General features: G+C 72.5%; 35 protein-coding genes and 44 pseudogenes (1 of these 79 only partly in view). 28 read left to right on the plus strand and 51 right to left on the minus strand.

Annotation, left to right across the window (positions count from 1 at the left end; translation table 11 throughout):
- The 3 genes and pseudogenes from UK94_RS21630 to UK94_RS61160 form a co-directional block, all read right to left on the minus strand.
- A protein-coding gene (locus UK94_RS21630) for an alpha-E domain-containing protein (protein ID WP_011605664.1) crosses the window boundary here: on the minus strand, positions 1 to 257 show its 5' portion. 691 nt of this gene lie to the left of the window's left edge; only the first 257 of its 948 coding nucleotides appear in the window; its start codon is at positions 255 to 257; its stop codon lies off the left edge, out of view.
- Positions 251 to 1046: circularly permuted type 2 ATP-grasp protein (locus UK94_RS61150; RefSeq protein ID WP_235489145.1), on the minus strand; the 796-nt coding region annotated here is incomplete at its 5' end. The genes UK94_RS21630 and UK94_RS61150, both read right to left, overlap by 7 nt.
- Positions 1047 to 1069: 23 nt before the next feature.
- Positions 1070 to 1930 (minus strand): annotated as a pseudogene (locus UK94_RS61160) (circularly permuted type 2 ATP-grasp protein); the annotation flags it as partial.
- Between the two features lie 242 nt (positions 1931 to 2172).
- On the opposite strand from UK94_RS61160, the gene UK94_RS61165 reads away from it, so the two are divergent.
- Positions 2173 to 2423: GDP-mannose 4,6-dehydratase (locus tag UK94_RS61165; protein ID WP_235489148.1), on the plus strand; the 251-nt coding region annotated here is incomplete at its 3' end.
- A 1-nt stretch (position 2424) separates the two neighbouring features.
- Positions 2425 to 3177, plus strand: a pseudogene (locus UK94_RS21640) (GDP-mannose 4,6-dehydratase); the annotation flags it as partial.
- Positions 3178 to 4267: 1090 nt separating this feature from the next.
- On the opposite strand, the gene glgA reads toward UK94_RS21640, so the two are convergent.
- From glgA to UK94_RS21705, 16 genes and pseudogenes are all read right to left on the minus strand, one after another.
- Positions 4268 to 5467 carry a glycogen synthase gene (gene glgA / locus UK94_RS21650; protein ID WP_041939532.1) on the minus strand — a complete coding sequence of 400 codons (1200 nt, stop codon included), beginning with the start codon at positions 5465 to 5467 and terminating at the stop codon, positions 4268 to 4270.
- Between the two features lie 83 nt (positions 5468 to 5550).
- Positions 5551 to 6789 (minus strand): glucose-1-phosphate adenylyltransferase, encoded by a 1239-nt coding sequence (gene glgC / locus UK94_RS21655; RefSeq protein WP_011605671.1) that lies wholly within the window; start codon positions 6787 to 6789, stop codon positions 5551 to 5553.
- A gap of 372 nt (positions 6790 to 7161) precedes the next feature.
- Positions 7162 to 7280 (minus strand): annotated as a pseudogene (locus UK94_RS61170) (DUF3995 domain-containing protein); the annotation flags it as partial.
- A gap of 1 nt (position 7281) precedes the next feature.
- Positions 7282 to 7638: pseudogene (locus UK94_RS21660) on the minus strand (DUF3995 domain-containing protein); the annotation flags it as partial.
- Between the two features lie 955 nt (positions 7639 to 8593).
- Positions 8594 to 9055 carry a metal-sulfur cluster assembly factor gene (locus UK94_RS21670; protein ID WP_011605674.1) on the minus strand — a complete coding sequence of 154 codons (462 nt, stop codon included), beginning with the start codon at positions 9053 to 9055 and terminating at the stop codon, positions 8594 to 8596.
- Positions 9052 to 9292 (minus strand): annotated as a pseudogene (locus UK94_RS61175) (SUF system NifU family Fe-S cluster assembly protein); the annotation flags it as partial. The pseudogene UK94_RS61175 and the gene UK94_RS21670, both read right to left, overlap by 4 nt.
- Before the next feature lies 1 nt (position 9293).
- Positions 9294 to 9561 (minus strand): annotated as a pseudogene (locus tag UK94_RS61180) (SUF system NifU family Fe-S cluster assembly protein); the annotation flags it as partial.
- Positions 9558 to 10898 (minus strand): cysteine desulfurase, encoded by a 1341-nt coding sequence (locus UK94_RS21680; RefSeq protein ID WP_011605676.1) that lies wholly within the window; start codon positions 10896 to 10898, stop codon positions 9558 to 9560. The pseudogene UK94_RS61180 and the gene UK94_RS21680, both read right to left, overlap by 4 nt.
- Positions 10895 to 11620, minus strand: a 726-nt coding sequence (gene sufC, locus UK94_RS21685) for a Fe-S cluster assembly ATPase SufC (RefSeq protein ID WP_235489151.1), incomplete at its 5' end; no start/stop codon positions are given. The genes UK94_RS21680 and sufC, both read right to left, overlap by 4 nt.
- Before the next feature lies 1 nt (position 11621).
- Positions 11622 to 11686: pseudogene (locus UK94_RS74635) on the minus strand (hypothetical protein); the annotation flags it as partial.
- A gap of 8 nt (positions 11687 to 11694) precedes the next feature.
- Positions 11695 to 11762, minus strand: a pseudogene (locus UK94_RS61185) (non-heme iron oxygenase ferredoxin subunit); the annotation flags it as partial.
- 1 nt (position 11763) lies between these two features.
- Positions 11764 to 12054 (minus strand): annotated as a pseudogene (locus UK94_RS21690) (non-heme iron oxygenase ferredoxin subunit); the annotation flags it as partial.
- Positions 12051 to 12569 (minus strand): SufD family Fe-S cluster assembly protein (locus UK94_RS61190; protein WP_235489153.1); only part of this gene is annotated, 519 nt, incomplete at its 5' end. The gene UK94_RS61190 and the pseudogene UK94_RS21690, both read right to left, overlap by 4 nt.
- A 1-nt stretch (position 12570) precedes the next feature.
- Positions 12571 to 13298: pseudogene (locus UK94_RS61195) on the minus strand (SufD family Fe-S cluster assembly protein); the annotation flags it as partial.
- Positions 13298 to 14710, minus strand: a complete 1413-nt coding sequence (sufB, locus tag UK94_RS21700; protein ID WP_011605680.1) for a Fe-S cluster assembly protein SufB — start codon at positions 14708 to 14710, stop codon at positions 13298 to 13300. The pseudogene UK94_RS61195 and the gene sufB, both read right to left, overlap by 1 nt.
- Complete coding sequence (locus tag UK94_RS21705; RefSeq protein WP_011605681.1) at positions 14707 to 15606, minus strand: ArsR family transcriptional regulator; 900 nt, start codon at positions 15604 to 15606, stop codon at positions 14707 to 14709. Before UK94_RS21705 ends, sufB begins: the two co-directional genes overlap by 4 nt.
- Positions 15607 to 15868: 262 nt before the next feature.
- Between UK94_RS21705 and UK94_RS61200 the strand changes: the two are divergent.
- The 9 genes and pseudogenes from UK94_RS61200 to UK94_RS21740 form a co-directional block, all read left to right on the plus strand.
- A pseudogene (locus UK94_RS61200) lies at positions 15869 to 16201 on the plus strand (hypothetical protein); the annotation flags it as partial.
- Positions 16202 to 16671: 470 nt separating this feature from the next.
- On the plus strand, positions 16672 to 16915 hold a 244-nt coding region (locus tag UK94_RS61205; protein ID WP_268761548.1), incomplete at its 3' end, for an FGGY family carbohydrate kinase.
- A 1-nt stretch (position 16916) separates the two neighbouring features.
- Positions 16917 to 18234, plus strand: a pseudogene (glpK, locus tag UK94_RS21715) (glycerol kinase GlpK); the annotation flags it as partial.
- A 278-nt stretch (positions 18235 to 18512) separates the two neighbouring features.
- Positions 18513 to 19052, plus strand: coding sequence for a transcriptional regulator (locus UK94_RS21720; RefSeq protein ID WP_041940778.1), 540 nt, complete (start codon positions 18513 to 18515; stop codon positions 19050 to 19052).
- An 80-nt stretch (positions 19053 to 19132) separates the two neighbouring features.
- Positions 19133 to 20236 (plus strand): ABC transporter ATP-binding protein, encoded by a 1104-nt coding sequence (locus UK94_RS21725; protein ID WP_011605685.1) that lies wholly within the window; start codon positions 19133 to 19135, stop codon positions 20234 to 20236.
- Positions 20237 to 20367: 131 nt separating this feature from the next.
- Positions 20368 to 21093, plus strand: a complete 726-nt coding sequence (locus tag UK94_RS21730; RefSeq protein ID WP_231861721.1) for an ABC transporter permease — start codon at positions 20368 to 20370, stop codon at positions 21091 to 21093.
- Positions 21094 to 21259: 166 nt separating this feature from the next.
- Positions 21260 to 21999 (plus strand): annotated as a pseudogene (locus UK94_RS21735) (COX15/CtaA family protein); the annotation flags it as partial.
- A 1-nt stretch (position 22000) separates the two neighbouring features.
- Positions 22001 to 22285, plus strand: a pseudogene (locus UK94_RS61210) (heme A synthase); the annotation flags it as partial.
- A 365-nt stretch (positions 22286 to 22650) separates the two neighbouring features.
- Positions 22651 to 23038, plus strand: a pseudogene (locus tag UK94_RS21740) (PPOX class F420-dependent oxidoreductase); the annotation flags it as partial.
- 56 nt (positions 23039 to 23094) lie between these two features.
- On the opposite strand, the gene UK94_RS21745 reads toward UK94_RS21740, so the two are convergent.
- Positions 23095 to 23964, minus strand: a complete 870-nt coding sequence (locus UK94_RS21745; protein ID WP_041940779.1) for a heme o synthase — start codon at positions 23962 to 23964, stop codon at positions 23095 to 23097.
- 106 nt (positions 23965 to 24070) lie between these two features.
- Here UK94_RS21745 and UK94_RS21750 point away from each other — a divergent pair, with 106 nt between their 5' ends.
- The 13 genes and pseudogenes from UK94_RS21750 to pgl all read left to right on the plus strand — a co-directional run bounded on the left by UK94_RS21750 (position 24071) and on the right by pgl (position 30275).
- Entirely contained in the window at positions 24071 to 24406 is a 336-nt protein-coding gene (locus tag UK94_RS21750; RefSeq protein WP_011605690.1) for a hypothetical protein, read from the plus strand.
- 27 nt (positions 24407 to 24433) lie between these two features.
- Positions 24434 to 24559: a hypothetical protein gene (locus tag UK94_RS74640; RefSeq protein WP_256789196.1), complete on the plus strand. Its 126-nt coding sequence runs from the start codon at positions 24434 to 24436 to the stop codon at positions 24557 to 24559.
- A 784-nt stretch (positions 24560 to 25343) separates the two neighbouring features.
- Positions 25344 to 25579 (plus strand): transaldolase family protein (locus UK94_RS61215; RefSeq protein ID WP_313949568.1); only part of this gene is annotated, 236 nt, incomplete at its 3' end.
- Position 25580: 1 nt separating this feature from the next.
- Positions 25581 to 25889: pseudogene (locus UK94_RS61220) on the plus strand (transaldolase family protein); the annotation flags it as partial.
- 1 nt (position 25890) lies between these two features.
- A pseudogene (locus tag UK94_RS61225) lies at positions 25891 to 26143 on the plus strand (transaldolase family protein); the annotation flags it as partial.
- 1 nt (position 26144) lies between these two features.
- Positions 26145 to 26265, plus strand: a pseudogene (locus UK94_RS61230) (transaldolase family protein); the annotation flags it as partial.
- A 1-nt stretch (position 26266) separates the two neighbouring features.
- Positions 26267 to 26459 (plus strand): annotated as a pseudogene (locus tag UK94_RS61235) (transaldolase); the annotation flags it as partial.
- A 153-nt stretch (positions 26460 to 26612) separates the two neighbouring features.
- A pseudogene (locus UK94_RS61240) lies at positions 26613 to 27124 on the plus strand (glucose-6-phosphate dehydrogenase); the annotation flags it as partial.
- 1 nt (position 27125) lies between these two features.
- A pseudogene (locus UK94_RS61245) lies at positions 27126 to 27455 on the plus strand (glucose-6-phosphate dehydrogenase); the annotation flags it as partial.
- Position 27456: 1 nt separating this feature from the next.
- Positions 27457 to 27505: pseudogene (locus UK94_RS61250) on the plus strand (hypothetical protein); the annotation flags it as partial.
- 1 nt (position 27506) lies between these two features.
- Positions 27507 to 28145, plus strand: a pseudogene (locus tag UK94_RS61255) (glucose-6-phosphate dehydrogenase); the annotation flags it as partial.
- Between the two features lie 112 nt (positions 28146 to 28257).
- Positions 28258 to 29478 (plus strand): glucose-6-phosphate dehydrogenase assembly protein OpcA, encoded by a 1221-nt coding sequence (locus UK94_RS21765; protein WP_055751315.1) that lies wholly within the window; start codon positions 28258 to 28260, stop codon positions 29476 to 29478.
- Positions 29475 to 30275: a 6-phosphogluconolactonase gene (gene pgl, locus UK94_RS21770; protein ID WP_011605694.1), complete on the plus strand. Its 801-nt coding sequence runs from the start codon at positions 29475 to 29477 to the stop codon at positions 30273 to 30275. The genes UK94_RS21765 and pgl overlap by 4 nt, the downstream gene beginning before the upstream one ends.
- A gap of 211 nt (positions 30276 to 30486) precedes the next feature.
- Here the strand turns inward: pgl and UK94_RS21775 are convergent, their stop codons facing one another.
- The 23 genes and pseudogenes from UK94_RS21775 to UK94_RS61330 all read right to left on the minus strand — a co-directional run.
- A complete protein-coding gene (locus UK94_RS21775) occupies positions 30487 to 30876 on the minus strand; it encodes an SHOCT domain-containing protein (protein ID WP_041939537.1) in 390 nt (129 codons plus the stop codon).
- A gap of 153 nt (positions 30877 to 31029) precedes the next feature.
- Positions 31030 to 31926 (minus strand): annotated as a pseudogene (locus UK94_RS61260) (serine/threonine protein kinase); the annotation flags it as partial.
- 1 nt (position 31927) lies between these two features.
- Positions 31928 to 32232, minus strand: a pseudogene (locus UK94_RS61265) (protein kinase); the annotation flags it as partial.
- A 1-nt stretch (position 32233) separates the two neighbouring features.
- Positions 32234 to 32424 (minus strand): annotated as a pseudogene (locus tag UK94_RS61270) (serine/threonine protein kinase); the annotation flags it as partial.
- A gap of 29 nt (positions 32425 to 32453) precedes the next feature.
- Positions 32454 to 32724 (minus strand): annotated as a pseudogene (locus UK94_RS76355) (hypothetical protein); the annotation flags it as partial.
- 38 nt (positions 32725 to 32762) lie between these two features.
- Positions 32763 to 33098 carry an RNA polymerase-binding protein RbpA gene (locus UK94_RS21785; RefSeq protein WP_009399449.1) on the minus strand — a complete coding sequence of 112 codons (336 nt, stop codon included), beginning with the start codon at positions 33096 to 33098 and terminating at the stop codon, positions 32763 to 32765.
- 245 nt (positions 33099 to 33343) lie between these two features.
- A complete protein-coding gene (locus UK94_RS21790) occupies positions 33344 to 35161 on the minus strand; it encodes an ABC transporter substrate-binding protein (protein WP_050997190.1) in 1818 nt (605 codons plus the stop codon).
- Positions 35158 to 35388, minus strand: coding sequence for a preprotein translocase subunit SecG (gene secG, locus UK94_RS21795; RefSeq protein WP_011605700.1), 231 nt, complete (start codon positions 35386 to 35388; stop codon positions 35158 to 35160). The genes UK94_RS21790 and secG overlap by 4 nt, the downstream gene beginning before the upstream one ends.
- Before the next feature lie 425 nt (positions 35389 to 35813).
- A complete protein-coding gene (tpiA, locus tag UK94_RS21800) occupies positions 35814 to 36665 on the minus strand; it encodes a triose-phosphate isomerase (RefSeq protein ID WP_231861121.1) in 852 nt (283 codons plus the stop codon).
- Between the two features lie 15 nt (positions 36666 to 36680).
- Complete coding sequence (locus UK94_RS21805; RefSeq protein WP_011605703.1) at positions 36681 to 37883, minus strand: phosphoglycerate kinase; 1203 nt, start codon at positions 37881 to 37883, stop codon at positions 36681 to 36683.
- Between the two features lie 240 nt (positions 37884 to 38123).
- Positions 38124 to 38521, minus strand: a pseudogene (locus UK94_RS61285) (type I glyceraldehyde-3-phosphate dehydrogenase); the annotation flags it as partial.
- A gap of 1 nt (position 38522) precedes the next feature.
- Positions 38523 to 38606 (minus strand): annotated as a pseudogene (locus UK94_RS61290) (hypothetical protein); the annotation flags it as partial.
- A gap of 1 nt (position 38607) precedes the next feature.
- Positions 38608 to 39071 (minus strand): annotated as a pseudogene (locus UK94_RS61295) (glyceraldehyde 3-phosphate dehydrogenase NAD-binding domain-containing protein); the annotation flags it as partial.
- A gap of 1 nt (position 39072) precedes the next feature.
- A pseudogene (locus tag UK94_RS74650) lies at positions 39073 to 39131 on the minus strand (hypothetical protein); the annotation flags it as partial.
- 554 nt (positions 39132 to 39685) lie between these two features.
- A pseudogene (gene whiA / locus UK94_RS21815) lies at positions 39686 to 40619 on the minus strand (DNA-binding protein WhiA); the annotation flags it as partial.
- A gap of 5 nt (positions 40620 to 40624) precedes the next feature.
- Positions 40625 to 41196 (minus strand): annotated as a pseudogene (locus tag UK94_RS61300) (hypothetical protein); the annotation flags it as partial.
- Position 41197: 1 nt separating this feature from the next.
- Positions 41198 to 41851: pseudogene (yvcK, locus tag UK94_RS61305) on the minus strand (uridine diphosphate-N-acetylglucosamine-binding protein YvcK); the annotation flags it as partial.
- A 227-nt stretch (positions 41852 to 42078) separates the two neighbouring features.
- A partial coding sequence (gene rapZ, locus UK94_RS21825) for an RNase adapter RapZ (protein ID WP_235489154.1) occupies positions 42079 to 42701 on the minus strand: 623 nt, incomplete at its 5' end.
- Between the two features lies 1 nt (position 42702).
- Positions 42703 to 42948: pseudogene (locus UK94_RS61310) on the minus strand (RNase adapter RapZ); the annotation flags it as partial.
- A partial coding sequence (locus tag UK94_RS61315; protein WP_235489157.1) for a helix-hairpin-helix domain-containing protein occupies positions 42945 to 43994 on the minus strand: 1050 nt, incomplete at its 5' end. The pseudogene UK94_RS61310 and the gene UK94_RS61315, both read right to left, overlap by 4 nt.
- Before the next feature lies 1 nt (position 43995).
- Positions 43996 to 44569, minus strand: a pseudogene (locus UK94_RS61320) (excinuclease ABC subunit C); the annotation flags it as partial.
- Between the two features lies 1 nt (position 44570).
- A pseudogene (locus UK94_RS61325) lies at positions 44571 to 44716 on the minus strand (hypothetical protein); the annotation flags it as partial.
- A gap of 1 nt (position 44717) precedes the next feature.
- Positions 44718 to 45377, minus strand: a pseudogene (locus UK94_RS61330) (GIY-YIG nuclease family protein); the annotation flags it as partial.
- Positions 45378 to 45693: 316 nt separating this feature from the next.
- On the opposite strand from UK94_RS61330, the gene UK94_RS21835 reads away from it, so the two are divergent.
- Positions 45694 to 46041, plus strand: a complete 348-nt coding sequence (locus UK94_RS21835; RefSeq protein ID WP_268761550.1) for an SsgA family sporulation/cell division regulator — start codon at positions 45694 to 45696, stop codon at positions 46039 to 46041.
- Positions 46042 to 46069: 28 nt separating this feature from the next.
- Here UK94_RS21835 and UK94_RS61335 read toward each other — a convergent pair.
- The 5 pseudogenes from UK94_RS61335 to UK94_RS61360 all read right to left on the minus strand — a co-directional run.
- A pseudogene (locus tag UK94_RS61335) lies at positions 46070 to 46564 on the minus strand (excinuclease ABC subunit A); the annotation flags it as partial.
- A 1-nt stretch (position 46565) separates the two neighbouring features.
- A pseudogene (locus UK94_RS61340) lies at positions 46566 to 47608 on the minus strand (excinuclease ABC subunit A); the annotation flags it as partial.
- A 1-nt stretch (position 47609) separates the two neighbouring features.
- Positions 47610 to 47926, minus strand: a pseudogene (locus tag UK94_RS61345) (excinuclease ABC subunit A); the annotation flags it as partial.
- Positions 47927 to 47946: 20 nt separating this feature from the next.
- Positions 47947 to 48905 (minus strand): annotated as a pseudogene (locus tag UK94_RS61355) (excinuclease ABC subunit A); the annotation flags it as partial.
- A 1-nt stretch (position 48906) separates the two neighbouring features.
- Positions 48907 to 49000: pseudogene (locus UK94_RS61360) on the minus strand (hypothetical protein); the annotation flags it as partial.
- Positions 49001 to 49356: 356 nt separating this feature from the next.
- Between UK94_RS61360 and UK94_RS21845 the strand changes: the two are divergent.
- Both UK94_RS21845 and UK94_RS21850 read left to right on the plus strand, forming a co-directional pair.
- Complete coding sequence (locus UK94_RS21845; RefSeq protein WP_055751323.1) at positions 49357 to 50055, plus strand: MBL fold metallo-hydrolase; 699 nt, start codon at positions 49357 to 49359, stop codon at positions 50053 to 50055.
- 50 nt (positions 50056 to 50105) lie between these two features.
- Entirely contained in the window at positions 50106 to 50546 is a 441-nt protein-coding gene (locus UK94_RS21850; protein WP_055751324.1) for a hypothetical protein, read from the plus strand.
- A gap of 50 nt (positions 50547 to 50596) precedes the next feature.
- On the opposite strand, the pseudogene UK94_RS21855 reads toward UK94_RS21850, so the two are convergent.
- Both UK94_RS21855 and UK94_RS34020 read right to left on the minus strand, forming a co-directional pair.
- Positions 50597 to 51100 (minus strand): annotated as a pseudogene (locus UK94_RS21855) (hypothetical protein); the annotation flags it as partial.
- Positions 51101 to 51736: 636 nt separating this feature from the next.
- Entirely contained in the window at positions 51737 to 52144 is a 408-nt protein-coding gene (locus UK94_RS34020) for a hypothetical protein (RefSeq protein WP_157734389.1), read from the minus strand.
- A gap of 128 nt (positions 52145 to 52272) precedes the next feature.
- On the opposite strand from UK94_RS34020, the gene UK94_RS21860 reads away from it, so the two are divergent.
- Positions 52273 to 52461: a hypothetical protein gene (locus UK94_RS21860; protein ID WP_055751326.1), complete on the plus strand. Its 189-nt coding sequence runs from the start codon at positions 52273 to 52275 to the stop codon at positions 52459 to 52461.
- Between the two features lie 2310 nt (positions 52462 to 54771).
- Here the strand turns inward: UK94_RS21860 and UK94_RS21870 are convergent.
- A partial coding sequence (locus tag UK94_RS21870) for a MarR family transcriptional regulator (protein ID WP_313949569.1) occupies positions 54772 to 54957 on the minus strand: 186 nt, incomplete at its 5' end.
- Positions 54958 to 57671 lie beyond the last annotated feature (2714 nt).

The raw sequence follows: 57671 nt of genomic DNA on the forward strand, positions 1-57671 counted from the left end.
GAGAGCGCCCCGGTGATGCTGAACGGCCGCGCCGGGTCGTAGGCGAGGGTCTCGGTCACCGTGCGGGAGTCGACCTGCTGGTGGAAGGTCGCGGGCTGGCCCATGACGGCGAGCAGCTCGCGGCCGGCGGAACCCGCGTCGAGCCAGGGGTCCTCCAGCACCCGGTGGACGTGTACGTCGAGGATGCGGGCGGTGGACTCGGCCCGCTCCACGTAGCGGCCGATCCAGAACAGCGACTCGGCGATCCGGCTCAGCATCCCGAGCTCCCGGCGGTCACAGCAGTCGCGGCGGTCACGGCGGTCGCAGCGGTCACGGCGGTCGCAGCGGCACCGGCGATCCCGGCGGCGGCCGCGGGGCCGGCCTGGTTCTGCTGTTGTTGCTGCTGCTGCTGGTCGGAGGAGACCGGACCGTGGTCCGGGCCGCTGGCGGGGCGGGCGGCGGCACCGGGTGGGCGGGCCATCGGCAGCGCCGGTTCTCGCGGGTTGCGCTCGGCGGCGAGCACCCAGGTGTCCTTGGAGCCGCCGCCCTGGCTGGAGTTGACGACCAGGCTGCCCCGCGGCAGCGCGACCCGCGTCAGCCCGCCGGGCAGCACCCACACCTTGGTGCCGTCGTTGACGGCGAACGGGCGCAGGTCCACGTGCCGGGGGCCGAGGCGGTCGTCGGTCAGCGTCGGCGACGTCGAGAGCTTGACGACCCGCTGGGCGATCCAGCCGCGGGGGTCCTCGCTGACCCGCACCCGCAGCTCGGCGAGTTCGGCGTCGCTCGCCTGGGGCCCGATGACGATGCCCTTGCCACCGGAACCGTCGACCGGCTTGACGACGAGGGTGTCCAGGTGGTCGAGGACGTGGGCCCGCTGGTCGGGGTCCTCCAGCCGGTAGGTGTCGACGTTCGGCAGGATCGGCTCCTCGCCGAGGTAGTACCGGATGAGCTCGGGGACGTAGGTGTACATCAGCTTGTCGTCGGCGACCCCGTTGCCGACCGCGTTGGCGATCGTCACGTGCCCGCCGCGGGCGGCGTTGACCAGGCCGGCGCAGCCGACCATCGACNCCGGCCGGAAGTGNAGCGGGTNGAGCCAGTCGTCGTCCACCCGGCGGTAGACGACGTGCACCGGCTGCTCGCCCTCGGTGGTCCGCATGGTGACCTTGTTGTCGCGCACCGTCAGGTCGCGGCCCTCGACCAGCTCCACGCCCATCTGTCGGGCCAGCAGCGCGTGCTCGAAGTAGGCGGAGTTGTAGACGCCCGGGGTGAGCACGACCACCGTCGGGTCGGCGACCTCCGGCGGGGCGGCGGCACGCAGCGCGTGCAGCAGGTGGGTCGCGTAGTCGGCGACCGGGCGCACCCGGTGGGTGGCGAACAGCTCCGGGAAGACCCGGGTCATCGCCCGGCGGTTCTCGATCACGTAGCTGACCCCCGACGGCACCCGGACGTTGTCCTCCAGGACGCGGAAGCCGCCCTGCTCGTCGCGGATGAGGTCGATCCCGGACACGTGCGCCCGCACCCCGTTCGGCGGGTCGATGCCGTGGGCCGCGCGGTGGAAGTGGGCGCTGGTCAGCACGAGCCGGCGCGGCACGATGCCGTCGGCGAGCACCTCGGCCGGTCCGTAGACGTCCGCCAGGAACGCCTCCAGCGCCTGGACGCGCTGGGTGACGCCGCGCTCGATGACGTCCCACTCGTCGCCGTCGAGCAGCCGCGGCACGAGGTCCAGGGGAAACGGCCGCTCCTCACCGAAGAGGTTGAAGGTGATGCCCGCGTCCCGGAACGCCCGGTCCAGGGCGACCTTGCGGGCCGCGAGATCTGCGCTGCTGAGGGGTTGCAACGCGTCATAGAGGGCGGCGTACACGTCCCGGGGGGTGTTCGAGGCCTCGAACACCTCGTCCCAGGCCGCCGTGGCCGCCGCTTCCGCCGGATAACCCTCGAACAGGTCCGCCACAGGCCGGAGCGTAATTTGCGCGTGTTACCACGACATGACGTCACGGACCTGGACGGGGACGTTCACCGTCACCGGATGGTGCGGGCGGGGACCCCCGGCCCTCCCGGCCAACCCGGCGCGGACCGCCGCGGCGCGTACCAGGCAGACTTGAGTCCGCTCGGCCCGGGCCGCGAGACCATGGCCGCCGACCGCCCATCCCACCGCGTGCGCCGAAGCACGCGGGCCGACCGAAAGGCCGAACGATGTCGACGCTGCTGGTGACCGGAGCCGCCGGGTTCATCGGGTCGAACTTCGTCCGCTACTGGCGCGAGCGGCACCCCGCGGACGCCGTCGTGGCGCTCGACGCCCTGACCTACGCGGGCTGCCGGGAGAACCTCGACGACCTCGCCGAGCGCATCACCTTCGTCCACGGCGACATCCGCGACCGCGAGCTCGTCGAGTCCACACTGCGCGAGCACACCGTCGACGTGATCGTGAACTTCGCCGCCGAGTCNCACAACAGCCTGGCGATCATCCGACCGGGCGACTTCTTCTCGACGAACGTGACGGGCACGCAGACGCTGCTGGAGGCGGCCCGCACGGTCGGGGTCGCCCGCTTCCACCAGATCTCCACCTGCGAGGTCTACGGGGACATGGACCTCAACGACCCGGGGGCCTTCACCGAGGACGCCCCCTACCTGCCGCGCACCCCGTACAACGCGGCGAAGGCCGGCGGCGACCACGCCGTGCGCGCCTACGGCTACACCTACGACCTGCCGGTCACGATCACCAACTGCTCGAACAACTACGGGCCGTACCAGTTCCCGGAGAAGGTCATCCCGCTGTTCGTGACCCGCGCGCTACAGGGCGAGCAGCTCCCCCTGTACGCGTCGACGACGAACCGGCGCGAGTGGCTGCACGTGATGGACCACTGCCGGGCGATCGACGCCGTGCTCGACCGCGGCCGCGTCGGCGAGACCTACCACGTCGGCTCCGGGGTCGAGGCCGACATCGAGACCATCGCCGACACCGTCCTCGCCGAGCTCGGCCTGCCGGCGTCACTGAAGACGATCGTGCCCGACCGGCCCTCCCACGACCGCCGCTACCTGCTGGACTCCACCAAGCTGCGCACGGAGCTCGGCTGGTCGCCGCTGATCGACTTCAGCGAGGGGATGCGCTCCACGATCGCCTGGTACAAGGAGAACGAGGCCTGGTGGCGCCCCCTGCTGGGCCGCTCCCCCGTGTCCGAGACCGCCTGGCAGCGCTGACCACCCATGCGGGCCGGCAGCGTCACCGCCGGCACACGTACCGCCAGCACACCCCGGGTGACGTGGTCTGCAGTGACGTGACGCGCCAGATCTGTCACACCTGCCTGGCATGGTGGCGGCATGCCCACTTCCGCCCACGAGTTACCGCTTGAGCTCCTCCGNCTCGATCCCGCCCTGCCCGACTGGGTCCAGACGGAGCTGCTCGGCGGTGCGGACGCGCCCGCGTTCGACCACGCCCGGCTGCACGACCCCCATGTGCGGCCGCAGACCTTTCTCGCCGACGCGATGGTGCTGTACTGCGACGCGGAGGACATCCCGGTACGGGGCACCGTCTACGAGGTTCAGCGCGGCCGTGACGCGCGCAAGCTGGGGTCGTGGAAGCTGTATGTCGGTCATCTGGAGACCGAGTTCCGGGTGANGGCCTCCCTGGTGGTGTTCGTGCCGGATCCGGCGGTCGCCCGCTGGTACCGCGACCAGATCGCCGCGGACACCCACAGCGGGGCGCGGCTGTCTCCGCGGATGTTCACCGCCGACGACGTTCCGCTGCTCCCGGACGTCGAGCAGGCGACGGCGCGGCCGGNGTCCGCGCTGTTTGCGGCGACGTGCCACCTTGACGACGCCGACATCGACGTGATGTTCCCGGCGCTGCTCGCGGCGCTGGACGCGCTGGAACCCGAGAAAAAGATCTTCTACGATGATGTGACCGTGGGTCGGCTGCCTCAGGCGGCCCGCGACCGATGGGAGGCTTTCCTCATGACGACTGCCGTCGGACGGCGCTACCACTACGAACGCTACAACGAGATCGACGCACGCGGAGAAGCCCGCGGAGAAGCCCGCGGGGAGGCTCGCGGAGAAGCCCGCGGGGAGGCTCGCGGCGAGGCGAAGGCGGTGCTGCTCGTGCTGGACAGCCGCGGGGTCCCCGTGCCCGAGGCGGTTCGTCGGCGGATCCTGGAGTGCGTCGACATCGACCTGCTGGATCTGTGGCTGCGGCGCGCAGCCACGGCGGACGACGTCGACGACGTCATCCGCGGCCACACCGGCCAGGCCTGAGGGGATCCGCCGGGCGGCGGGCTCCCCGTCCCACGTTCGGTTAACGGCCGGCCACGGAGTCGTACAGGGCCGCGGTGCGCTCGGCGACGGCCGCCCAGGCGAACTCGCCGACCGCCCGCTCCCGGCCGGCGCGGCCCATCGCCGCGGCCCGCGCGGGGTCGGCGAGCACGGTGTTGACGGCGTCGGCGAGCGCCTTCGGCTCGTCCGGCGGAACGAGCAGCCCGGTGACGCCGTCGTCGACGACCTCCGGGATGCCGCCGACGCGGGAGGCGACGACGGCGGTGGAGCAGGCCATCGCCTCCAGGTTGACGATGCCCAGCGGCTCGTACACCGACGGGCAGACGAACACGGTGGCGTGGCTGAGGAGCTGGATGACCTCGGGCTTGCTCAGCATCCCGTTCAGCCAGACGACGCCGCCGCGCTCGACGCGCAGCCCGTCGACCAGCGCGGTGGTCTCCGCGAGCAGTTCCGGGGTGTCCGGGGCGCCGGCGCAGAGCACGAGTTGCGCCCGCGGGTCGATGGCCGCCGCGGCGCGCAGCAGCACCGGCAGCCCCTTCTGCCGGGTGATCCGCCCCACGAAGATCACCGTGGGCCGCTCCGGGTCGACCCCGTGCCGTTCGAGGACGTCGGTCGCCGGATCGGGCCGGTACTCGTCGGTGTCGATGCCGTTGCGGATCACGTGCACCCGCGCCGGGTCGACCGCCGGGTAGGCGTCGAGGATGTCCGCGCGCATCCCGGCGCTCACCGCGACCACCGCCGCCGCCGACTCGATGGCGATCCGCTCGGACCACGACGACAGCCGGTAGCCGCCGCCGAGCTGCTCGGCCTTCCACGGCCGGCGCGGCTCCAGCGAGTGCGACGTCATCACGTGCGGGACGCCGCCGAGCAGGGCGGCGAGGTGGCCGCCGAGGTTCGTGTACCAGGTGTGGGAGTGGATCACGTCCGCACCGGCGGCCACCGCCGCCATCGACAGCTCCATCGACAGGGTGCGCAGCACGTCGTCGGAGCCGGCGAGCGCCGCCCAGCTCGGGTGGGCGCGCACCGCGGCGACGCCCGGCCCGCCGGCCGCCTCCAGCACGGACCGGTCATCACCGCCGGCCACCTCCCGCTGCCCGCCGGCCTCCCGGTGCACGGTGAGGTCGACGAGCCGGGCGAGTTCGCGGGCCAGGTACTCGACGTGCACACCCGCCCCGCCGTAGACGTCCGGGGGGAACTCGCGGGTGAGCAGCGCGACGCGCATGGACTGTCTCTCCATCGACGGGGTGGACGAGTGGGTGGAGGTGGCGCGGGTGCAGTGGTGGCGCGGGTGCAGTGGTGGCGCGGTCAGTCGGTGACGGTGACGCCCTTGCCGACCACGGTGATGCCGCGTTCGCTGACGGTATAGCCGCGGGCGCGGTCGCGGTCCTTGTCGACGCCGACCTGGGCGCCCGGCGGGACGTGGACGTTCTTGTCGAGGATCGCGTCGCGGACGACGGCGCCGCGCCCGACGACGGCGTTGTCCAGGACGACCGCGCGGTCGACCTCGGCCCAGGAGTTGATCCGCACGCCCGGCGAGAGCACCGCGGAGCGCACCGTGCCGCCGGAGACGATCACCCCGTTGCTGACGATGCTGTTGATCGCGATGCCGGTGCGCCGCGGATCGTCGTGGACGAACTTGGCCGGCGGCAGCGACGGCACGCTGGTGAAGATCGGCCACTCGCGGTTGTACAGGTTGAACACCGGGTCGAGCGCGCACAGGTCCATCTGCGCGTCGAAGTAGGAGTCGAGCGTGCCGACGTCGCGCCAGTACCCGCGGTCGCGGGCGGTCGTGCCGGGCACGACGTTGTCGCTGAAGTCGTAGACGGCCGCGGCGCGCTGCGCGACGAGCATCGGGATGATGTCGCCGCCCATGTCGTGCCGGCTGTCCTCGTCGGCGGCGTCCTTGCGCAGCGCGTCGATGAGCACGTCGGTGGAGAAGACGTAGTTGCCCATGGACGCGAACGTCTCTTCCGGGCTGCCCGGCAGGCCGGGCGGGTCGGCGGGCTTCTCCAGGAACGCCTCGATGATCCGCCCGTCCCGGCCGGTCTGGATGACCCCGAACGACCGGCCCTCCGCGCGCGGCACCCGTAACCCGGCGACGGTCACCCCGGCGCCGGAGTCGAGATGCTGGGCGACCATCTGCCGGGGATCCATCCGGTAGACGTGGTCGGCGCCGAAGACGACGACGATGTCCGGGTTGTCGTCGTGGACGAGATTCAGCGACTGGTGGATGGCGTCGGCGCTGCCGGCGAACCACCGGGGGCCGAGGCGCTGCTGCGCCGGCACCGGGGTGACGTAGTTGCCCAGCAGGTTGCTCATCCGCCACGTCGTGGTGATGTGCCGGTCGAGGCTGTGGCTCTTGTACTGGGTGAGCACGGCGATCCGCAGATAGCCGGCGTTGACCAGGTTGGACAACACGAAGTCGATCAGCCGGTACAACCCACCGAAGGGAACGGCGGGCTTGGCCCGATCGGCCGTCAGCGGCGCCAGCCGCCGCCCGGCCCCCCCGGCCAGCACCAGGCCGAGGACCCGCGGACTCGGCACAGACTTGCTCCCGTCTCATGGCATGGTCTGCGGGGCGATCCGCGGGCCGACACGTCCCTGCCCGGCCGGGTACACATCCACACCCGGCGTCCCGAACGACCCCGAATCCACCCCGAGCCCAAAGGGAAAAGCCGCCGGATGGGGATCGTTGCCGGGAATGACCGATGACTCCGCCGATCGCCTGTTGCGACCCTACAAGCTGGGCCTGGAAGGCTAGGAACCACCGCCGGACGACTGCCCCGAACGGGGTCGACTCCAGGCCCCGAACCGGCCCGGTCGGGCCACGCCGGCGGCCGGCCCAAACGCACGGGCAGCCGCAGGAGAGAGCGGCCCGGCGACCCCTGGCCGGTAGCTCCACTCGCCTCCGGCGCGTCAGGTCGCGCGTCGGGCGCGATGGCGGGTGGCGATGCCGAGCAGGATGCCCCAGACCACGAAGTGGGGGTCCCAGAGGGCGAGATGCCAGTAGAAGGCGTACCAGTCGGTGTCCTGGGNGGCGTCGATGACACCGACGACCACCAACAGTTCGGTCCACACGATCACGCCGCCGTAACCCACCAGCAGGACGGTGCTCACCCGACCCCAGCGCTGGACCAGGGCGAGCGCGAACATCACGCCCGCGGCCTTGAGCACCACCGCGCCCCACGCCAGCGCCGACGCGGTGCTGGCGCCGTCGCGGACAAGGTCCTCGACGGGGCCACCGACCGTGTCGATGCCGGCCGTGCCCCCCAGCGCCCAGTAGAGGCTCACCAGCGCGAACAGACCGGCCCAGACTGCGGCGGCGTAGCCGGCCGAGGTCGTCCGTTCCGCCAGTCCCGCCTCTTTCCGGCGTTCCGTCGTCACGTCCAGCATCAGGCGGTTCCCTCAGCCGCACGGTCTCTCACTGTTCGTAGCATGTCATGTCGCATCGGCACGGCCCATCGGATGGCGAGCCGGCCTGGCCGGAAGGCGAGTTCCGGCCAGGCCCGTGGCGGGCAACGCCGACGGCGGGACGGCGCGTCCACGCGATCAGCCGAGGAACGGCTGGACGAGCCGGCGAATCTCCGCCGGTGCGTCCAGGGGGATGAGGTGGCCGCAGTGGTCGATCAGGGTCCGCCCCGCGGCGGCTGCCGCCGAGACCGCGCAGATCCGGAGCGATCACGCGGTGGGTCGCGGCGAACTGGGTCAGCACCAGGTTCCACAGGTCGTGCGGGTGTGGCCAGCCGTGCGCCCACGGATCGATGATCTTGTGCCACTGCAGGAGACGGCGCTCCGTGATGCGCGGCGCGGCGCCGGCGGCAAACGCACCCGGGCTCTGTCAGGGGTCGAGTAGCGCGGCGGCCAGCGCCCTGGCCTGCGCCTCGCCGGAACACCTTGATCACGACACGGTTCCGCGGAACACCTTGCCGGGGCCTGGGGCCCCGGCCGGTGCCAAGGGGCCGNCTTGGCGAGATGGGCCAGATTCCCAGCTTCCGCTTCTCCGGCGCGCGAAACGCGCTGCCTGTCGCCGCCTTGCCCGGTGCCGCCGAAATGATGGCGCGATCATGCGCCTGGTGCGTGACGGCCCAGCGTCACGGGCTGAGGGTCGGCGGGCGGGTACCGGCACCGTCCGCTGGTAACGCTGCAGGTCGAGAAGCGCGACATCGCCAACCACGGCGACCGGCGTAAGGCTCTCGGCTGGGACGTCGAGCTGGTGAACGTCGAGCTGGTGAACGTCGGGTCGAACCTTCGCCACCAGTTCGGGGTGAACGTCACGGGACCGCTCGACGGCGGCCCGGTCTGGCCGGACGATGATCCCGGCCAGACCGGCGGCGGCTCGCTGGGCGAGTCAGACGTTGAAGCCGAGGGCGCGCAGCTGCTCGCGACCGTCGTCGGTGATCTTGTCGGGGCCCCACGGGGGCATCCAGACCCAGTTGATCGTCACGCCGGCGACGAGGCCGTCGGGGCCGTCGACGAGCGCGGAGCGGGTCTGGTCCTCGATGACGTCGGTCAGCGGGCAGGCCGCCGAGGTCAGCGTCATGTCGAGGGTGACCGTGTTGTCGTCGGCGACGTGGATGCCGTAGACGAGGCCGAGGTCGACGACGTTGATGCCGAGCTCGGGGTCGACGACGTCGCGCATCGCCTCCTCGATGTCGGCGAACTCGGCGAGCTCCAGGCCCGCGGCCCGCTCCGCGACCGTGGCCGGCGCGATGCCGCCGGCGGCAGCCGCGGGGCCGGTGGCGTCGGCGGTCGGCGCCGGGCTGTCGCTCGCCGCCGTCTCGGCGCGAGTGTCGGTGACCGCGTCGCTCATGGCTTCTCCTGCTCGGGTACGTCGAGGGGTGCGCCGGCGGGGAGGGGCGCGGCGGCGGAGGCACCGGCGGCCGGGTCGACGGCCTTGGCCGTCGCGTCCTTCCAGGCCATCCAGGACAGCAGGGCGCACTTTACCCGGGCGGGGTACTTGGAGACGCCGGCGAACGCCACCGCGTCCTCCAGCACGTCCTCGTTGCCCTCCGCGGTACCCCGCGACTGCATCAGCGCCAGGAACTCGNGTTCGAGCTCCAGCGCCTCGTCGACCTTCTTGCCGATGACCAGGTCGCTCATGACGCTCGCCGAGGCCTGGCTGATCGAGCAGCCCTCGCTCTCGTACGAGACATCCTCGACGACCCCGTCGGAGACCTTCACCCGGAGGGTGACCTCGTCCCCGCAGGTCGGGTTGACGTGGTGCACCTCGGCGTCGAACGGGTCGCGCAGGCCGCGGTGCAGCGGGTTGCGGTAGTGATCCAGGATGATCTCCTGGTACATGGAATCGAGCTTCACCTCGAGAAGAACCTCCGAACCCCGTGCAGACCTTCCACCAGCGCGTCGACCTCGCCGGTCGTCGTGTACAGGTGAAACGACGCCCGGGTCGTGGCCGGCACGCCGAAGCGCAGGCAGACCGGCCGGGCGCAGTGGTGGCCGACGCGCACGGCGATGCCGCGCTCGTCGAGGAGCTGCCCCACGTCGTGGGGGTGGATCGCCCGGCCGGCGTCGTCGTGCAGGACGAACGAGATCGCCCCGCCGCGGTCGACGTCGGTCGGCGGGCCGATGATCCGGGTGCCGGGGACGGTGGCCAGCGCGTCGAGGGCGTAGGCGGTGACGGCGTGCTCGTGCGCGGCGATCGCCGGCATGCCCAGCGCCGTCAGGTAGTCGACGGCGGCGCCGAGCCCCACGACCTGGCTGATCATCGGGGTGCCGGCCTCGAAGCGGTGCGGCGGGGCCGCGTAGGTCGACCCCTCCATCGTGACGATCTCGATCATCTCGCCGCCGCCGAGGAACGGGGGCATGACCTCGAGGAGCTCGTAGCGCCCCCAGAGCACCCCGACGCCGGTCGGCGCGCACATCTTGTGGCCGGTGAAGGCCAGGAAGTCGACGCCGAGCGCGGCGACGTCGATCGGCATGTGCGGCACCGACTGGGAGCCGTCGAGCACGGTGAGCGCGCCGACCTCGCGGGCCCGGGCGACGATCCGCGCCACCGGGTTGACCGTGCCGAGGATGTTCGACTGGTGGACCATCGAGACGACCTTCGCCCGGTCGGTGATGACCGCGTCGAGGTTGTCGAGGTTCAGCCGGCCGTCGTCGGTCAGCCCGATCCAGCGCAGGGTGGCGCCGGTGCGCCGGGCGAGCATCTGCCAGGGCACCAGGTTGGAGTGGTGCTCCATCTCGGTGACGACGATCTCGTCGCCGGGGCCGAGCCGGAAGCGCTCCGCCTCCGCGCCGGTGGTCTCGGCGTTGCTCATGGCGTAGGCGACGAGGTTGAGCGCCTCGGTGGAGTTCTTCGTGAAGACGACCTCGCGCCGGTCGGTCGCGCCGACGAACGCGGCGACCTTGTCCCGCGTCGCCTCGTACAGGCCGGTGGCCTCCTCGGCGAGCACGTGGATGCCGCGGTGCACGTTGGCGTTGTGCAGCTCGTAGTAGGCGCGCTCGGCGTCGAGGACGGCCAGCGGCTTCTGCGAGGTGGCGGCGCTGTCGAGGTAGACCAGCGGCAGGTCGTCGTGCACCGTGCGGGCCAGGATCGGGAAGTCCTTGCGGACCTGCTCGACGTCGAAGCCCGCGGTGCCCGCAGCGCCCACGGTGCCCGCGGTGCCGCCGGCGACCAGCGACTCGGTGAGCGTCATGACACCGCTCCCGCTCCCGCCGGCGCCGCGGCTCCGCCGCCCTTGACGTAGCGGTCGTAGCCGGAGTCCTCCAGCACGGCGGCGAGCTCCGGGCCGCCCTCGTCGACGATCCGTCCGGCCGCCATGACGTGCACGAACTCGGGCTTGATGTAGCGCAGGATGCGGGTGTAGTGGGTGATGAGAAGGATGCCCGTCTCCCCCTTGGCCCGCACGGCCTCGATGCCGCCGGACACGATGCGCAGCGCGTCGACGTCGAGGCCGGAGTCGGTCTCGTCGAGCACGGCGATCTTCGGCTTGAGCAGCGCCATCTGGAGGATCTCGTGGCGCTTCTTCTCGCCGCCGGAGAAGCCCTCGTTGACACCGCGCTCGGCGAACGACGGGTCCATCTCCAGGGCTTCCATGGAGGCCTTGACCTCCTTGACCCAGGTGCGCAGCTTCGGCGCCTCGCCGCGCACGGCCGTGGCCGAGGAACGCAGGAAGTTCGACACCGACACCCCGGGGATCTCCACCGGGTACTGCATCGCCAGGAAGATCCCGGCGCGGGCGCGGGCGTCCACGCCCATCGCGAGGACGTCCTCGCCGTCGAGCGTGATGCTGCCGTCGGTCACGGTGTACTTGGGGTGGCCCGCGATCGAGTACGACAGCGTCGACTTGCCCGAGCCGTTCGGACCCATGATCGCGTGCGTCTCGCCCTTGCGGACGGTGAGGTCGACGCCGCGCAGNATCTCGCGCGGGCCTTCTTCCGTCTCGACCGAGACGTGCAGGTTACGAATCTCCAAGGTCGACACCGCTGCCGTCACCCTCGTTCCGGGTTCGAATGTGCGACGTCGACGAGCACGTCGTCGCCGTCGATGGTCACTGGGTNGGTGGGCACCGGGTCGATCGCCGGCAGGGTCAGCGCCTTGCCGCTGGCCAGGTCGAACTGGGACCCGTGCAGCCAGCACTCGATCTTGCCGTCCTCGACCTCGCCCTGGGAGAGCTGCACGTCGGCGTGCGAGCACTCGTCACGCACCGCGTAGACGCGCTCCCCGGCGCGCACGACGCACACCGGCACACCCTCGATCTCGGTGCCGAGCGCCGTGTCGTCGGTCAGGTCGGCGAGCGCGCACACCCGGTGCCAGCGGGGCACGGCCGCGGAGTCGGCGGTGGCGGTCATGCGCCCGCCCGTCCGGCCCCGGCCGCGGCTCCGGCGGAAGCACCGGTTCCGGCCGCCGTCGCGGGCTCGTCCTCGGCCGGCGTCTCGCCCAGCCGGGCCGAGACCGACGCCATGATCCGGTCGCGCAGGTCGCCGACCTCGATGCGGTCGATGACCTCGGCGAAGAAGCCGTGCACGACGAGCCGGCGGGCCTCGGCCGGCGGGATGCCGCGGGACTGCAGGTAGAACAGGGCCTCGTCGTCGAAGCGGCCGGTGGCGCTGGCGTGGCCGGCCCCGACGACCTCGCCGGTGAGGATCTCCAGGTTGGGCACCGAGTCGGCGCGGGCGCCGTCGGTGAGCACCAGGTTGCGGTTGAGCTCGTAGGTGTCGGTGTCGACCGCGTCGGCGCCGATGACGACGTCGCCGATCCACACCGAGTGGGCTCCGTCGCCGCGCAGCGCACCCTTGTAGGTCACCCGGCTGCGGCACGACCGCGGAGTGTGCGTGACGAGCAGCCGGTGCTCCTGGTGCTGGCCNGCGTCGGTGAAGAACACGCCGTTGAGCTCGGCGTCGCCGCCCGGGCCGCGGTAGTCGACGGTCGGGCTGAGCCGGACCAGGTCGCCGCCGAGGGTCACGGTGAACGAACGCAGCTTCGCGTCGCGGCCCACCGAGTAGGCGTGCGCGCCGACGTGCACCGCGCCCGCGTCCCAGTCCTGCAGGGACACGAAGGTCAGCGAGGCGCCGTGGCCGACGTACACCTCGACGTTGCCGGCGTAGGTGGCGCTGCCGGTGTGGTCGAGCACGACGGTGGCCGACGCGAACGGGCCGACCTCGACGAGCAGGTGGCCGTAGGCGATCCCGGCGGCGGTGCCGGCCGCGGGCCGGGGGCTCTCGCCGTGCAGGTGCACGACCACGGGCTCGGCCGGGGCGGCCTCGGCCGGGATGGTGACGGCCGTGGCACCGCCCGCATGGGCCAGCGCGAACGCGGCGACCCGGTCGGCGGGCGTGTACGACCGGCCGATCCGCGGGTCGGCGGCGTCGAGCTGCTCCACGGCGATCCCGGCCGGCGCGGTGACGGTCACGGAGACCTTCCCGTCGGCGTCCGGGCCGGTGAGCAGGCCGCGCAGGCGGCGCAGCGGGGTGAACCGCCACGCCTCCTCGCGGCCGGTGGGCACGTCATGGTCGAGCGGGTTGCGCGATCGCACCGGGCGGGGCACGGCTCCGGAGGCCATCGGGGGTCGCCCGGTGGCGTCGATGACGACCATCAGCCGACCGCGCCTTCCATCTGCAGCTCGATGAGCCGGTTCAGTTCGAGGGCGTACTCCATCGGCAGCTCGCGGGCGATGGGCTCGACGAAGCCGCGCACGACCATCGCCATCGCCTCCTCCTCCGACAGGCCGCGGCTCATCAGATAGAAGAGCTGGTCCGCGCCGACCTTGGAGACGCTGGCCTCGTGGCCGATGGAGGCGTCGTCCTCGCGCACGTCGACGTAGGGGTAGGTGTCCGAGCGGCTGACGGTGTCGACGAGCAGCGCGTCGCACTTGACCGTCGACCGCGACGCCGCGGAGCCCTCGTTGATCTGCACGAGGCCGCGGTAGGAGGTGCGGCCGCCGCCGCGGGCCACCGACTTGGAGATGATCGTCGACGACGTGCGGGGCGCGGCGTGCACCATCTTGGCGCCGGCGTCCTGGTGCTGGCCGGGGCCGGCGAAGGCGATCGAGAGGACCTCGCCCTTGGCGTGCTCGCCGAGCAGCCACACGGCCGGGTACTTCATCGTCACCTTGGAGCCGATGTTGCCGTCGACCCACTCCATGGTGGCGCCCTCGTGGCAGGCGGCCCGCTTGGTGACCAGGTTGTAGACGTTGTTCGACCAGTTCTGGATGGTCGTGTACCGGCAGCGCGCGTTCTTCTTCACGATGATCTCGACGACCGCCGAGTGCAGCGAGTCCGAGGAGTAGACCGGCGCCGTGCAGCCCTCGACGTAGTGCACGTAGGCACCCTCGTCGACGATGATCAGCGTCCGCTCGAACTGGCCCATGTTCTCGGTGTTGATCCGGAAGTAGGCCTGCAGCGGGATCTCGACCTGCACGCCCGGGGGCACGTAGATGAACGACCCACCCGACCACACGGACGTGTTCAGCGCGGCGAACTTGTTGTCGCCGACCGGGATGACCGAGCCGAAGTACTCCTGGAACAGCTCCGGGTGCTCGCGCAGGCCGGAGTCGGTGTCCAGGAAGATGACGCCCTGCTCCTCGAGGTCCTCACGGATCTTGTGGTAGACGACCTCGGACTCGTACTGCGCGGCGACGCCCGAGACGAGGCGCTGCTTCTCCGCCTCCGGGATGCCGAGCTTGTCGTAGGTCGCCTTGATGTCCTCGGGCAGGTCCGCCCACTCGGCGGCCTGCTTCTCCGTCGAGCGGACAAAGTACTTGATGTTGTCGAAGTCGATGCCGGAGAGGTCCGCGCCCCAGGTCGGCATCGGCTTGCGCTCGAACAGGCGCAGGCCCTTCAGGCGCAGGTCGGTCATCCAGGACGGCTCGGACTTCTTCGCCGAGATGTTGCGGACGACCGCCTCGGACAGGCCGCGCTGGACGTCGTCGGCGTAGGCGTCGGTGTCGGCCCACCCGAACTTGTAGGAACCAAGGCCTTCGAGGGCGGTCTCGGCAGAGGTTGTCATAGGGCGGAACCCTCCGAAGACGGGGACGGTGGACAGGTCGGGGTCGCGGGTGCGGGTGCGGGGTCTCGGTCGGACGCGGGCGGCTGCGACCCGCCGGCGGTGAACCCGCCGGGACGGAACCCGCCGTCGCGAGACCCCTGGGCACGGGCCCCCTCGGCACGGGACTCCTCGGCACGGGACCCTTCTGCACGGAATACGTCCTGGTCGGACGGACCATGCGGATCCGGTCCCGGCGCCGCGCCCACGGGGATGTGCGTCGTGCAGACGCCGTCGCCGTGGGCGATCGTCGCCAGGCGCTGCACGTGGGTGTCGAGGACCCGGGCGAGCGCCGCGGTCTCGGCGTCGCACAGCGCCGGGAAGCGCTCCGCGACGAACTGGACCGGGCAGTGGTGCTGGCAGATCTGCAGGCCGGTCGGCAGCTCCGAGACGCTGGCCGTGTAGCCGGCCGCCGTCATCGCCTCGGCCAGCGCCGCCGGCCGATCCGCCGGCGGCGCCGCGACGACCGCGGAGCGCACCCGACGCTCCAGGTCGGAAGCCCGGCCCTCGGCGAACTGGCTCACGGCCGAGGGGCCGACGACCTCCGCGAGGAACCGCAGCGCACCGGCCGCGAGATCGGAGTACGCCGTCGGACCGGCGCGGTGGCCCGCCTCGGTGAGGGCGTAGCGCCTGGCCGGCCGGCCGCGGCCCCGCGGCTCGCGGGATCGGCTCTCGGTCGGGGTGATGATGCCGTCCCCGACCATGGCGTCCAGGTGCCGGCGGATGCCCGCCGGGGACACGCCGAGCTGCCGGGACAGCTCGGCCGCGGTGGCCGACCCGCCCTCCAGCAGCAGACGCACGACCCGGTCGCGGGTGCGGCCGTCGGCCGTCCCGCCCGAGGCATCGTGGTCGTTTTTCACAACGCTAGTGTGCCTTATTTACGGGACGAGGTCGAACCGAGGGCCCCCGATCAGGTCCACCCCGAGGCGATCTCCATCACAGCCGGGGTCACAGGCGCGGCGCCGGGGCCGGTCGCACTCCGGCTCCGCACAACATCTACCCACGACTGGTGGCCGGTCGGCCACCGCTGGCGGCGTGATGCCAGACTTGCGGCACCACCGGGCGGGTCGTCCCTGCGGACCCCCACCCCCGGCGGACCTCGGACGGGGAGGCGGCGGACGGATGCGGGCTCGACCACGGCGCGGCGCCATCGGGCGGACCCTGCTCGGACGGACCCTGCTCGGGCTCGGCCTGCTGCTCGCGCTCGGCGCGGTCGCGGCCTGCGGCGGCGGAGGCGAGAAGACCAACGGCCTGGAGAAGCTGCCGGCCGCCGAGGTCGGCTCCCGGACGCTCACGGCGCTGCGCTCCGTCCCCGGCGTGCACGTGGTGGGCACCGAGGAGGACCCCAGCTCCGACTCCCCCGCCCGCTACGACCTGGTGATGTCCGCCACGACAACCCGGGGCACCATCGAGGAGTACGGCCAGCGGACCCAGCTCGTCAAGATCAAGGACGATNCCTACGTCCGCCGCGGCCGCTCCTTCTACACGGCGACGGGCGACAGCGCCGCCGCGGACCTGCTCGCCGACCGGTGGGTCCGGCTCGCGCCCGCCGACGCCGCCAAGTACAGCTACTTCACGCTCGGCAAACTCAGCGACTCCCTCGGCAGTTACCTCGTGGGGCTCACCGGCGAGGTGCGGCGGGAGAAGGTCGGCGGCGCCCGGGCGGTGCGGGCCGCGGCGCCCGACGGCACGACCTTCCTCGTCGCGAACACCGGCCCCGCCTACCCCCTGCGGATCACCGTCGCGGGCAGCTCCACCAACCAGCTGACCTTCGACGACTTCGGGCCGGCCGCCGCCGTCACCCCGCCCGGCTCCGCCGTCGACCTGTCCAGCCTGGGCTGACCGCCGCCCGGGCATGGCGCCATGCCCGTTCCCCCGAATTGCGGCAAGATCGGCGGGACGGCGGCGCGGGGCGGGAGGCGACGATGGGAACACCGGCGCGGGGCAGCGTGGTGGCCGCGGTCGACCAGGGCACCACCGGGACGACCGTCTGCCTGCTCGACCGGGACGCAACGGTCGTCGGGCGCGGCTACACGGAGATCCATCCCCAATTCCCCCGGCCCGGCTGGGTCGAGCAGGATCCCGAGGAGCTGTGGCGCAGTGTCGTCGACACCGTCGCCGCGGCGCTGGCCGATGCCGGTCGCCGTCCCGCGGACCTGGCCGCGCTGGNCATCACCAACCAGCGGGAGACCACCGTGGTGTGGGAGCGGTCCTCCTCCGCCCCGGTCGGTCCGGCGATCGTCTGGCAGGACCGGCGCACGGCCGCGCGCTGCGAGCGCCTGGCCGCCGACGGGCACGCGGGCACGGTCGGCGCCCGCACCGGCCTGGTCCTCGACCCGTACTTCTCCGCCACGAAGATCGGTTGGATTCTGGACCGCGACCCGGCGCTGCGCCGGCGGGCGGGCCGCGGCGAACTCGCCTTCGGCACCGTCGACTCCTGGCTGGTGTGGAAGCTCACCGCCGGCGCCGTCCACGTCACCGACGTCACGAACGCGTCCCGGACGCTGCTGCTCGACCTCGCCGCCGCGGCCTGGGCTCCCGACATGCTGGACCTGTTCGACGTGCCCGCCGAGCTGCTGCCCGACGTGGTGCCGAGCTCCCGGGTCTACGCCGAGACCGACCCGGACGCCTTCCTCGGCGTGCGGATCCCGGTGGCCGCCGCCGTCGGTGACCAGCAGGCCGCCCTGTTCGCCCAGGGCTGCGTCGAGGCGGGGCAGGCCAAGAACACCTACGGCACCGGCTCGTTCGTCCTGGTCAACACCGGGACGGCGGTGCCGCCGCCGCAGTCGTCGCTGCTGCGAACCATCGCCTACCAGCTCGACGGCGAGCCCGTGCGCTACGCCCTGGAGGGCGCGATCCTGTCCACCGGCGCGGCCGTCGGCTGGCTGCGCGACTCCCTCGGGATCATCCGCGATGCCGCCGAGACTGCGCAGCTCGCCGCGTCGCTGTCCGGCAACGACGGCGTCTACTTCGTCCCGGCGCTGACCGGCCTCGGTGCGCCGCACTGGGATCCGCGCGCCCGCGGCACCCTGCTCGGGATCACCCGCGGCACCGGCCGGGCGCACCTGGCCCGCGCGGTGCTGGAGGGGATCGCCTACCGGACCCGTGACGTCGTCGAGGCGATGGCCGCCGCCGGCTTCGCCGTGCGGGAGCTGCGCGCGGACGGCGGGGCCGCGCGCAACCCGTGGCTGATGCAGTTCCAGGCCGACATGCTCGGCGTCGACGTCGACGTGCCCGACAACATCGAGTCCACGGCGCTCGGCTCCGCGTACCTGGCGGGCCTGGCGACCGGCTTCTTCACCGACCCCGCCGCGCTGGCCGCGCACCGGCGCAGCGAGCGGCGCTACCACCCGGCGATGCCGGCCGACCGGCGCGACCGCGCCTACCGCCGGTGGCGCTCCGCCGTCGACCGCGCCCGGGACTGGGCCGACGACCTCGACGACCTCGACGACCGCGACGACCCCGCCGCCCCCGCCGCACCTCGCTGACCTGCTTCGGCAGTCACCGAGACGGGCGCGGACCGGCCGCCGCGCGGCCACTTTCGCCGCCGGGTGCGATCATGACAAGGGGCGCAAGTCGGTCACCGAGCGCTACTTTCCGGGCGACGCAGCCCCGAGATCTGCTGCACCCCGCATTCGCGGGACCACGCCGGGGCCACATTCCCTCGCGTCTTCTTGGTCGAACCGGCTGCCAGGCGCACCGATGCCTGACAGGCTGTCACTGGGGGCGGTTGGCGTCTCCTGTCGACCTGACCCGGACGGAGACCGTGACCGAGGCGGACTACGCCCTGGAGCTCGGGCGCCGGCTTCGCGCGGCGCGCAACCGGCGTGGCATGTCGCTGCTGGATGTCCAGGAGCGCACCCACGGCCGGTGGACCGCGGGCACGCTGGGGGCCTACGAACGAGGCTCCCGCACCCTGCGGGTGCACCGGCTGGTCGAGCTCGCCGAGTTGTACGACGTTCCCGCGACCCTGCTGGTCCCGCCGGCAGCCGACCGCCGTGACGTCGACCACCTTCCCCCGCTCGTCATCGATCTGCGCCGGCTGCGCAAGCTGCCGCCGACCCGGACCGGTCCGCTGCGGCGCTGGATCGCGATCGTGCAGGTCCTGCGCTCGGACAGCTCCCGCGACATCCTGCGGCTGCGCCGCTCCGACCTGCAGTCGCTGTCACGCCTGTACAGCACGACGCCGTCGATGCTCTACGAGCGGCTCGGCGCCTGGGGCGCGTTGGTGGAGCCGGGCGAGCCGGTGGCGGTCGGCGCGCGGCGCCGCGTCCTGCCCATCCGGCCGCCGCAACAACGACGTTGAGGGTGCCCGGCGGGCGGGTCGGCTCCGAGGTGGCGGGTACCGGCCCCCCTGGCCCCCGGTCGGATCCGTAGGATCGCCAGGTGGCCGAGATCCTGGCAGTCAGCGTCACTGGCCTCGTGAAGACCTACTCCGCGCGGTCCGTTCCCTCCCGGTCCGCCACCGCGCGCGGTGAGGGCTCCCGGGGCAACGGTCGACGTGGCCGCCGCGCCTCCGCCGCGCCGGCGCTGCGGCCCGCGCCGTTCACCGAGGTCTCGACGATGCCCGCCACGCTCGCGGCGCCGGCGGGGCGGGCCGCCTCCTCCGACGGCCGGATCCGCGCGGTCGACGAGCTGTCGCTGAGCGTCCCGGTCGGCTCGGTGACGGCGCTGCTGGGTCCCAACGGCGCCGGCAAGACGACGACCGTGGAGATCTGCGAGGGCTTCCGCCGGGCCGACGCGGGCGAGGTCCGCATCCTGGGCCGCGACCCGATCGCCGACGCGGTCGCCCTGCGTCCCCGCGTCGGCGTGATGCTCCAGGCCGGCGGGATGTACCCGGGCGCCCGGGCCGGGGAGATGCTGCGGCTGGTCGCCGCGCACCACCGCCACCCGCTCGATCCCGCGGCCCTGCTGGACCGGCTCGGCCTGACCGACTCCGCCGCCACCCCGTTCCGCCGGCTGTCCGGCGGCCAGCAGCAGCGGCTGTCGCTGGCGATGGCCGTGGTCGGCCGCCCCGAGCTGGTCTTCCTCGACGAGCCGACGGCCGGGCTGGACGTCGCGGGCCGGCGCACCACCTGGGAGCTCGTCGAGGAGCTGCGCACGGCCGGCGTCACCGTCGTGCTCACCACCCACGCGATGGACGAGGCCGAGCGCCTCGCCGACCAGGTGATCATCATCAACCGCGGCCGGGTCGTGGCCGTCGGCTCGCCCGCCGAACTCACCCGTGGCGGCGCCGAGGGCCAGCTGCGCTTTCGCGCCCCGACCGGCCTGGAGCTCGGCAAGCTGCTGCTGGCGCTGCCGGACGGCACCACCGCCCACGAGGGGCCGGTCGGGCACTACCTGGTCCAGGGCACGGTCGACCCGCAGCTGCTCGCCGCGGTGACCGCCTGGTGCGCCGGCAACGGCGTGCTCGCGGAGGATCTCCGGGTGGAGCAACGAACGCTGGAGGACGTCTTCGTGGAGCTGACCGGTTCGGAGCTGGGCTCGTGACCGCCGCCGACGCCTTCGGCGCGCCCGGCGGCCCGGGTCCCCTTCCGCCGACTGCCGGCCGTGACGGCTCCGGCACGGGGTCCCGTCTGCTCGACCTGCGCCCGGCGCCGGCGGCGGCCACCCGCGCCCGGATGTTCGCCGCGCAGACCCGGCTCGAATTGATCCTCACCCTGCGTCGCGGCGAGTCCGTGCTGTTGACCATGATCATCCCGGTCGGCCTGCTCGCCTTCTTCACCGCCGTGGACGTGCTGCCGAGCGGTACCGAGAAGTCGGTGGACTTCCTCGTCCCCGGGGTGCTGGCGCTTGCGGTGATGTCGACCGCGTTCACCGGCCAGGCGATCGCCACCGGCTTCGAACGCTCCTACGGGGTGCTCAAACGCCTCGGCGCGACGCCCCTGCCGCGCTCGATCCTGCTCGCCGGCAAGACCGCGGCAGTGCTCGCCGTCGAGGTCATCCAGCTCGTCCTGCTGCTCGCCGTCGGCTTCGCGCTCGGCTGGGATCCCAGCGGCGGGGCCGGCGCCGTGCCGTCCGTGCTGGCGCTGCTCGTGCTCGGCACGGCCGCATTCTCCGGGCTCGGCCTGCTCATGGCCGGCACCCTGCGCGCCGAGGCGACGCTCGCCGCCGCCAACGGCGTCTACCTGCTGTTGCTGCTGATCGGCGGGGTGGTCTTCCCGCTGTCGGAACTGCCCGGCTGGCTGCGGGCGATCGCCGAGGTGCTGCCCACCGCCGCGCTGTCCGACGGGCTGCGCGACGTCCTCGCCGACGGCTCCGGCCCGGGGGTCCGCAACCTGGTCGTGCTCGCGGTGTGGGCCGTGGTGACCCTGGGCCTGGCCGCCCGCACGTTCCGCTGGGAGTAACCGGCCGCCGCGCATGACCCGACCGGGCGGCGCCGCGTCCGGCCGGGCAGGCGTGGGCGCACCGGGCGTTACTATGGCACCCGTGCCAGCTTCTACAACGCGTCGGAGATTGCCGCTCGTCAGCCGGCGCGCGTTCCAGGTCGTCACCGCGCTCAACGTCTTCGCNCTGTCCCTGATCGTGGTCAGCGGCGGAGTCGTCCGGCTCAGCGGCTCCGGCCTGGGCTGCCCGACGTGGCCGCAGTGTGGCGACGGCTCGTTCACGCCGCACTCCGAGTACGCCCTGCACGGCGCGATCGAGTTCGGCAACCGGGTCGTCGGGCTGGTCGTCGGGCTCGTGGTGCTCATCACCCCGATCATGGCGCTGCGCCTGCGCGAGGGCCGCCGCCGGGACCTGACCCTGCTGTCGTTCGGCCTGTGGCTGGGCTACCTCGGCCAGGCGGTGCTGGGCGGCATCACGGTCCTGACGAAGCTCAACCCGGTGACCGTCGCCGCCCACTTCCTGCTGTCCATGGTGCTGCTGTGGAACGCGGTCGTCCTCGACCGGCGGGCCCGCCAGGGCGCGGGTGCGGTGACCCCGGCGGTCGCCCCCGCGCTGCTGTGGCTGGCCCGGCTGCTCGTCGTCGTCTCGGCCGGCGTGCTCGTCCTCGGCACGGTGGTGACCGGGACCGGCCCGCACAGCGGTGACAGCGAGCACCCCGCCCGGTTCGGCTTCGACATCGTCAACGTCTCCCAGCTGCACGCCGACGGCGCGATGCTGCTGACCGGCCTGGTCGCGGCGATGGCGTTCGCGGTGCGGGTCACCGCCGCCCCCGCGGCCGCCCGGCGCGACTCGCTCGCCCTGGTCGCCGTGGTCGTCGCGCAGGCCGGCATCGGCTTCGCCCAGTACTTCCTCGGCGTCCCGTCCGGNCTCGTCGCCCTGCACATGACCGGCGCCACCGTCATGTGGGTCGTCGCGCTGCGCCTGTGGCTCGCCATGGTCACCCGCCCGGCCCTGGCCAGCCCCCGGGCGTCTACCGTCAGTCCGCCGGTCGACGCCCCCGCGACCACCGTCCTCGCCACCCATGCTCCCGCGACCGACGTCACGCCGACCGAAGCCTCCGCGACCACCGTCCTCGCCACCCACGCTCCCGCGACCGACGTCTCGGCGACCGACGGAGATCTTCCCCTGACCGTTGGTGCGCCACGCTCCTGACGGTGGTCCGAGCTCCCGTCGCAGCGGACCATTGCTGATCTGCCTCTGGGGAGACCGCGATCTGCCCAGGGTTACCAGCTGGCCTCGCGCCACCGCCGCCCACTCGGCGCCCGTCGACCCGGCCCACGTCACACCCGTTCTGTGGTCGCTCGCGCACACAGACATGCCGAGGGTCCGGCACGCTTTTCGGCCAGAAAACCGTGCCCAGGCCTCGGCACGATCTGACCGCGATCTGACCGCGATCTGACCGCGATGTGGCCGGAAGGCGGGCGGGCGAGCGACGGCTCGTCCACTGTCTGCGGCAGGAATACGGGTCGGACGGGCGTGGGTTGGCTCGGACATGACCACTACGCCCTTCGACCCGNGGGCGCTGCTCGCGGCGAGTCGACTCGGTGTCCTAGCCACGATCAAGGCGGACGGTCGGCCCCAGCTCTCGCCCGTCCAGCCCTTCTTCGACCGGGAGACCGGGGTCCTGCACGTGTCGATGACCGAAGGCCGGGCCAAGACGGCGAACCTGCGGCGGGACCCGCGCGCCACCCTGGAGGTCACCAGCCCGGACGGCCGGGCCTGGGCCACCGCCGAGGGCACGGCGACGCTCGTCGGGCCGGGGACCGACCCTCACGGGCCCGAGGTCGAGGCGCTGGTGCACTACTACCGCAGCGCCGCCGGGGAGCACCCGGACTGGGACGAGTACCGGTCGGTGATGGTGGCCGACCGCCGGGTGCTCATGCGCATGACGGTCGACCACGTGTANGGCGAGAAGCTGGGCTGAGTGCCCCGGACCGACCCGGACTGTGCCGCGGGGCTGCTCAGACGACGGCGGTCACCGCGATCGCGACGAACAGCAGCGTCAGGTAGGTGATCGACATGTGGAACAGGCGCATCGGGCGGGGGTCGTCGCCGCGGCGGGTCCGGCGGTCGATGCGGTGCGCCTCAGCGAGGAACCAGGCGCCGACGACCACCGCGGACACCAGGTACACCGGGCCGGTGTGGGCCACCGGGACCAGCGCGAGCGAGGCGGCCACCATCGCGTAGGAGTAGCCGACGATGCGCCGGGTCACCACCTCGACGGGGGCGACGACGGGCAGCATCGGGATGCCGGCGGCGGCGTAGTCGTCGCGGAACTTCATCGCCAGCGCCCAGAAGTGCGGCGGGGTCCAGAAGAACACCACGGCGAACAGCAGCACCGCGGACCAGCCCACGGTGCCGGTGACCGCGGACCACCCGATGAGGACGGGGAAGCAGCCGGCGGCGCCGCCGATGACGATGTTCGACGGGGTGCGGCGCTTGAGCCCGAGGGTGTAGACGAAGACGTAGAAGGCGATCGCGCCGTCCGCCAGCAGCGCCGACGGCCAGTTCACCAGCAGGCCGAACATCAGCGTCGAGACGATGCCGATGACGATGCCGAAGGTCAGGGCCTCGGTCGGGGTGACGGTGGCACGGACCAGCGGGCGGCGCTTGGTGCGGCCCATGACCTGGTCGATGTCCCGGTCGACGTAGCAGTTGATCGTGTTGGCGCTGCCGGCCGCCAGGGTGCCGGCGACGAGGGTGACGGCGATCAGCCAGAGCGAGGGCATCCCGCGGTCCGCGAGCATCATCACCGGCACGGTGGTGATGAGCAGCAGCTCGACCACGCGCAGCTTCATGAGGGCGACGTAGGCGCGGATCTTCGCGTTCACCGCGGCGAGCCCACCCGCGGCGGGGGGCACCGCGGCTGCGGGCTCCCCGTGGGCGGCCACCGTGCCGTTCGACACCGCCAGGGCGGAACCGTAGCCGTGGGTCGCCGTGGGGGACGCGGTTCCGTTCGAGCCGGAGGTGCCGTTCGAGCCGGACGTGCCGTTCGAGCCGGACCCGACGCGGGGCCTGGCGGCCGAACCGTGGGGGATCACCGTCACGTTCGACAGGACGGCACCGGCCGGGGAGACCGCTGCACGCGAGACCGCCGTGCCGCTGGACGCGCTGACCCCGTTCGATGCGCTGACCCCGTTCGAGACCGCGACACCGTTCGAGACCGCGACACCGTTCGACGCGCTGATCCCGTTCGAGACCGCCACTCCGTTCGAAACCTCAAGGCCGGTGGGGAGGCCGACCCGGGTGGGCTTCGCGACGCCGTTCGAGTGACCGGCCCCAGCGGTGATCGTGCCACCGGTGGGCGTCGCGGTCGCGGGGGACGGCGTGGCTGCTCCGGTCGGCGCGGACCCGATCGTTGCGGACCCGATCGTTGCGGACCCGATCGGCGCGGACCCGATCGGCGCGGGCTCGGTCGCCGGGTGAGAAGCGTCCGCACGGTCGGGGGCGCTGCGGGCCGGGCCGTCGGGGGCACCCTGGGCCGGGACATGGTCCAGGGTCGGTGGCAGCGTGGTTGCGGCGATCACCGACGGAGAGGTGCCCGACCGCACCGGTCCGCGTGTGGTGACGTGCCGGCGACGAAGGGCGGCCTCGGTAGACAGAGCGACCTCGCGATCGGCGGGATCGGCGGACGACCCGCACTGTACGGAGCCCCGGGGACGGAGCGGACGGTGTTCTACGACGTGTCGGAGTCTAGCCGCCGGATTGGGGCACACGCGCGGCGGCCGCGCCCGGACCGGGCAACGGGCCGTGCGGTCTGGATCACGTCGCCGGCCGCGCCCGGCCGTCCGGACCGCCGGACACCGGCCGCCACCGCCGCGGCGAGACCCGGCGTGGTGTGTCTCACGGGCCCCGTCGCGCCAGTTCGCGCCGGGTGTTCTTCCAACCGCTACCCGCGCGTCACGGAGTCGAACAGATGGGGATCACACTGGAACGAGACTGGGATGGAGCCGGCGCGACGGGGTAGTGCCCACAGGGGAGCAGGCTGGCGTCGGGCCGGAACTGCCGGCGTCGGCGGCGCCGCCCGACTGCGCCGGTGGGCGGCGCACCGGATCCGCCTCCCGGCGGCGGNCATCACCGGCACCGAGAACGACTTGCAGTCTGAGAACGGCTTGACCCTACGTACGGCTGGACCTTCGAACGGCTCGACCTTGCGAACGGCTCGACCAGTTGTGGACGTTCACCGCCCGCGGAGAGGAACCAAAGCCCGATGAGCAACCCCCTGTCCGAGCTCTCGGCCGCCGGAGTGGCGGTCTGGTTGGACGACATCAGCCGGGACCGGCTGCGCACCGGCAACCTCGCCGATCTCGTCGCCAACCGCAGCGTCGTCGGTGTCACCAGCAATCCGACGATCTTCCAGAAGGCGATTGCGTCCAGCGACCTGTACAACGAGCAGCTGCGCGACCTGAAGGTCCGCGGTGTCGACGTCGGCGAGGCGGTGCGCGCNATCACCGCGGCGGACGTCCGCGAAGCCTGTGACGTGCTGCGCGGCGTCTACGACGCCTCCGGCGGGGTGGACGGGCGGGTGTCCCTCGAGGTCGACCCCCGCCTGGCCCATGAGGCCGAGCGCACCGTCGCCGAGGCCCGGGCGCTGTGGTGGCTGGTGGACCGCCCCAACCTGTTCATCAAGATTCCGGCCACCCAGGACGGGCTGCCGGCGATCACCGAGACCCTGGCCCAGGGCATCAGCGTGAACGTCACCCTGATCTTCGGCCTGGACCGCTACGACGCCGTGATCGACGCGTTCATGTCCGGCNTCGAGCAGGCGATCGAGGCCGGCCGGGACGTCAGCGACCTGGCCTCGGTCGCGTCGTTCTTCGTCAGCCGGGTCGACTCCGAGGTCGACGCGCGACTGGACAAGATCGGCACGCCGGAGGCGAAGGCGCTGCACGCGAAGACGGCGATCGCGAATGCCCGACTGGCCTACGAACGGTACGAGAAGGCGTTCGCCACCCCTCGGTGGAAGGCGCTGGCCGCGAAGGGCGCGAAGCCGCAGCGTCCGCTGTGGGCNTCGACCTCGACGAAGGACCCGTCCCTGCCGGACACGATCTACGTCTCCGAGCTGATCGCGCCCGGCACCGTCAACACCATGCCCGAGGCGACCCTGCAGGCGTTCGCCGACCATGGCCAGGNCAAGGGCGAGACCATCCGCCCGCACTACGACGACGCCCGCCAGGTGTTCGCCGCGCTGGCCGCCGTCGGCGTGGACATCGACGACGTGATCGAGACCCTGGAGACCCAGGGAGTACAGAAGTTCGAGGACTCGTGGAACCAGCTGCTCGGCACCATCGCGCAGCAGCTCGGCAGGTCCGGTACGGACGGCTAGCAGGCACGTCCCGCGTCGTGAGCATGACCCTGATCGGCCGGATGACCGGGCCGGTCCGCGGCCGTGGTGATCGTCTCAGCGTCCGTCATGGACAGGCGATGGTCGCAGGTGAAACAACCTCGGTAGACCGAAGCNAGAACGAAGGGGGAACGGGTGGCGCCCACGGTGAGATCCAACCCGCTGCGGGATCCACGTGACCGCAGACTGCCCCGGCTGCCGGACGCGAGCGCCCTCGTGGTGTTCGGGGCGACCGGCGACCTGGCCCGCAAGAAGCTGATTCCCGCCGTCTACGACCTGTTCAGCCGCGGGCTGCTGCCGCCCGGCTTCGTGCTGCTCGGTTTCGCGCGCAGGGACTGGTCGGACGGCGATTTCGTCGATTTCGCCCGTGAGTCCGCCGAGAAGGGCGCGCGTACCCCGTTCCGGGACGAGGTCTGGGACCGGCTGGCCGGCTCCATCCGCTTCCTGCAGGGTTCCTTCGACGACGACGCCGCCTTCGACCGGCTCGCCTCGACGCTGGAGGACCTGGAGCGCTCGCACGGCATCGGGGGCAATGCCGCGTTCTACCTGTCCATCCCGCCCTCGGCGTTCCCGGTCGTGCTCAAGCAGATGCAGCGCACGAACCTGTCCTCGGCGCAGGACTCGGGTGGCTGGCGCCGGGTCGTCATNGAGAAGCCGTTCGGGCACGATCTGGCCTCGGCCCGCGAGCTCAACGCCCTGGTCGACGACGTGTTCACCCCGTCGGGGGTGTACCGGATCGACCACTACCTGGGCAAGGAGACGGTGCAGAACCTGTTCGCGCTGCGGTTCGCGAACAACCTGTACGAGCCGGTCTGGAACTCGCAGTTCGTCGACTCGGTGCAGATCACCATGGCCGAGGACGTCGGCATCGGCACCCGTGCCGGCTTCTACGACGAGACCGGCGCCGCCCGCGACGTGCTCCAGAACCACCTGCTCCAGCTGCTCGCCCTCACCGCGATGGAGGAGCCGGTCAGCTTCNGCCCGGAGACGATCCGCACCGAGAAGCTCAAGGTGCTGCGCGCCGTCTCNCTGCCCGGCGACCTCGCCCGCTACGCCGTGCGCGGCCAGTACGAGCAGGGCTGGCTCGCCGGGGAACGGGTGCCCGGCTATCTCGACGAGAAGGACATCCCACCGGATTCCCGGACGGAGACGTTCGCCGCGGTGCGCCTGGGCATCGAGACCCGCCGCTGGGCCGGGGTGCCGTTCTACCTGCGGACCGGCAAGCGGCTGCCGCGGCGCGTCACCGAGATCGCGATCGTGTTCAAGAAGGCGCCGCACCTGCCGTTCGACCAGACCGACACCGCCGAGCTCGGCAACAACCAGCTCGTCATCCGGGTGCAGCCCGACGAGGGCGTCACCCTGAAGTTCGGGTCCAAGGTGCCCGGCTCGGCGATGGAGGTCCGCGACGTCGCGATGGACTTCCTGTTCGGCGAGGCGTTCACCGAGGCGCTGCCCGAGGCCTACGAGCGGCTCATCCTCGACGTGCTGCTCGGCGACGCGACGCTGTTTCCGAACAACGCCGAGGTCGAGGAGTCCTGGCGGATCGTCGACCCGCTGGAGGAGTACTGGGCGAGCACGACCCCGCACCGCTACCGCGCGGGCAGCTGGGGGCCGGCGGCGGCCGACGAGATGCTCGCCGCGGACGACCGCCGGTGGCGGCGGCCATGAGCGCGCCCACCCACCGGCTGCGCCCAGCCGGCCACCACGGCGTGCACCCTGCCGGCGACCGAGGCTCCCTGCCGCCCGCCGGCCCACTCCCGCGGACGGACAGGAGCCCCTCGTGACCACACTGTGGGACACCACCGGTTCTGAGGTGGTCAAGGCCCTTTCCGCCGAGCGGCGGGCGGCCGGGGCGCTGGCCTTCGGGCTGGCGCTCACCCTCGTCGTCGTCGTCGACGAGAAGCACGTCAGCGAGGCCGAGGGCGCGGCGACGCTCGCGGCCTCCGCCCACCCGTGCCGGCTGCTCATCGTGGTGCGCCGCCAGATCGAGTCGCCGCATCCGCGGCTGGACGCCGAGGTCTCGATCGGCGGCCGGCTCGGGCCGGGTGAGGCCGTCGTCATGCGGATGTCGGGACGCCTGGCGCTGCACGCCGAGTCGGTCGTGCTGCCGCTGCTCGCCCCGGACGCCCCGGTGGTCACCTGGTGGCACGACGAGCCGCCGACCCGGATCGCCTACGATCCGCTCGGCGTCTTCGCCGACCGCCGCGTCACCGACGTCACCGCCGCCCCCGACCCGCTGGCCGCGCTGTCGCAGCGGGCGAAGGACTTCGCCCCCGGCGACACGGACCTGTCGTGGACCCGCCTGACGCCGTGGCGGACCCTGCTCGCCGCGGCGTTCGACACCGTCAGCGACCGGCCCGACTCGGCGGTGATCACCTCCGGTCGGGCCAATCCCAGCGCCCAGCTCTTCGCCGGCTGGCTGCAGAACAAGCTCGACATCCCCGTGTCCGTCGAGGAGGTCGGGACCCGTCCCGACATCACGAAGGTCACCGTGTCCTTCGGCGGCTCCGAGCTCGCGATCTTCCGGACCGACTCCCGGACGGCGACGATCTCCCGGTCCGGTTACCCGGACCGGGTCCTCCCGCTGCCGGGCCGCGGCGTCGGCGAACTGCTCGCCGAGGAGCTGCGCCGGCTCGACGACGACGAGGTCTTCGGCGAGGCGCTGGGCACCTGGAGCGGCCTGGCGCACCTCGCCGACCGCTCGCCGCACCGCGAGCACATCTGGCACGACCCGATGGACAGGTCCGAGACGGCCACCAGCACCGCTGCGCCGACCGGCGGCGCCGCCCAGGCCGCGGCGGCCACCGCCGCCGGAAGCACGGCCGCCGGAAGCACGGCCGCCGGAAGCACCCCCGCCGGAAGCACCGCTCCCGGCGGCCCGTCGAGCTCGGCCGTCCGGGCGAAGCGCCCGAAGCCCGGCCCGGCCACCAGCTCGACTTCCGGATCCGAAACCGCCGGGTCCACGGCGGCGGCGGAGCGGCCGAAGGCGGGCGGCGCATGACAGCCGAGCCGCAGCTCGTCCCGCACCGCGACGCCGGCCTCCTCGCCCGCGCCACCGCCGCCCGGTTGATCACCCGGCTGATCGACGGACAGGCGGCCCGCGGCGAGGCGTCGGTGGTGCTCACCGGCGGCGGCATCGGCATCGCGCTGCTGCGCGCGGTCCGGACGAGCCCCGCGGTCGACGCGGTCGACTGGTCCAGGGTCGACGTCTGGTGGGGCGACGAGCGGTTCGTCCCCGCGGACTCGCCCGACCGCAACGACCGGCAGGCCCGCGAGGCGCTGCTCGACCACATCCCGGTCGACCCGAAGCGGGTGTTCCCGATGGGCCATCGTGCGGCCCAGACGGCCGGTGGGGATGTCGAGGGCGCCACTGCGGCGTCCGGCTACGCCGACCCGGAGTCGGCGGCGGCGGAGTACGCGGCCCTGCTCGCCGGTCGCGCCGCGCCCGGCGCCGCGGTCCCCGCGTTCGACGTCGTGCTGCTCGGTCTCGGCCCGGAGGGGCACGTCGCGTCGCTGTTCCCGAACTCGCCGGGGGTCGTGGCCACGGAGCCGGTGGTGGCCGTGCACGACTGCCCGAAGCCGCCGCCGGAACGCATCTCGCTGACGTTGCCAACGATCCAGTCCGCCCGCGAGGTGTGGGTGATCGTCGCGGGCGAGGAGAAGGCCGCGGCGGTGGCCGCGTCGTTCTCCGGAGCCGGGCCGATCGACGTCCCGGCGACCGGAGCCGTCGGCCGCGAGCGCACCCTCTGGCTGGTCGACCAGGCGGCCGCCTCCCGCCTGCCAGCGCCCCAGCGCTGACACCCGCCGCCTGACTCCGCCACCCCAGTGACACTCGCCACCCCAACCCGCCACCCAGCCACGCACGGCGCACCGAGCGACGGCTGGGTCGGCGGGTCGGTGGGTCGGTGGGTGGTGAGGTCGGTCGTCGGTCGGGGGGGCCGGATTCGCCGGGCCCGCCGACTTCGGGCCCGGCGTCTTCGGGCCCGCTGCCCCGGGCCGCCGCCTGCACTCAGGCGAGGATCCGCGTCTTGCCGCGTTCGAACTCGGCGTCGCTGATGATTCCCTGATCACGCAGGTCCGCGAGCTTGACCAGCTCGTCGGCGCTGCTCGTCGGGGCCGCGGCCCGCTCGAGGTACGCCCGCCACATCCGCTCGTCCCGATCCGCCGCGGCGCGGCTGCGCTCGTGCATGCTGCCGCCGCGGGCGATGAGGTAGGCGATCACACCGAGCCAGGGCAGCACGACGATCGCGGCGGTCCAGGCGGCCTTCGCCCAGCCGGACAGGTCCGGGCTGCGGAAGACGTCGGTGATCACGGCGAACAGCAGGAACAGCCACAGCACGAAGGCGAAGAACCAGACCATGTAGAGAAACACGCTCAGCAACGGGAAGTCGGGATCCACCGCGGCACCTCCAGTCAGTACCGCGCCCCGGAGACGGGGCACGGTCGCCGGTCCGCGCGGGGCCTGCGGGCCGAGACCCGGGTCATACCCGCCCGCAGCCGCCCGGCCGTCGCTCCCGGTCACCTGTCGCGGGTGGAAATCCGCGTCCTCGCGTCATCCGGACACGCGACGCAGGACCGCATGCCCGCCGGAGGTCAGCGGGGACGCCGGATAGTGGTAGTCGAGAGTGGCGTCGGTGCCCAGCGCGAGCACCTCGGCCTCGAGCGCGAAACACTCCCCGACGCCCGCGGTGAGTCGTTCGGTGAAGTGAGCTCCGGCACTGTCGACGGCCAGTAGTCGCAGGTCGGCGGTGCAGCCGTCGCGGGTGTTCCAGGCCCGGCCGAGGGTCTCGCCCACTCGGCCGCCGGCGAGGGTGATCTCGACCGGATACGAGACCGTGCCCTGGCTGACGGTGCCCCGCCATCGTCCGATCATGCCCGCGGGCAGATCACTGCCGCCGGCACCGCCACCACCGGCGGGCAGGAGCAGGCGTCCGACCGCCGCCGCCACGACCAGCACCAGCAGCAGGGCGGCGAGCACCAGGCCGGTCAGCCGCCGGCTCCGGCGCACTCCGCTCGGCGCCGACCGCAGGACCCCGCCCCCCGCCAGGTCCCACCCCGCCGGCACGCCGCCCGCGGGACGCCGTCCCGACCCACCACCGGCGACCACCCGACGCCGTCCCGACCCGCCGTCGAGAGGGAGTCGCGGTGACGCCACCAGGGACACCGGCGTCGCAGCTCCACCCCCGGCGGTGGGCGGGCCGTCCTGCGTCGCACCGCTGCGGGCCACTGGAACGGATCCCGCCGCACCGCCCGCACCTCGACGGCGCGGGCCGGCCTCCGGGTGCGCCCGCGCGGAGGCGGACAGCGCCCGGGTGAGCAGGGCGTGCGCGCCGTCCGGGCGCAGCCGGCTCGCCGGGCTCTTGGCCAGCAGCCCCGAGATCGCGGGGGCCAGCGGCCCGGCGCGGGTGAAATCGGGCGGGTTGGCGTGCAGCACCGCGCCGACGGTCAGNGGCACGCTCTCCCGCTGGAACGGGGAGACGCCCTCGACCGCGAGGTACAGGGTGGCGCCGAGCGCGAACAGGTCGCCGGCCAGGGTCGCGGCGCCGCCGAGCAGCCGCTCGGGCGCCAGGTAGGCGGGGGTGCCGCCGCTGCCGAGTCCGCCGATGAGCGTCGGGTCGGAGACGTGCGTGGCGATGCCGAAGTCGGTGAGCAGCACCCGGCCGTCCTGCGTCAACAGGATGTTGGACGGCTTGACGTCACGGTGCAGCACGCCGAGCCGCTTGCCGGCGACGAGGGCGTCGAGGACGCCGAGTCCNACCTGGGCGGCCCGCTCCACCGGCAGCGGTCCCCGCCCTGCGACGGTGGCGGCGAGGGTGGCGGCGGGCACGTAGTCCATCACGATCCACGGCAGGCCGTCCTGCTCGACGGCGTCGTGGACGGTCACGACGTGCGGGTTGCCCCGCAGCCGGGCGGCGTTGCGCGCCTCCCGCATCGCCGTCTCGACCTGNCCGGCCCGCTCGGCGTCGTCGAGGTCGNCCGGAAACCGGATCTCCTTGACCGCGACGTCGACCTGCAGCACCTCGTCGTACGCCCGCCAGACGGTGCCCATCCCACCGGCGCCCAGCCATTCGGCCAGTCGGTAACGCCCCGCGACGAGCCGCCCGGCGCCGACATCATTCGTGGTCACGGCGCACCATCCTCGGCGGCGGGCCTGACGGAGCCGGCCGGGAGCGTCCCGCGCACCCGCAACGGGCACCGATCGGAAGCGGCCCGCCTGCCCGGCCCCGGACGGCCGCGGGCGCGGCACGGACCGGAGGCCGGGCGGGCGTCAGGCCTCGAATCAGCCTAGGGGGCACCCCGCAGCTTCGCGAGTGCTTCCGCGAGGATCGCCTCGCCGTCCTTCTCGTTACGCCGTTCCCGGACGTAGGCGAGATGGGTCTTGTACGGCTCGGTCCGCGGCGGGGCCGGGGTGTTGTCCCGGTCCCGCCCCGCCGGAAAGCCACAGCTCGGACAGTCCCACGTGTCGGGAATGGCCGCGTCCGCGGCGAACGACGGTCTCGTCTCGTGCGCGTTGGCGCACCAGAAGGAGATGCGCTGGCGGGGCGCGGTCTCACCGCGCTCCGCCTCTCCCATCGGTCCTGCCCCGACCCGGCTCCCCCGGATGGCGTTGCCACCTGCCACGGCCCGCGTGCTCCTTCGTCTCGTCCCATGGGTGGTAGCCCGGAACCCGCTGCGGCGGCCCCGCGGTGTGCCCCACCGCGGAATCCGACAGCCGGTTCCGCAAGCATGACGTTCCCGGCCACTCCCCCGGGTTGTCCCTCCGGGTACGTCCTGGGGGGAGTGTAGGCCGCCACGGCCCAACGTGGATGCACCGACCACCCCAACTCGGCCATGCGCAGCCGGGACGATCATGGACGGGTCGGGCGTCATCCGGATCCGAGCGACACGGCGGACGGATCGGCCGTGCCGACGGACGGGACGATCGCGAACGTCGTGACCCCCGCGCTGTGGAACTCGGGGGCGTGCACGACCGCCAGCGGGATCACCGCGGCGCTGCCGACGACCGTCTGCTCCAGCGCGCCCCACGAGGCCGCCGCGGTGGTCTCCGAGGTGGCCCGCAGGGCGGCGTCGAGCTGGCGGGAGGCGTTCGGATCGCGGTAGCCGCCGTCGGCGGGCCGCGGTCCGAGCCAGTCCTCGTCCAGCAGCGGCTGGAAGACCGTGCGCCCGGCGTCACCGAACCACGCCGGGGTGATCGTGGACAGCGCCAGGTCCCAGAACTGGCCGGTCGGCTGGTTCGCCGCGGCGGCGAACCGCGCACCCGTGCGGATCCGCACGTCGAGGCGGACGCCGGCGCGGGCGAACGCGGTGCGCAGCGCCTCGGCGACCGCCGCGTCGGTGGCGCTGTCCGTGGTGAGCAGCGACAGCGCCGTGACGGGGCCGCCGGGAGTCTGGCTGAGCGCCTCCCGGCAGCGGGCCGGGTCGCCGAGGCCGGCGGGGCTCGGGAAGGGGTCGGCGTCGTGGTAGCCGGTCATCGGCTCCTGCAGCAGGCCGCCCGTGGTCGAGGCGAACTCGGGGCCGCCGAGGGCCGCGGCCAGGCTCACCCGGTCCACGCAGTACGGCAGCGCCTGGCGGATGACCGGTTCGCGCAGCGCGGCCGCGGACGGCCCGTCGAGGCCCACCGTGAGCGCCAGGGTGGACCCCACCGGGTCGACGACGAGGCGCGGATCCTTGGCCTTCGCCAGCTCCGCGGCCCGGCCGGCCGGGAGTTCACCGTCGAGCGCCATGTCCGCGTCGCCGCGTTCGAGCTGCTGCTGCATCTGTTCGGGGGTCAGCCCGTCGGTGATCGTGATGTGGTCGGGCAGCGCCCGGCGGATGCCGTCCGAGGAGGCGCTCCACGACGGGTTGCGGGCCAGCCGGTAGCCCGGCGTGGCATCGTCGTCCGGGGCGATGGTGAACCGGTAGGGCCCGTCGGAGACCAGGTTGCGCAGGTACTCCGGTGAGTCGGGCGGGTAGGCGAGCGCCTCCAGCGGCACCGGCGACGCCGCCGGCAGGGCCAGCACGTCGACGAAGTCATTCACCGGGGCGAGCAGGTGGAACGCGACGGTGTCGTCGCCGACGATCTCCACCCCCTCGATGGTGCTGCTCTCGACGAAGGCGGCGGCGTCCGCGACCGGGGTCGCCGCGAGCTCGGTGCAGAACTCGCGGAAGCCGACGACCGTCGCGGCGAAGTAGCCGCGCAGCGGGGAGGGGTCCGGCGGCACGCACAGCCGCTTGAGGCCGCGGGCGACGTCGTTGGCCGTGATCCGCCGCTGGTTCGGGGTGTCCCAGCGGGCCGCCGACCGCAGCCGGACGGTGTAGACCAGCCCCTCCTCGGTGACGATCGGCGCCCCGGCGGCCAGGTCGGGCCGCGGGACCGTCGACTTCGCCGGGTCGGCGTCGGCGGGATAGCTGTAGAGCTGGCGGGTGACGAGGCGGGTCACGGCCTGCTCGCCGGGCTGGTCGGCCCAGCCCGGGTCTCCGCTGGGCATCTGCTGGGCGACGATGCGCAGGGTGCCCCCGGGCTTGGCGGCCGGCGGGGTCGTGGCGGCGGCCGTCGGGGTGGGGCTGGTGGGGGCGGCGAGGCGGCCGGAGCCGCCGGAACCGCCGCTGCAGGCCGCGACCGCGACGGCGAGCACGGCGGCGAGCGCCGCGAGTCGGGATGCCGCCGCCCTGCGGGGGCGCCGGCGCGCACGCGGGGCGTTCAATTCTTCAGCAGCAGACCGAGACCGATGATGCAGACGAACCACACGGTCCCGACCAGGACGGTCAGCCGGTCGAGGTTCTTCTCCACGACGGAGGAACCCCCGAGCGACGAGGACACTCCCCCACCGAACAGGGTGGACAGACCGCCGCCCTTGGCCCGGTGCAACAAGACGAGCAGGATCATCAGAATACTCGCGATGATCAAGGCGATCGACAGACCGACCGTCATTCAGACCAGCTCCTGCTCCTCGGCAACCTGCGCCTGCCAACAACGTGGGTGGATCCGGCGACCGTCGGGGGGCAGGCGGTATCGGCACACGTCGTCATGCGACAATATCCGCCCGCGCCGGCCAGACCTCGCCGGAACCGGCACCGTGAGGGGCCAGGCGCGTGACCGGGTGTACGGCGGGCAGCCGCGCACAGAACGGCCCGGCCGGCCGATTCTCGACGGTTCCGCCAAGGTACCGCACCCGCCCGCCCGGACCGTGGTGACGCACCCCGCCGGGTGCGGGCGATGCGCCGCCGGGTCCGGCCGGGGGGCGAGCGTTGCGCGCGTCGAGATCTGGCACCGCGCCCCGACGACGAGAGCCCGGCGGGGTTCACCCCCACCGGGCTCTCGGTGCGACTGCCCCGTCGGGGCTCGGTGCGGCTGCCTCAGGCGGGCGGGCCGCTGCGCACGATGCCGACGAACTCCTCGGCGACGAGGCTGGCCCCGCCGACAAGCCCGCCGTCGACGTCGGGCATGGTGAACAGCTCGCCGGCGTTCGCCGCCTTCACCGAGCCGCCGTAGAGGACGCGGATGCCCGCGGCCGCCGCGTCGCCGTAGAGCTCGGCGAGCTTCCCGCGCACGGCGGCGCACATGTCCTGGGCGTCCTGGGCGGACGCCGTGCGGCCGGTGCCGATCGCCCACACCGGCTCGTAGGCGATGACGATCGTCGCGGCCTGCTCGGCGGTGATCCCGGCGAGCGACCCGGCGAGCTGGCCCAGCACGTGCTCGACGTGGGTGCCGGCCGCGCGGATCTCCTCGACCTCGCCGACGCACAGGATCGGCGTGATCCCGGCGGCGTAGGCCGCCTTTGCCTTCGCGGCGACCAGGGCGTCGTCCTCGTGGTGGTCGGCGCGGCGCTCGGAATGGCCGACGACGACGTAGGAGCAGCCGAGCTTGGCCAGCATCGACCCGCTGATGTCGCCGGTGTGGGCGCCGGAACCGTGCTGGGAGAGGTCCTGTGCGCCGTAGCCGAGCGCGAGCTTGTCGCCGTCCACCAGCGTCTGGACGCTGCGCAGGTCGGTGAACGGAGGAATGACGACGACCTCGACGGTCTCGAGCTCCGCGGGCTTGAGATCGAAGGCGATCTTCTGCACCAGCGCGATGGCCTCAAGGTGGTTGAGGTTCATCTTCCAGTTGCCGGCCACCAGTGTCCGCCGCCCGGTGCCCTTGTCCTTGCTCACGCTGTTCTTACCCTTCTCGGTGCCCCGTTCGGAACGTCCCCGGCCCAGCGGTGCCATCACACGCTCCCGGTCTCAGACATCGAGCGCCGCGAGGCCGGGCAGTGTCTTGCCCTCGAGGTACTCCAGGCTCGCCCCGCCGCCGGTGGAGATGTGGCTGAAGGCGTCCTCGGGGATGCCGAGCGTGCGCACGGCGGCGGCGGAGTCCCCGCCGCCCACCACGGAGAAGCCGTCCCCGGCGGCGATGGCCTTGGCGACCCCGCGGGTGCCGGCGGCGAACGGCGCGAGCTCGAACACGCCCATCGGGCCGTTCCAGAACACGGTGGCGGCGCCGTCGAGCCGTCCGGCGAACAGCGCGGTGGACGCCGGGCCGATGTCGAGGCCGAGCCAGCCGTCCCCGATCCCGTCGGCGGGGACGACGGCGGTCTGCGCGTCGGCGGCGAAGCGGTCGGCGACGACGACGTCGGTCGGCAGCACGATGCGGTCCCCGCCCTCGGCGAGCAGCGCCTTGCAGGTGTCGATCATCTCGGCTTCGAGCAGGGAGCCCCCGACGCCGTGGCCGAGGGCCGCGAGGAAGGTGAAGCACATGCCGCCGCCGACGAGCAGCGCGTCGACCTTGGGCAGCAGGGCCCGGATGACCCCGAGCTTGTCCGACACCTTCGAGCCACCGAGGACCACCGCGTAGGGGCGGGCCGGGTCGGCGCTGAGCCGGCGCAGCACGTCGAGCTCGGTGAGCACCAGTCGGCCGGCCGCGTGCGGCAGCCGCTTGGGCACGTCGGCGACGCTGGCGTGGGCCCGGTGGACCGCGCCGAAGGCGTCGCCGACGTAGAACTCGGCCAGGGCGGCCAGGGCGTCCGCGAACGACGCCCGGGTCACGGCGTCCTTGCTGGTCTCGCCGGGAGAGAAACGCAGGTTCTCCAGCAGCGCCACCTCGCCGTCGCCGAGACCCGCGACGACCTCGCGTGCGTGGGCGCCGGCGATGTCGCCGGTGCCGTCGCCGGCGAAGGCGACCGGTCGGCCGAGCAGCTCGCCGAGGCGGGCCGCGACCGGCTCCAGCGAGTACCTGGGGTCGGGCTCACCCTTGGGACGGCCGAGATGGGAGGTCACGATCACGCGCGCGCCGCGGTCCAGCAGCGCGGCGATCGTCGGGACACTGGCGCGGACCCGGCCGTCGTCGGTGATGCGCGGGGTGTCGCCCGAACGGTCCAGCGGCACGTTCAGATCGCTGCGGACCAGGACGCGGTGCCCGGCGACCTGCAGGTCGTCGATCGTCCTCACTCTTGGTTACTCCATTGGGTTCGAGACCGGGGAAGGGAGACGGGCGATGCTGNGAACCGCCTCCGGCGATCCCCACCGGGAACCTGGCCGGACACGCTCCGCGGCGTTGCGGTTGCGGGACTACAGGGAGAGTGCGGGACGCAACCACGACGGCCGGGACCGCGGACGGCGGCCCCGGCCGGAACAGCGCCTCGCACCACAGCGAATCTGTACTGCAGCGGAACCAGGACGACGGCGCGCCTAGAGGCGGGCGCCGACCAGGGCGGTCAGGTCGACCAGCCGGTTGGAGTAGCCCCACTCGTTGTCGTACCAGCCGACGATCTTGACCTGGTTGCCGGCGGACATCGTCAGCAGCGAGTCGAAGGTACAGGACGCCGGGGTGTTCACGATGTCGGAGGAGACGATCGGGTCCTCGGTGTAGACCAGGTAGCCCTTGAGCGGGCCCTCGGCCGCCGCCTTGAACGCCGCGTTGACCTCCTCCTTGGTCGCCGGCTTGGTCAGCGTGGCGACCAGGTCGGTGACCGAACCGTCGAGCACCGGCACCCGCATGGCGATGCCGTCGAGCTTGCCCTTGAGGTGCGGCAGCACCAGCGAGGTGGCCTTGGCGGCACCCGTGGTGGTCGGGATGATGTTCTGCGNCGCCGCCCGGGCCCGGCGCAGGTCCTCGTGCGGGAAGTCCAGGATGACCTGGTCGTTGGTGTAGGCGTGGATGGTCGTCATGAGNCCCTGGCTGATGCCGAACGCCTCGTCGAGGACCTTGGCCATCGGCGCCACGCAGTTCGTGGTGCAGGAGGCGTTGGACAGGATGTGGTGCTTCGCCGGGTCGTAGGCGTCGTCGTTCACGCCGACGACGACGGTGAGGTCCTCGTCCTTGGCCGGGGCCGAGATGATGACCTTCTTGGCACCCGCCGCGAGGTGCTTGCCCGCGTCGGCGGCCTTGGTGAACCGGCCGGTGGACTCGATGACGATGTCCACGCCCAGCTCGCCCCAGGGCAGCGCGGCCGGGTCGCGCTCGGCGAGCACCTTGATCAGGGTGTCACCGACCCGGATGCCCTCGTCGACGACGCTGACCGGAGCGGCCAGCGTGCCCAGGGTGGTGTCGTACTTGAGAAGGTGCGCGAGGGTCTTGTTGTTGGTCAGGTCGTTCACGGCGACGATCTCGAGGTCGTCCCGCCTGCTCGCCGCNAGNGCCCGCCAGAAGTTACGGCCGATCCGCCCGAAGCCGTTGACACCCACCCGCGTAGCCACGTCCAGGACTCCCTACCGTCTTGTCTCGTTGTTTCGACGGTCATGCCGCCGCTTGCGTCATGACCGGAGGTCGGTATCTCGTTGTCGAGGCAGGAGCCTAACGAGTTCGCACATCATCGGCGGTAATCCGAACCGTGCGGTGTTGGTCTCCTCACACGAGGCGACGCGCCCGTCGGGCTACCTGCTCCCACCCGGTCACGACGATGCTCCGCATCCGGAGGTTCCCGCCGCTCCCCCGCCCGGACCCCCGGGCCAGGCACGTCCCACGCCTGCCTGTCACACCGTCCGAGCCGCTCCACCGTTCGGGCACCCCCGCGGCGCGAGGCCTGCACCGTCCCCTGCGTGCGATCCCGATGGTGCTACCCCGCGATTATTCCACGGACGTTCGGGCATCGTTGATCTGACCTCGGCACGCTGCACCACCAACGGGCCCTTATCAGAAATAGCGTTGATCCAGCTAGCGAAATGCCCGGAATCAACCAGATGACGCATTGTCAGCACTCAGGCGTTCTCCAGCAGGTCCGGGGAGACGCTTGCCTCGGTGTTGGGGATGNCCAGTGCGTTCGCCCGCTTGTCCGCGAGCGCCAGCAGCCGCCGGATCCGCCCCGCGACGGCGTCCTTGGTCAGCGGCGGGTCGGCGAGTGCGCCGAGTTCCTCCAGCGACGCCTGGGCGTGTTCCAGGCGCAGTCGGCCCGCGGCGAGCAGGTGCTCGGGCGCGTCGTCGCCGAGGATGCGCATCGCCGCCTGCACGCGCGCCCCGGCCGCGACCGCGGCACGGGCCGAGCGGCGAAGGTTGGCGTCGTCGAAGTTCGCCAGCCGGTTCGCCGTCGCCCGGACCTCGCGGCGCATCCGCCGCTCCTCCCAGGCCATCAGGCTGTCATGGGCACCGATCTTGGTCAGCAACGCGCCGATGGCGTCCCCGTCCCGGATGACCACCCGGTCCACCCCGCGCACGTCGCGGCTCTTGGCCTGCACGCCGAGCCGCCGCGCCGCCCCGACCAGCGCGAGCGCCGCCTCGGGACCGGGCGAGGTCACCTCGAGCGAGCAGGACCGGCCCGGCTCCGTCAGCGACCCGTGGGCGAGGAACGCACCCCGCCAGGCCGCCGCCGCGTCGCAGGCCGAGCCGGTGACGACCTGCGGCGGCAGCCCGCGCACGGGCCGGCCACGCTGGTCGAGCAGGCCCGTCGAGCGGGCGAGCTGTTCGCCGTCGCGTTCGACCCGCACGATGTAGCGCACCGAGCGGCGCAACCCCCCGGCGGCGAGCACCGCGACCGTGGACGGGAAGCCGAAGACCTCGGCGACCTCCCGGCGCAGCCGGCGCGCGGTCGCACCCGTATCCAGCTCCGCCTCGACCACGATGCGGCCCCCGACGATGTGCAGCCCCCCACCGAAGCGCAGCAGGGCTGCCATCTCGGCCCGCCGGCAACAGGGCTTCGCGACCCGTAGCCGGCTCAGTTCGTCCTTGACGGTGGCCGTCATCGCCGCCACACCGATCACTCCTTGGCTTCACCGGATGGGGTCCGGCGAACGGCGCCGCCGGACGATGGGTACTTCGTGGCCGGCCGCCGGCTGCCCCCCGCGGACGGCGCCCGCGGCACCGACGGGGCAGGCGGCCCGGGCGGCCCGGTGCGGACGGCCGGCGACGCCGCCGCGGACCCGTCACCGGAGGGTCCGGGCTGAGCCTGCGCCGCGGCAGCCGCCAGCCCGGTCTCCGTCTCGACCGCCAGGCCCCGCGCGGCCGTCCCGCCTCGCGAGACCGTCCCGGCCCGCGGAACCGTCCCGGCCTGCGGAACCGCACCGGCCTGGGCGACCGCACCGGCCTGGGCGACTGCTCCGGCCAGGGCGAACACCGCGCGGAAGGCCTCGGCAAGGCGGGCCGGGTCGTGCACGGGTGCGCCCGGCACCCGCACCGGCGCGAGATGCAGCCGGGCGCCGAGATCCGCCGCGGCCCGCGTCAGCGACTCGGGCTCGGGCACGGCGCTCGGATCGGCGATCACGACGTCCAGGCGCAGGCCGGGCACGTGCCGGCGCAGGGCGTCGAGGTGGGCCTGCGGGGTGTATCCGGNGGTCTCCCCCGGCTGGGCGGCCAGGTTGAGAACCATCAGCGTGCGCGCCCGCGAGGTGATGATCGCCTGTCGCATCCCGGGGACCAGCAGGTGCGGCAGCATGCTCGTGTAGAGCGAGCCCGGGCCGAGAACGAGCCAGTCGGCCGCCCGGGCCGCCGCCACCGCCTCCGGGCAGGCCGCCGGTTCCGCCGGCGCGAGCCGGACGCCGGCCACCCGTCCCGCCGTGGTGGCCACCGCGGCCTGCCCGCGCACCTCGGTCACCGCCTCCGGGGCGACCGGGTCCACCCCGAGGACGTCGGCGACGATGTCGATGCCCTCGGTGGACAGCGGCAGCACCCGCCCCCGCACCCCGAGCAGGTCGGCGGCGAGATCGAGGGCGACCACCGGGGAGCCGGTGTGCTCGGCCAGCCCGGTCAGCACCAGGTTCCCCACGGCGTGCCCGGCCAGCGGGCCCGAGCCGGCGAACCGGTGTTGGAACAGCTCCGCCCAGGTCGCCGGCGGGCCGTCCGGGCCGGCGAGCGCCGCCAGCGCCATCCGCAGATCCCCCATGGGCAGCGCACCGAGCTCCGCCCGCAACCGCCCCGACGACCCACCGTCGTCGCCGACGGTCACCACCGCCGTCAGCGCCGAGGTGAGCTGGCGCAGCGCGGCCAGCGAGGCGGCGAGCCCGTGGCCGCCGCCGAAGGCGACGACCGCCGGCTCCGGCCCGCAGACGGCGCCCTCGGCGCCCTCGGCGGTCTCCGTGGTCCCAGCGGTCTCCAGGGCCCCGGCGGTCACCGTCGCCCCGGCGGACTCCAACGCCCCGGCGGTCTCCAGGGCCTCGGCGGCCCGGTGATCACGGCCCGCGGCGGGGTCGACGGGGTCGACGGGCTCCGGCACGCTCACTCCCGTCCCAGGTCGCGGTGCACGACCCGGACCCCGACGCCGTCGGCGGCCAGTCGCGCGCCGAGCTGCTCGGCCATCGCCACGCTGCGGTGCTTGCCGCCGGTACACCCGACCGCGAGGGTCAGGTACCGCTTGCCCTCCCGCGCGTAGCCCTCCCCGACCAGGCGCAGCAGGGCCGCGTACTGGTCGAGGAACTCCTGCGCCCCGGGCTGGGCGAGGACGTAGCTGCGCACCTGCGGATCCCGCCCGGTGTACGGGCGCAGCTCCTCCACCCAGTGCGGGTTGGGCAGGAACCGGCAGTCGGCGACGAGGTCGGCGTCCAGCGGCAGCCCGTACTTGTACCCGAACGACACCACGGTGGCGTTGAGCCGGTTCGCGCCCGGCTGCCCGAACGCCGCGTCGATCTTCGACCGCAGCTCGTGGACGTTCAGGTCCGTGGTGTCGAGGACGAGGTCGGCCTCGCCGCGCAGCTCGGCGAGCAGCGCCCGCTCCCGGCCGATGCCGTCGACCACACGCTCGTCGCCCTGCAGCGGATGCGGCCGGCGGACGTGGTCGAACCGCCGGATGAGCGCGTCGTCGCTGGCCTCGAGGAAGAGCATCCGGGGATGCATGCCCCGGGNGTCGAGCGCTGCGATCGCCGCCCGCAGGTCGGAGAAGAACGCCCGGCCGCGGACGTCGACGACCACGCCGATCCGGCTGACCGCGCCCCCGGAGCGGTGGCCGAGCTCCGCCATGGTGGACAGCAGGGCGGGCGGCAGGTTGTCGACGACGAACCAGCCGAGGTCCTCCAGGCACTTGGCCGCGGTGCTGCGCCCGGCGCCGGACAGGCCGGTGATGATGGCGAGGTCGAGGGTCGGGGTGGTCATGACGGCCTTCCCGAGTCGGCGGGGTGCAGGGCGCGTGCCGCGGCGGCGGGGTCGTCCGCCGCGGGCGCCGGTGCGGTCCGGGCCGGGTCGGGCTCCACCGGGGACGCCGGCGGCGCCCCGTCGAGGATCTCACCGGTGCGTGGGTCGACCGCGGGGGCGGGGGCGGCGGCGGTCCCCGGCGCGGACCGGCCGAGCGCCGTGAGGATCGCCGCGGCGGTGCGCGGCCCGATCCCGGGCACCTGGGCGATCTCCTCGGCACTCGCCGCCCGCACCTTCGCCACCGAGCCGAACTGCCGCAGCAGCGCCTTGCGCCGGGTCTCCCCGAGACCGGGCACATCGTCGAGCGCGGAGGTCACCATCGCGGCGGACCGCTTCTGCCGGTGGTAGGTGATGGCGAAACGATGCGCCTCGTCGCGGACCCGTTGCAACAGGTACAGCGCCTCGGAGGTGCGGGGCAGGATCACCGGCTCCGCGGAGTCGGGCAGCCAGACCTCCTCCAGCCGCTTCGCGAGCCCGCACAGCGCCACTCCGCCGGGCCCGGTGTCGATGCCGAGCTCGTCGAGGGCGCGGGCGGCCGCGGCGACCTGCGGCGGGCCGCCGTCGACGACGACGAGGTTCGGCGGGTAGGCGAACCTGCGGGGCCGGCCGGTGTCGGGGTCGATCGGCTGCGCCGCGCCCGGCGTGACGGCCCGGCCCCGCCCGTCCCGCACACCCGTGTCGGCGGCGAGATCCTCCGCGGAGTCGACGATGTCGACGAGTTCACCGGTGCGGGACCGTTCGGCGAGGTACCGGGAGAACCGGCGGTGGATGGTCTCGTACATGCTGGCGACGTCGTCCTGCCCGGCGTCCGCCCGCCCGTGCTCGCGGCCGGCGCCGCCCGCGCCGCCACGGATGGAGAACCGGCGGTACTCCGACTTGCGCGCCAGCCCGTCCTCAAAGACGACCATGCTCGCGACGACGTTGGTGCCCTGGATGTTCGACACGTCGTAGCACTCGATGCGCAACGGCGCGTCCGGCAGCTCCAGGGCCTCCTGGAGCTCGGCGAGNGCGCGGCTGCGTGCGGTCAGGTCGCTGGCCCGCTTCGTGCGGTGCAGCGCCAGCGCCTGGCGGGCGTTGCGCTCCACGGTCTCCAGCAGGGTGCGCTTGTCGCCGCGGCGCGGCACCCGGATCTCGACCCGGCCGCCACGGGCGACGCCGAGCAGCTCGGCCACGGCGTCCGCGTCCGGGGGCAGGGCGGGCACGAGGATCTCGCGCGGGATGCCCGCGCCCTGCGGGTCGCTGCGCGGCGCCCGGGCCGGCGGAGTGGGCCCCCCGACCCGGGTGGCGTCCGCGACGGTGACATCCGGGACCGCGGCGTCCGCGGCGGCGTCCGTGGTGGCGTCCGTGGTGGCGTCCGTGGTGGCGTCCGTGGTGGCATTCGGCACGCCGGCCTGCCCGGCGGGGCCGGCACCGGCCGGGTCCGCGCCGGCGGGGACGGCCGTGGTGAGCGACGCGCCCTCCAGGTACTCCTGGGTGAGGAACTGCTCGACGAGGTCGGCCGTCGTCACCTCGTCGAGCTTGTCGACCACCCAGCCGCGTTGCCCGCGCACGCGCCCGGCGCGGACGTAGAAGATCGCGACGGNGGCCTCCAGCTCGTCCTCGGCGAAGGCGACCACGTCGGCGTCGGTGCCGTCGGGCAGCACGACGGCCTGCTTCTCGATGGCGCGCCGCAGGGCGCCGGCGTCGTCGCGCAGCCGCGCGGCCCGCTCGTACTCCTGGGCCGAGGCGGNCTGCTGCATCTCCTGCTCTAGCCGGCGCAGGTAGCGGCCGGTCTGACCGGACATGAAGTCGCAGAAGTCGTCGACGATCTCCCGGTGGGTCTCGGCGTCGACCCGGCCGACGCAGGGCGCCGAGCAACGGTCGATGTAGCCGAGCAGGCACGGCCGGCCGACCTGCCCGGCCCGCTTGAACACCCCCGCCGAGCAGGTGCGCGCCGGGAAGACACGCAGCAGCAGGTCGAGGGTCTCCCGGATCGCCCAGGCATGGGCGTACGGGCCGAAGTACCGCACGCCCTTGCGCTTCGGTCCCCGCATGACCTGCAGGCGCGGGAACTCCTCGTGGAGGGTCACCGCGAGACTCGGGTAGCTCTTGTCGTCGCGGTACCGGACGTTGAAGCGCGGATCGAACTCCTTGATCCACGTGTACTCGAGCTGGAGGGCCTCGACCTCGGTGGAGACCACGGTCCAGTCGACCGCGCTGGCCGCCTGGACCATGTGCTGGGTACGCGGGTGGAGCGTGTGCAGATCGGCGAAGTAGTTGGCCAGCCGGGCCCGCAGGTTCTTGGCCTTGCCCACGTAGAGCACGCGGCCGTGTTCGTCACGGAAGCGGTAGACGCCGGGGGTCTCGGGAATCGAGCCCGGCGCGGGCCGGTAGGACGCCGGATCAGCCATGAACCGAGCCTACGGCGACCATCATCCCGCCTGAGCAGCGCCTGCACGTAACCATTTCATCACGCATAGCGCGCGACCTCATCGGCGGGCCCTCTCGAAGCGTGGCAGAAGTGTGACGGCAGGCGACAGATCCGGAAGCTGGTCGTGATTAATCCCAGACTTTCCGTTGTTTCCGGTGCCCCCGCTGGCGTCCGGCGCGGGGGGCTGNGACCCTCGACACATCGGGCAAGCGAACCGAGGGAGCCAGCTCGTGCTTGGTGAGGACGTCACGGCGGAGTTCGTCGTGGACGACGCGNCCAGCCGTGGGCGGGTGACGGTGTTCCAGATCTGCTGGCGTGCGTGCGATCCGCTGGCCGTGTCCATGACTCTGGTGTCCAGGCCGGAGCACCCCGCGCTGCCGCAGGGAAGCTGGGTGGCCCCCCGCGACGCCCTGCGTGCCGGGCTGGAGGCGACGGTCGGCGACGGCGACGTGCGGATCGGCCCCGACCCCGGGGAGGGCGGCGTCCGGCTGGACCTGGTCGACGGGGATCGCCACTCCGTCGTGGTCCTCGCGACCGCGTCGCTGCGCAGCTTCCTGGACCGCACCGAACGGCTGGTGCCGACCGGCGAGGAGCACACCGAGCAGGAGCTGGACACCGTCCTGGCGAACCTGCTCCAGACCTGACCTGCCCGGCTCCGGGCCGGCGCGCCCCTCAGCGGGCTGCCGCCTCGGCGAGCCTGCGCCGCCGAGCGCCTGCCCCACCGCCGGTCTCGGCCGCAGCCCCGCCGGCGGCCGAGACCCGGTCGCCGAGGATCTCCCGGAGGAAGACCGCGGTATGGCTCTCCTCGACGGCGGCGACGGCCTCGGGCGAGCCCTGGGCGACGACCCGACCGCCGCCGGTGCCGCCCTCCGGCCCCATGTCGATGATCCAGTCCGCCGTCTTGATGACGTCGAGGTTGTGCTCGATGACGATCACCGTGTTGCCGGCGTCGACGAGCCGGCCGAGCACCCCGAGCAGCTTGCGGATGTCCTCGAAGTGCAGCCCGGTCGTCGGCTCGTCGAGGACGTAGACGGTCCGGCCGGTGGAGCGCCGCTGCAGCTCGGAGGCGAGCTTGACCCGCTGGGCCTCGCCGCCGGACAGCGTCGGCGCCGACTGGCCGAGGCGGACGTAACCGAGGCCGACGTCGTTGAGCGTGCGCAGGTGACGNGCGATCGCCGGCACCGCGGCGAAGAACTCGGCCGCCTCCTCGATCGGCATGTCGAGGATCTCGGCGATGTTGCGGCCCTTGTAGTGGACCTCGAGGGTCTCCCGGTTGTACCGGGCGCCATGGCAGACCTCGCACGGCACGTACACGTCCGGCAGGAAGTTCATCTCGATCTTGATCGTGCCGTCGCCGGAGCACGCCTCGCAGCGCCCGCCCTTGACGTTGAACGAGAACCGGCCCGGCAGGTAGCCGCGGACCTTGGCCTCGGTCGTCTCGGCGAACAGGCGGCGGATGTGGTCGAAGACGCCGGTGTAGGTCGCCGGGTTGGACCGGGGGGTCCGGCCGATCGGTGACTGGTCGACCCGGACCGCCTTGTCGAGATGGTCGAGGCCGGTGACGGTCCGATGCCGGCCGGGCACCTCGCGGGCGCCGTTGAGCTTGTTCGCCAGCACGCTGGCGAGGATGTCGTTGACGAGGGTGGACTTGCCCGACCCGGACACCCCGGTGACGGCCACGAAGCAGCCCAGCGGGAAGGAGACCGTGACGTCGCGCAGGTTGTGCTCGCGGGCGGCGTGCACGGTCAGCGCGCGGCCCTTCGTCGGCACCCGGCGGATGTCGGGCACCGGGATCTGCCGCCGGCCGGAGAGGTAGGCGCCGGTCATCGACTCCTCGCTGGCGAGCAGCTCCGCCACCGGCCCGGAGACGACGACCCGCCCGCCGTGCTCGCCCGCGCCGGGGCCGATGTCGACCACCCAGTCCGAGGCCCGGATCGTGTCCTCGTCGTGCTCGACGACGATGAGCGTGTTACCCAGGTCGCGCAGCCGCACCAGGGTCTGGATAAGCCGGCGGTTGTCCCGCTGGTGCAGCCCGATCGACGGCTCGTCGAGCACGTAGAGCACCCCGACGAGACCGGAGCCGATCTGGGTGGCCAGCCGGATGCGCTGCGCCTCCCCGCCGGCCAGGGTGCCGGCGGCGCGGTCCAGGGAGAGGTAGTCGAGCCCGACGTCGAGCAGGAACGTCAGCCGGGCGTCGACCTCCTTGAGCACNCGGCCGGCGATCGCCTGCTCCCGCTCGCTGAGCTCCAGCCCGCGCAGGAACCCGGCGCACTCGCCGATCGCCATGCCCGAGACCTCGGCGATGGACCGGCCGCCGACCGTCACCGCCAGCGACTCGGGCTTGAGCCGGGCGCCGCGGCAGGACGGGCAGGGCACATCGCGCATGTAGCCCTCGTAGCGCTCCCGGCTGCTGTCCGACTCGGCCTCCCGGTGGCGGCGGCCGATGAAGCCGATGACCCCCTCGAACGAGGTGTAGTAGGAGCGCTTGCGGCCATAGCGGTTGGTGTAGCCGACGTGGATCTCGGTCTCNCCACTGCCGTGCAGCACCNCCTTGCGGGCCCGCTCCGGCAGCCCCTCCCAGGGGGTGTCCATCCGGAAGCTGAGGTCCTCGGCGAGGGCGCTGAGCAGCCGCTCGAAGTACTCCTTGTTGTGGCCGCCGGACCACGGCGCCACCGCGCCCTGGGCCAGGGAGAGCGTCGGATCGGGCACGACGAGCTCCGGGTCGACCTCCTTGCGGGTGCCGATGCCGCTGCAGTCCGGGCAGGCCCCGTAGGGCGAGTTGAACGAGAACGACCGCGGTTCGAGCTCTTCGAAGGACAGGTCGTCGTAGAGGCAGGCGAGGTGCTCGGAGTACATCCGCTCGCGCTCGGGGTCGTCGGCGGGCCGGTCGACGAAGTCGACGAGGACGAGGCCGCCGCCGAGGCGCAGCGCCGTCTCCACCGAGTCGGTCAGGCGCCGCTTGGCCGACTCCTTGGCCGCCAGCCGGTCGACCACGACCTCGATCGTGTGCTTGCGCTGCTTCTCCAGCTTCGGCACGTCGGTGAGCGCGACGACGGTGCCGTCGACGCGGGCCCGGGCGAACCCGGAGCTCTGCAGCTCGGCGAACAGGTCGAGGTACTCGCCCTTGCGCCCGCGGACCACGGGGGCGAGCACCTGGAAGCGGGTGCCCTCGGGCAGCTCCAGCAGCCGGTCGACGATCTGCTGCGGGGTCTGCCGGGAGATCGGCCGCCCGCACTTCGGACAGTGCGGCCGGCCGGCGCGGGCGAACAGCAGCCGCAGGTAGTCGTACACCTCGGTGATCGTGCCGACGGTGGACCGCGGGTTGCGCGAGGTGGACTTCTGGTCGATGGAGACCGCCGGGGACAGCCCCTCGATGAAGTCCACGTCGGGCTTGTCCATCTGCCCGAGGAACTGGCGGGCGTAGGCGGACAACGACTCCACGTAGCGCCGCTGCCCCTCGGCGAAGATGGTGTCGAAGGCGAGGCTGGACTTGCCGGACCCCGACATGNCGGTGAAGACGATCAGCCCGTCACGGGGCAGGTCGAGATCGACGTCGCGGAGGTTGTGCTCACGCGCGCCACGCACGACAAGTCGGTCGGCCATCGTCGATCCCTCATGATCTTCCGGAAAATCGGACCTGGGCGAGTGTGGCCATGCTACGGATGGGGTCCGACAGTTTTCCGCGGCCGGTCCCCGGCGGCGCCCGGCGGGCACCCGCCCACACGCCGACGGCACGGCCGCCACCCGACGGACGGTAACGACCTGCCTGACGTGGGTGTTCCGCACCCGGCGCGGTCTCACGCCGGTCCGCGGCGTCGGCGGACCCCCCGGGACGCCGACAATGACCTCAGGCGGACGCGACCACCACAGGCCGCGCGAGCACCACAGGCAACGCGAACACCACAGGCGGACACGACGCCCGAGCAGACCCAGCCGTCCGCCCGGAGAGGGGACCACCCATGAGCGACGCCCACAGCGACGAGGCCGGCGCGGCCACCACCACCGGCGACTACACCGGGAAGGTCACCGTCGGCGGCCCGGCGGACACCAGAACCCTGCCTGGCCTGACCGTGACCAAGGTCGCGGTCGGCCCGGCGGACAACAACGCCTACCTGCTGCGCTGCCCCGTCACCGGAGAGCAGCTCCTCATCGACGCCGCGAACGAGGCCGACACGCTGCTGCGGCTGATCGGCGACGCGGGCCTCGCCACGGTGGTCACCAGCCACCGGCACGGCGACCACGTGCAGGCGCTCGCCGAGGTGGTGGCCGCCACCGGGGCGACCACCGTCGCCCACGCCGACGACGCCTCCCAGATCCCCGTGCCCACCGCCCGGATCGTGCACGACGGCGACGAGATCACCGTCGGCCGGGCGACCCTGCGGGCGATCCATCTGGTCGGCCACACCCCCGGCTCGATCGCCCTGCTCTACGACGCCGACCCCGCCGCCCCACACCTGTTCACCGGCGACTGCCTGTTCCCCGGCGGTCCTGGGCGGACAACAAACCCGGGCGAGTTCCGAAGCCTGATGGACGGCCTCGAAGAGAAGGTCTTCGGCCCCCTGCCGGACACCACCTGGATCTACCCGGGCCACGGCTTCGACTCGACGATCGGCACGGAGCGACCGCACCTCGCTGAATGGCGCGCCCGCGGCTGGTGAGGACACCCGCCACTCCCCAATCCCAGGGCCGGACTCGCCAGACTGCCCTCATGCCCGGCGGTGTTGATCTGGCGACCGACCATCCGCAGGTGACCATGGTCTACGACGGCCGGCCGGTGCAGGTCGACGAGGGCCTGGCCGGCCTGCTGCCTGCCCTGTGGGCGGCGGGTGTCGACACGGTCTACTCGTGCCAGGGGGAACCGGGCCGTCCGGGCGTGGAGAACCTGGCCTACCTTGCGTTCCCCACGGTCGGCGACCGGGTCCGGTTCGCCGACCGGCTGCCGGCGGATCTTCCCGGCTGGGAGTGGGTGATCGAGCACGAGGTGGTCGGGGGGCGTGATTCGGTGCATTTCCCCCCGGCCGACCTGTCGTGGCTGGTGGTGCTGTTCGGACGTGGCGAGGGTGGCCCCGGCGGTTGCCCGCCGGACAGGGCGTTCAAGGCCGGGGCTGCGCGCCCGGGTACGCCTCCAGTGCCTCGAAGGCGCCCGTGAGAACACTTGCTGCTCATCGGCCATTCCAAGTGGTGGCCCCCAAGACCTCGTCAACGGTCCCACCGCGCGCCGTGGCGCGCCTTTGCGACGGTGAGCAGCCGTTCCCAGGCACGGCGCACGAGCCCTGGACGACGGGGTGCGGTAACAGGCTCGGCGGGGGCGGGAGCCGGCAGTCGCGGCGGCGGCGGTAGCAGCGGTGGCGCAACGGCGGAGTGATCCGGAACGGCCGGTTGCTCCGGTAGCGGCAACCAGGACCCGGCGTCGAACCTCGGGAGCGGCTCCGCCTTGTCCGGCCACCACGGGGGCCGGACGCAATCGACACCCTCGTCGGTATCTTCCTCGTCAGAGTCGTCCTGCTCGTCGGGGTCGTCCTGCTCGACGGGCTCAGCCCACTCCGGCTCGGCCCTGGGTAGGCGGTTGCGGTTCATCTCCCGGCAGGCGTTGCATGCCTCGTCGATGTCCTCGATGCAGGGACAGTCAGTACCCGTAAACTTGATCGATTTTCCAGTTTCAGGGTCGACCATCGGTTGGCCGGCGTGGATGCCGCACTCCCGNCATAGCGGGGAGTGCAGCACCTCGGAGTCGAAAGATCCGAAGATGCTCACCGGTCGACGGTCGCAACGGCCACCCTGGATCGTCTGCCGGTTCGGTCGAGATGCTCGGTTCGGTAACCAAGACCGGCGGCGTCTCCCTCTGAGACGTCCCTAAAAGCCCGGAACCCGCGGTGGATGCTGTCGTCAGATCGGCGGAGTGTCGGCCATCTAGGTCGCGGCCGGCGGGGTGTCGTCGAAGACGGGGTAGGCGTCGAGCTGGGCGATGGCGTAGGCCGCGATCCATCCGTGGATAAGTTCACGCACGCCGACCGTCGCGTGCTCAGTCGCTGGCGNCGTTCAGTAGTCGCCGGGGATGCGGATCTGGTGGCCGCGGAGCAGTTGCACCCTCTCGCCCGGTCACGGTAACGACGCGAGACTTGGCGCGAAGCGCCCACACCTGGCCGAGTCGCGGGCCCGCGGCTGGCGATCTAGGGCGCCTACCCTTTCCGGCCACCGACTCGTCCGGAGGCGCCGATGCAGTGCAGCGCCGGCAACGGTCGGCGCACTCTGNCGGACGGCCGAATCCTGCCACCACCCGGTAGCCGTAGCAAAGCAGCGGGAGACAGGGCGGCACAGCGCGGCTACCGCAGGCCACCGCTATCGCTTGCGGCGCTCACGGCGTGCCTGCTCAGCCCTGGCTTCGTCGCGCGTCGGGTCGGGATCGTCGATCCGACGGTAGTGCCAGAAGTTGCCGACGTTCTGGGCCGAGTCGGGGTACGACCCCAGATCGGTTCCAGAGTGAACTACGCCCTCGATGTGGTTTCCGTGATCAACGGCGGAGCCAGTGGCCCCCGCTACCGGGCGCTCTTCGTGGTGGAACACACACCAGGCCAAGAGCGGCTCATCAGTCCAAAGATCATCATCATCGGGTTCCAGGATATAGATCGCCCGCCAGCCGGTCGCCTCGCTAAGCGACAGAGGTGTGCGGTGCAGATATGTCTGTCGTTTTTCGCTACTCACCATCACCCCTGAACCGCACATGCGCCGAATGTCCGCGATCGACATAGATGTGCTGTCAAGCAACAGACGACTGCCAGCCTAGACAAAACGTCAGGATACCGAAGTAGACCCCCACCTTGGGGCGCTTCTGCCGTTTTCAATACAAGTTCTGCACCCTCCCCCATGATCACTTCATGTCGCTACCTGAGGATGCAGCCCGCAACCGGCAGATCGCCATCGAGGCGGCCGGAAGGGTCTACGAGGGGTACGTCGCCACCGGGCAGCGTCGCGATCTCGACGCAGTGAACCGGCCGGCAGTCATCGCCGAAGAGATCATTCGACTGGCACATCAGCTAGAGGAGTACCTGAACAGAGCATGGTGACGGGCCCTCGCGGTTCCCCTGGCGGGCGTGGGCGGAGATCCACCCCGAGCCCANGACGCCCTGGCGCGGACGTGGCTCCACCTACGACGNTTCGGGTGGATCGGATGGGCTGCCGAGCAGACGCGGCACGACTTCCCAGCATGCGAAGCCGAGCACGAGAGTGCCCACGACGAGCAGGTAGCCCTGCCATGTCCGCACATCACGGGTGATCATCGCTACGCCAACCGCAACAGACACGGCGAGGATGAGGCCGGCCAGTCCGACCATCGCCCGGATCACGAGACGGTCGGCGCCTGCCCCGAAGCCGGGTCGGATGCCGTATCCGAACCGATCCGCCAGGGCGAGAGGAAGGAGCGCCGTCACGACACCGGCACTCATGAGGAAGAGCGTCATACCCGGNGCGTCCTCGTCTGATGAGAGAAGCACGACGACCCCGAGTGCCACGCACAGGAGGCTAACGACGTAGGAACCGATCATCGTCGCCAACGAATCGCGATTGAGTGGCCGCACCCTGCCCCCTCGCCGGTTGCCTCCCGGATCGAGTGTCAGGTGGGAGCCGTGGCCGCCGTGGTTGATTCGGCAGATTCGTCGGCTCTGTGACTGTCCGGGCACGTCTGTCCTGCCACCCGCGGCGGAACCGGTGCTGGGCCTCGCCGGCAGCGGCATCTACTCCAGCCGGCGGTTCAGGAGTCCATGCCTTCGGGGTCACAGTTCCATTGATCGGCCAGCCAGGCGCGAACATCATCGGGCAGGTAGCGGACATGNCGACCGACCTTCGCATATGGCGGCCCGGTTCGAGAGAAGCGCCAGTGCTTGACGCAACCCTCGCTGACCCTGCAGAGGTTCGCGACGTCAGCGGTGGTCCAGAGTCCTTCGGCAAAGGACGGGACCGGCGGCGGTGCCGGCTCGGGTTGAACTGGCCGGGGGCGCATACGTCGACCGCCTCGGTCGAACCCTTGGGCTTCCCGGACGTCGCCTGGTTCCATGTTGGCCGGGGTTGCTGTCACGCGCTGGTTCCTCGGCGTCGCTCCCGCCGCACCTGCGCTCCGCAGGGCCAGCCGTTCCGCGCCTCCCGGGCCGGCTGGGTGCGTGCCGCCCGATCCACCGTCCGCGCCCAAGAGGCGTTGACAGCGGCGCGTCCCTGTAACGATCGAAGTTGAGGGTTCAAGGGGGCCATGCGCTGTGCCTACCCACCTGGAGGCTGATACCGCCGCTCGCTCCCGTGCCCTTCCTCCGGCCCTACGCGCGAGGCAAAGCCGCTACGGCTCGCGGGCACCGCCGATGCCCCGGATCCCTGCTGGAGCATCCCCAAGAGATCTGGAACCTGCTGGGGCGGCTACCTCGGCCAGTCGAAGGGGCCGAGCAGCGTCCGGACCGTCTGCTGCCGCTCNTCCCCGCTGCGAGTCTTCCCGAACGCCAGCTCGAAGTCGTCCCGGCAAACTGCGGCCCCGTTGATCAGAGTCCAGGCCGGCTTCCCTTCCAACCGCCTTGATCTGCGTCTTGCCNCGAACACCAGGCAGGCCGCGCAGACCAGATCCATCCGAACCCCCTTCGCGACGGTGGCAGCCGTTGTCGAGTCTGGGATACGCACGGCCGCGGCGGGTCGGAACGGCAAAGGTCGGCGGAATCCGTGACCACCGGATGGCGGCAGGCACGCTGACCACCCGCCCATCNCCCACCGGCTGATCAACCTTAATGCCCCCTGGATGCCTGCTCGACGGCAAGCCGATAGCCTCCGCGGCCGACGACCATCCAGGGGGGAACGTGCGTCGCCGCCTTCTACTGTTGCCCGCAGCCGGGCTACTCGCGGCGAGCATCGCCGGCTGCCAGCCGGCGCCCGTCATCCAAGCTGCAGCGACACCATCACCGACGACTTCGCCAGCATCGGTGNGCACGGCGTCGCCGGCACCGTCTGCACCAGCGCCTTCAGCCTCGCCCTCGCCATCGCCCACCGAGCTTGATCCGGAGACCGCCGGGAAGAACGGCCCGTTCACCTTGCCGCCGTCCCCGTGGCCGGTGGGGGTCCACTGCACCGAAGACCCCACAGTGACAATGGCTGGCCCCTACGGCGGGGNGTGGTGCGTCAACGGCACCTGGAACGGTCGGCCTCAACCGGCTGGATCCCAACCGGCACCATCGCCGCCTCGACCGTCGCCGACCCCAACCGGATCGCCGCGCCCTGGAGGAGCTGGTTCAACGGGTGTGGCTGCGCCTCCAACGGCTTCCCCGCCTGAGCCGGCGGCTTCTCCGGATGCGGAGTCCTCGCCGGTGGATTCCTCACCGACCCCTTTGGGGGTGTCCGGCTCTCCGTCAGCTTGACGGGAAGCCCGGCTGCTTGGACTTCAGGTCCGTCCGCGCGCCCTTTCCGGGCCGGTTGTCGAGCCAGTCGACGATCGTGGCGCGGCGCCAGCGGGGCCGGTCCGGGAAGGTCAGATCGTCGGGCGGGGGCATCCGGTTGGAGGCTCGCAGGGCGCGAAGGCTGTTCCGTTTGATCGGNGTTCCGCGCTGTTCGGTGAGGGTGACGATGTCGGCGTAGCCGAGTAGGTCGTCGGGGTTGTCGGCCATCCGAACATGGTAGCGACCCGCTACGTTGTTGGACTGTTGTCCCCAACTCGCATACCTAGTAGCGCATCGCTACTAGGTTAGATGGTGTCGGAACACCGGACACCAGGGGGCCAAGATGACCATCACCGCAGACACCGCCACCAGCACCAGCCCCGTCCGCGACCACGCCATCAGCGTCGAGACCGCCGCCGACGTCCTCGCGATTCAGCCGGCCACCGTCCGTCGATACCTGCGTTCCGGCCGTCTGGCCCGCCTCGCCGGCGCCGTGTCCGCCGACTCGGTGGCCGCCTACGTCGCCACCCGCGAAGACAACATCACCCGCAGCCGGTTCAAGCCCACCGCCGCCTACGGGCCCGACGGGCACATCGCCGCCGCGGCCGCCCTCTACTACCGCGCCGCCGCGATGGCCCGGCAGGCTGAGGCGTGGAAGAAGCTTGCGAAGACGGTCCTCGACCACGTTGCCGACGGCGTGTACGGCGGCTGGGACGTCGCACGGAAGCCGACGACGAAGAAGGTCCGGGACGGGAAGGCGATCGACGCCCGGTTCGCGCAACTCAAGGAACCGGTGCCGATGAAGGGCGTGGCGCCTTCCCTGGTCGTCACCCNCGCGGCCTGAGATGCGGGCAGATCATCCGCGTAATGGTCACTACGACCATTAGCTCCCATGCTGGACAGATGTCTTACCGCTTCTCTGCGACCGTCACCCGCTTCCGGGCGGCTGCCGCCCAGCGGCAGGNCGATTTCACCCGAGGCACCGCGGACGGTTTCCGCTGGGCCAAGGACACCGCCGCCCACCTCGACGATGTGATCCGCCTCGTCGGGTTCACCGGTCCGGCCGCTGGCAACGACCCGGTCGCGGACGCTGCCACGGCGATCGGCGCGACCGTGCCGACCGGTGAGGATTACACGTCGGGTTACCGCGGAGGATTCGTGCGGGGCGCCCGGGAGGTTCTCAATGCGGTGTCCGGCAGCGTCGGCCGGCTGACGTAGCCCACCGCTGTTGACCTTCGTGGCGCCGGGAAGGTCAACGTCAACCCTCCCTGGTCAAGCTGCCAGCGGGTCGAGGCAGCGAAAGGGATCCGCGGACGTGATGTCCACNAGTCCAGGTCGCATCACATCGGCGTTCCGGCGCTCGCCTGGTCGCTGATGCCGATGGCGACGCTCTCGCGCGCCACCGGAGCTGCAGCCGCCTACTCAGCGGCGCTGTCACCTGCGAGGTCTTCGCGGGCGAGAACGATCATCCGTCGGGCCTCCTCACCTTCGACGGCGTGACGCCACATTTCGTCCATCACATCCCGGTACAGTCTCGCTTCCGGCTCGTNCCCACGCGTTTCCCCCGTGAGTAGCTCCACCACGNCCAGGTCATCAATGAGCTGAAACCCGGTCACGGGCACGAGCGGCGGCCGGCGTCCCATCGGCAAAACACCGAACCGCACCCCAGGCATGCCGATCATCCCGTGCAGGCGGTCCAACTGGCCGGCCATCACCCCGGCCGCCGGCTGACAGTACAACGCCGGCTCCGCCAGCAGGAACTCCCAACTCCGCTCGCCGCCCGCATAGAGAAGCTGCTGCCGGCCCATCACCGCGGCCACCACCTGCTCGACCTGGCCGCCGTCTAGGCGACCAAGCCTGATTTGTTCGTCGACAACCGCACGCGCATAGCCGGCGGTTCGCAACAGCTCGGGAACTCGGGCGGACTCGAAGCAGCGGACGGTGGTTGCGGCGGCGAGAAGATGATCTCGGCAGGGGATAGTTGCATTGCGTTCGGCGCGGCGCCGATCGGTGATGCCGGCACGGATCCGCCGCCCTTCCTCGCGCAGCTCGAGTAGCGGCTGCAGCACNGCGGGTTCGCTGCCGCATGNAGCGACCCATGCTTCGACGTCGTCGCCGGTGGGCAGATGCAGGCCACGTTCGATCTTCGAAACCTTCCACGGTTTCCACCCGCAGACGTCGGCGAACGCCGACCCGGTCATCCCGGTGCCGCGTCGCAGGTCGCGTAGCCGGGTGGCGAGCCCGTCAGGCCGGGAAAGCCACTCCTCAAGATCCTTCATGCGCAGCCCCCACGGTCTTCAGACGATCGACGTGTCTCCCTCGAGATTGATATTCCACCCACCGATCGGGCGTCTCCCGATCTGCGATGTACCNCAACCCGGCACCGGGCTGGAAGACCACATAACCCNTCCCTCAGCCGCAGCGCGTGACCCCGCACACCGCATCCGCGGGGCCNCGTCGGCGGTGCGGGGTTTGCTGCGACCCCATACCGCAACCCCCGGCCGGCGAACCCCGCATCAACTCCGAACTCCGCACCGTCGAACCCCGTAAACCCGCAGGTCAACGAAACCCCTCATCCGACGAATCNCGCGACCCCGCACTCCGCATCGGCCGGACCCCGTACCGGCGAATGCCGTAACCCCGCACCGCCCGCATGCGCCGCAGACCCCACACCCCGCACCCGCACCCCGCACCACCGCATGCCGGACGGCTGGGATGCGCAGCGACGCACCGGGCGCAGCCCGGCGCAGCGAGGCAGTGCACCGCGGCGCAGCAGCGCACCGGCCGGTGCACCGGTGCAGCGCGGCGCATCGGGGCGGCGCACGGTGCGCAGCTTGTGGGATGCCGGTGCATGGCGGCGTCGACGCACCGCG

The organism is Frankia sp. AvcI1, from assembly GCF_001420875.1.
In the GTDB taxonomy this organism is placed as follows: domain Bacteria; phylum Actinomycetota; class Actinomycetes; order Frankiales; family Frankiaceae; genus Frankia; species Frankia alni.

Bases quoted from the DNA above. Each gene is read 5' to 3' on its own strand.
- UK94_RS34020 (WP_157734389.1), bottom strand. From the start codon at position 52,144: ATGTCGATCGCGGACATTCGGCGCATGTGCGGTTCAGGGGTGATGGTG.
- UK94_RS21860 (WP_055751326.1), top strand. From the start codon at position 52,273: ATGTCGCTACCTGAGGATGCAGCCCGCAACCGGCAGATCGCCATCGAG.
- tpiA (WP_231861121.1), bottom strand. From the start codon at position 36,665: ATGGCACCGCTGGGCCGGGGACGTTCCGAACGGGGCACCGAGAAGGGT.
- secG (WP_011605700.1), bottom strand. From the start codon at position 35,388: ATGACGGTCGGTCTGTCGATCGCCTTGATCATCGCGAGTATTCTGATG.
- UK94_RS21845 (WP_055751323.1), top strand. From the start codon at position 49,357: ATGAGCGACGCCCACAGCGACGAGGCCGGCGCGGCCACCACCACCGGC.
- UK94_RS21730 (WP_231861721.1), top strand. From the start codon at position 20,368: ATGTTCGCCGCGCAGACCCGGCTCGAATTGATCCTCACCCTGCGTCGC.
- UK94_RS21670 (WP_011605674.1), bottom strand. From the start codon at position 9,055: ATGAGCGACGCGGTCACCGACACTCGCGCCGAGACGGCGGCGAGCGAC.
- UK94_RS21680 (WP_011605676.1), bottom strand. From the start codon at position 10,898: ATGACGCTCACCGAGTCGCTGGTCGCCGGCGGCACCGCGGGCACCGTG.
- UK94_RS21850 (WP_055751324.1), top strand. From the start codon at position 50,106: ATGCCCGGCGGTGTTGATCTGGCGACCGACCATCCGCAGGTGACCATG.
- sufB (WP_011605680.1), bottom strand. From the start codon at position 14,710: ATGACAACCTCTGCCGAGACCGCCCTCGAAGGCCTTGGTTCCTACAAG.
- glgA (WP_041939532.1), bottom strand. From the start codon at position 5,467: ATGCGCGTCGCGCTGCTCACCCGCGAGTTCCCCCCGGACGTCTACGGC.
- pgl (WP_011605694.1), top strand. From the start codon at position 29,475: ATGACAGCCGAGCCGCAGCTCGTCCCGCACCGCGACGCCGGCCTCCTC.